This window comes from Bacillus sp. WC2507 (assembly GCF_052656125.1).
In genome coordinates, this window is record NZ_JBQXPN010000001.1 from 3,492,178 (window position 1) to 3,549,848 (window position 57,671).

Here is a 57,671-nt window from a genome sequence, read left to right on the forward strand (position 1 = left end):
ATATACGGTGATGGAATCGTTCCATCGTTTACAATCGGCGCATACGTTAACGCTAAATGAAGAGGTGTCATTAACACTTGGCCTTGTCCGTATCCTGTATCTGCCATTTGAATATCATTTTTAATACCATCATTTGCGATTTTAGAAGCAGGGAATCCATATTCAATTGGCAGTTTCTCATCGAATCCGAATTTTTTCGCTTCACTCATAAATTTATCTTTCCCTATTTTCAAAGCTTCTTGTGCGAAATAAATATTATCCGAGTATTTCATTGCCTTATCAAAATCAATCGGGTTTGCATCTTTTACACGCGTTACATAATAATTACCCCAAGAAGAATCTTTCGTCCATTTCAATCCTTCAATTTTCAACTCTTCTTTCGGATCAATTGTTTTCGTTTCAAGACCGATTGCAGCTGTAATTGGTTTAAATACAGAACCTGGAACCGATAATTGTGTAAAACGATTCGTCATTGGTTTTTTTGGATCATTATTTACCGCATCACGTTGCGCTTTTGACGCTCCTCTTGTGAGAGTATTTGGGTTATAAGCTGGCGTGCTTACAAGTGCAAGTGTTTCTCCTGTCTTTGGATTGATTGCTGCACTTGAGCCTACCTCATTTTTCATTTCATTATAAATTTCGTCTTGAACAGCACTATCAATTGTTAAAGTTACATTTTCCCCATCAACAGCATCTGTTTTTGCTAAATTTTTAATTTCTTTTCCTTGTGCATCTTCTAAAAAGACACGGCCACCTTTTTTACCGCGCAGCTTTTCTTCCAGTACTTGCTCCAAACCTGCTTTACCTACTGGATCATCCGCTTGATAGCCTTTCTTTTGTAGCGTTTTTAAATCTTCAGCATTCACTTTTCCGATATAACCAGTAAGATGTGCTGCTGCTTCTCCTAATGGATATGAACGAACATTTACTGGTTTTGTTGCAACACCCGGTAAATCAATGTACGTATTTTGCGTTGCCCCTTCAGGCAATATTCCCATTGGTACAAGGTAATTTGGTTTTACCCATTTAGCTGCTAGTTTTTGATCAATTTCCTCAACAGACATATTTAGCAACTTCGCAACCGTTTCTTTCGTTTGCGGAGCTGTATCCCCTAGTTCTTCAGGAATCAATCCAATTTCAGAAGCTTTACCATTTACCGCAAGATATTTACCGTTACGGTCATATATTTCACCACGTTTTGGTTGCGTCGTTTGCATACGCACTTTACTATCTTTCGTCATACCTGGGAATATAAAATCAGGAGTCCAATCTATTTTCCAAGATTCTTTATCTCCATCTTTTTCTTTCACCATTTTTGCTTCATGGCCAAAAGTAATTTTACCACCAACTGTATCCATGCTTACTTTAAAAGGAACAGGACCTTCATCTTTTTTATCTTCTTTTACTTCCCCTGTTTCTACTTTTAAATCTTTCACTTCAATACCAGAATAAATCTTTTCATATTTCTCAGTGAATTCTTTCTTTGAAATATCTTTTTTTGCCTTTTCTGATAATTGATCATACATATCTGCAAATTTTTGTTTATTCCATGCTTTTGTATATGTATCAAACGCTTCTTGTGGTTTTTCTTCTTTACCGCATCCAACTAACATGAACGTTAAGCAAAGAAAAAGAATCCCCCATATCTTTCTCAATCGATTCTCCTCCTCTTTCTATAGGAATACTTTTGAAAATTTTAGCATTTTTACATGCTAGATTTCATTATAGCACTATTGAACATCATCTATAAACTTATATTAATGAATACAAATAAAAAGATTGATGTGAATACCACATCAATCCTTATTATTATTGTTGCTTCTCATATACATGATAATAGTACGTATACGGATTCTTTTCATCCGTTAAACCTTTTTCAACAAAAACTTCTTTCCAATTTGTCATATCCATTTCTGGGAAGAATGTATCTCCTTCAAATGCATGATGGATTTTTGTTATATATAACTTGTCTACATAAGGTAAAAAGAGATCATAAATTTGCGCCCCGCCAAAAATAAAGATCTCTTCTTCATTTTTGCATAGCTCAAACACTTCTTCTACAGAATGAGCAACTTCACAACCTTCAACTTGATACCCTTCATTGCGAGTTACAATAATATTACGTCTTCCAGGCAGTGGTCTACCAATCGCTTCATAGTTCTTTCTTCCCATAATAAGCGGATGACCCATCGTTGTTTTCTTTACGTATTGTAATTCACTTGGTAAACGCCAAGGTAAATTATTATCTTTACCAATTACTCTATTCTCGTCCATTGCGACCATAAATGAAACTATCATCTTTTCATCTCCTCTACAATTACACTGCAACTGGTGCTTTAATTGCTGGGTGTGGATCATATCCTTCAATCGTTAAATCTTCCATTTCAAAATCAAACACAGATTTCACATCTGGATTTAATGTAAGTTTCGGGAATGGACGTGGTTCACGTGCCAATTGCTTTTCTACTTGCTCAAAATGATTCGTATAAATGTGTGCATCTCCAATTGTATGAACAAATTCTCCCACTTCAAGTCCGCATTCATGTGCAATTAAATGTGTTAGTAGTGAGTAACTTGCAATGTTAAATGGAATTCCAAGGAATATATCTCCACTTCTTTGATATAGCTGACAAGAAAGTTTGCCATCCGCTACATAAAATTGGAATAGCGTATGACAAGGTGGTAATGCCATACTTGGTACATCTTCAGGGTTCCAAGCAGAAACAATTAGGCGACGTGAATCTGGCGTTTTCTTAATCATTTCAATTACATCTGTTAATTGATCAAGTGTCTCACCAGCTGTCGTTTTCCAAGCACGCCACTGCTTACCGTATACGTCTCCTAAATAACCATATTTATTTGAGAAATCATCATCTTCTAGAACGCTCTTTTTAAATAATTCCATTTGCTCATCGTACTGTACTTTAAATTCCTCATCTTGTTGTGAGCGAAGACCGAAATCTGTCATGTCAGGACCAGTATACTCGTCACTTTCTACCCAGCTCTTAAATGCCCATTCATTCCAAATGTTATTATTATGCTGCAATAAATAACGAATATTTGTATCACCTTTCATAAACCAAAGCAGTTCACTTGCTACAAGACGAAACGGCACTCTCTTTGTCGTTAATAAAGGAAAACCTTTACTTAGATCAAAACGCATTTGATATCCAAATACAGATACAGTGCCTGTCCCTGTACGATCTTCTTTCTTCGTACCGTGCTCCATTACGTGACGGCATAAATTTAAGTATTCATTTTCAGCATGTTTCATATGTAGTAAAACCTTCTTTCAATCGTGTATGAAATTTATCATAACATGAAAAATAGTAAATTTAATCATCCTAATCAATAAAAAATATTTCTATATTAACAGAATTCTACCCCTTTATATTTTTACAAAAGGTAAATTTATAATCGCCTGATCCTAAATCCTTTTCAATGTTATGTTCTGCTTTCCAATTCGTTTCGTCTATCCGCAATGTAGCGCTTGTATTTGGTGGTACAGAAATCTGTAGAAAGGCTTGTTCATTTTCTACACACCACTCAATCTTAATTTCTCCATAAGCTGTCTCACGTTTTACTCTAATCCATTCTAAATTCGAATCAAAATGCGGTTGTACATAAGAATGTTTATATGCAGGCTTTGTTTCATCCACTTCTAATCCAACAATATAACGATATATCCAGTCAACGATAGAGCCATATGCGTAATGATTGTAAGAATTCATACTATCATTCCAAAGTGTTCCATCCTCTTTCACGCCATCCCAGTGTTCCCAAATCGTTGTGGCCCCTTTTTTCACTTGGTATAACCATGATGGATAATCTTCATGAAATAGAAGCTTACAAGCAAGGTCATGGCGGTTAAACTTGCTTAATATTAAATTTAAATACGGTGTTCCTATAAAACCAGTAGTTAAATGATTTTTACTTTCTTTTAAAAGCTCAATTAACCGATTAAATACTTTCTCCTTCACATTATCTTTCACTAGTTCAAAAAGCAGTACTAAAATATGGGCTGTTTGGGTATTTGAAATTAACCTTCCATTCGGTGTAACGAATTCATTTTGAAACGCTTGAACAATATTTCCATGTAACTCTGCATAAAACTTAGCATCTGTATTTTCACCTAAAATCTCAGCAATTCTTCGTAAAAGCGATGTAGAATACGCATAAAAAGCCGTCGCAATAAAATATTTGTCTGTTCCGCCTTCAAATACATCTGGTTTCGTATCTAATGCAAGCCAATCTCCTAAATGGTAACCTGTATCCCATATATACTCATTCTCACCTTGTGAACGTATGTAATCTATATATTTTTTCATGCTTTCATATTGTTCTTTTAAAATCGATACATCTCCGTAATGCAGATAGTGAACCCATGGACAAATAATTGTTGCATCACCCCAGCCTCCAGAAGTATCCAGATCAAAATCCACTCTTTTCCCAAACGCATCTGGTATAACTAAAGGCACAGCTCCGTTTTTATTTTGGTCTAGCGATAAATCTTGAAGCCATTTTTTAAAGAACAATTGGACATTCATAATTTGTGTAGCGGTCCCAATAAACATTTGTGCATCTCCGGTCCAACCAAGTCTATCATCTCGCTGCGGACAATCTGTTGGCACATCAAAGAAGTTCCCTCTTTGAGACCATTCTACATTATGGTGAAGTTGATTGATTAATGGATTGGACGTTTCAAATTCAGTTACTTTTTCCATATCCGTATGTAATACAATCCCTTCAAAATCTGCTATTTGAGGTGACTGAGTTAATCCACTTATTTTCACATATCTAAAACCTTGATAGGTAAAATGAGGTTCAAACGTTTCCTCCTCTTCTCCTTTTGCTATATACACTATTTTTTGTTTTGCCTTTCGGAGATTTCCATTATAAAAACTACCGTCTTTATTTAATATTTCAGCATGATGTAATTCTATTTTTTGTCCAATATAAACATGACGGACTGTAAAACGCACCCAGCCTACCATATTTTGTCCCATATCAATGAGCCATTCGTGATTAGGTAGGTTTGAAATAGAGATAGGTTTTATAATTTTCATTTTACGAATCGATTCGTTTTCTTGCGCAACAATTATTTGTTTAGAGTGCTCAATTACTTCAACATCTTCTAGCTCTTGACCACTTTTTTCTAGCCTAGCGTCATAAACTTCTCCTCCATAAATTTCCGAATACAATATGGGGCTTGGGGTTACCTTCCATGTTTCATCTGTTACAATTTTTTCTTTCGTTCCATCTTCATACGTTACATGTAATTGAGCAATTATTGCTCGCCTTCTCCCGTAATAATTACGTACATGATGCATTGTAATCGGCCCTTTATACCAGCCATTTCCTACCATTGCAGAAATATCATTTTGCCCAATCTTTAATACATGCGTTATATCATACGTTTGATACAATACCCTCTTATCATAACTTGTCCATCCCGGGGTAAAATAACAATCTCCAATACGCTCTCCATTTATAGAAGCCTCGTATAATCCTAAACTTGTGATATATAAACGTGCTTTTTTAACTAATTTTTTAATAGAAAAGCTTTTATGAAAAGACATAACCTGCGTTCGCTCTTTTTTCGCAGCAATCCAGTTTCCACACCAATTGTCTTTCCCTTGTAATCCAGTCTCCCAAAATGCTACTTCTGACCATGGCGACTCTTCTTCATGATTATCCCATGCCTTCACTCGGTAAAAATAGCGTGTTTCCTTACTATATGAAAACGAATTGATTGGTATATATAAACTTTGATCTGTTTCTACTTTCTGCGAATCAAATACTATAGTTTTAAACTCTCTATCCTTCGCAACCTGCAATTGATACGCAAGTTGTTTTACATTTCGGTTACCCGACTCGAGTTGCCAACTAATTTTAACAACTTTCGAATCTATACCTATCGGATTATTTTTATTATCACAAAGCAATTTCTTTATTGTTAGCACACTGCTTCACCATCTTTTCTAAATCTTAATTTAAATTAATTATAATGAAAATAAAATTCTAAATAAATAATAATTTCATTCATCCTTACAAAATTATTAACTTTCCATAATTAAAAAGGGTTTCATTTTCTATTACCGAAAGTATAGTGCGGTAGAACAAAAATTATATTTGGAGGTTAGAAGTATGTCTAAAATTGAAACTCCTGTTATGGCTTCTTTACAAACAACGGTTGAAAAAATGATGAAAGATTTAAATGTTCCCGGTGCTGCTGTGGCTGTTATAAAAGACGGCGAAGTTATTATTTCAGAAGGATTTGGCTATCGCAATCTAGAGACGAAAGAGGCTGTTACACCGAGTACTCGGTTTGCAATCGGTTCCTCAACGAAAGCTTTTGGCACACTTTCATTAAGTTTGTTAGCACAGCAAAAAAAGTTTAATTGGGATACTCCAGTCCAGTCTTATATACCTAACTTCGCTTTATCTGAACTACTTGCTTCTTCACAAACTACAGGACGAGATTTAGCTTCTCACCGTACTGGGGTCAGTCGCCATGATGCTCTTTGGTACAGCTCTTCTTTAACCCGAAAAGATATAGTAGAAAAAATAAAACATTTATCACTTGATGCACCGTTCCGCACAGCATTTCTATATAACAACTTAATGTATGCAACAATTAGCTATATTGTAGAAAACATTACAAATCAAACATGGGAGCAATACGCTACAGAACATATTTTAGAACCTTTAAATATGAGACATACAAACTTCTCTGTTACAGATTCACAAAATACAGATGATTATGCTTTACCTTACATCGAAAATGACGGTGAAATAAAAGAAGTTCCATTCCGTAACATCGATACAGTCGGCGCTGCTGGTTGTATTAATTCTACAATTGAAGATATGGCCAATTGGGTCCTTCTTCACTTAAACAAAGGAAAGTTTGGAGATCATGAATTAATTTCTCCTGAATTATTACAACAAATGTATACACCGCACAATTCAATTCCAGATCAACCAGTTTTATCACTTCCTGAATCTCCATTAAATAGTTACGGTCTTGGTTGGTTTATTAGCGCTTATCGTGGTAATAAGGTGATTCATCATGGCGGTAATATTGATGGATTTTCAGCGCTTGTTTCATTCATACCAACAGAAAACATAGGCCTTGTCATTTTAACGAATGCTGGAGGCACATTACTGCCTACTTATCTCGCTAATCAAATTTATGATGAACTACTTGAATTAGAATCTATTGATTGGCATAAACGTGCTGTAGAAGATACCGAAAAAATGAAAGAAATGATGAAAGAAGCAACTCAATCCATTCCTGAAAAAATTAAGGGGACCACACCTTCTCACCAATTAGAGGATTATACTGGTACTTTCGAACATCCTGCATACGGAACATTACAAGTATACAAGCGAGATGATTTATTATTTGTACAATTTATGGAGATGGACATTCCATTAGCGCATCATCATTACGATGTCTTCTCTGCAAAAGTTGACTTATTTCAAATGAAAATGAGTTTATTATTCGCTTATGAAATGAGTGTGAGTGGTGAATTTCCATTCCTTCAGTTACATGTGCCAGCTACGCTAAGTACTCAGCCACTTGCATTTAAAAAAATGAAATAAATTTTTAATAGAGGGATGATAACACTTCCCTCTATTTTTCATTAAAATTCACATCCAAATAAAGGATAATACGTAAAAGATACAGAATTCTATTATTCAACTAATTAAATTATTAGGAGGAAAAGCCTTGTACGCAGAAATTTTTAAAGAAGTTGTTTCAATTACTCATCACGATTATTCAGGTTGTATAGATAAGAAAGGATGGGACGATCCTACTACAGGGCTTTCTATTATAGATAAAGGCGAAGGAATGTCCGGAATTGGTATACAACCGCATATACATATCCCGTGGACTCCGAGACATATACAAGAAGATGTAGATTTAAATTTAGCATTACAACTGCTTCAAAAAGAAGAATGGTAAAAAATAAAGGTAGGTGCGAACCACACCTACCTTTTCTATTTCATATTAATCTTTTCTGGTTGAAACCAAATTGGCTTTAATAGCTCAAAATCTTTATGATCCTCTAAAACTATAGTAAGACGCTCTAACGTATCATCTAACATATGCGGTGCTGCTCGTAAAGACCAAACAACTGAAGAGAAAACTGTCATTCCAACGTATACTGCATATAGTTTCCAAAACTCCTCTGGTATTCTCCCATTAAAGTATCCTTCTATTTGTCCGATTGAATACGGAATACTAATGTCCCTTGCAAATAGCGCAATTTTTACGAAATCATGAAGTGGATCGCCCCAATCGTAGCCATTAAAATCAACCACTCCTACATATTTTCCATCCCGTACAATTATATTTTCTAAATGAAAATCATCGTGTTGAAATCGATTTGGGCGGTTTTGTAAATATATTTCATTTTCATCTATAAACTTAATGATTTTATCATCATTTTTTATTTTTATTTTTATTCCGCATGTTTTGTATGCCTCTACATATTTTTGATGTTTTTTCATGGCTCTTTCATACCATGGAAGTATAACATTAGGAGCTTCATATGTATGCATTTTTGCTAAATCTTTTCCTGCCTCTATACCAATTTCATATTGTTCTTTTGGTGAATACGTAGGCAATAGCTTCTTCGCATCTTCCCCTTCTAAATATGAAAAAATGCCATAGCATAAACCTTCTTCTACCAACAAACCCATTTCAATTGGTTTTTGTGCTTGCACACTACGTTTTTGCATTTCATTTAAAATTTGAAACTCTATTTTCTTTCTTTCATACTCTTTTATATCGCCTGTCCGCAATAAATATTTTTCATTATTCGCATTCGTAATTACATACTTCTTATCAGGTGAGAACCCTTTGGAAATTTCTTCAATATTCACTGCATCTTTTACTATTTGTATATTGTTTTGCCCTGCTGTAATTGTCTCCATGTATATTCCCCTTACATTTCTACATTTGGTGTATACGCTACTTCTATAATAAACCCATTCGGATCATAAAAATCAATCGTATAGTACTCATCTGAATAATGATTCATTTCAATCGGACCACGTATTACTTTCACTTTCGCACTAGAAAGAAACTCCGCTACCTCATCCACCACTTCTCTTTTAATAGCTTGGTAACAAATATGTCTAGGCCCTAACGTCCTTACGATTTCCTCGTCTACTTCTTTAAAATATATTTCGCTTTCTCCTGTACTATATGATACTTCATTCAACTTTCTCCATCCAATTATGGAAAACAACATATCGTAAAAAGAAATGGATGCCTCTAAATTTGCTACCCAAAATTCAATATGATGAATACCTGCTCGAAGTGTCTTCATATTAAGAATACGCCCCTTGTACTACTTGCACAATTTCCATCGGCGTATGAACCATAAAATCAGGTGCATCTTTTTTCACTGTTTCAATGACATCATATCCCCAAGATACCCAAATTACGTTCACCCCTGCCTTTTTACACGCTGCTACGTCTCGCTGTTCATCACCGACATATAACATATCTTTCTCTGTTATTTTTTTCGATTTTAAAAACCTTTTTATCATTTTATCTTTACCGAACAAATTTTTAGAACAATACACTTCTTGTATATTTTCTATATCATTATTGTGTAAAAATGCCCGAATATGCTCTTCCGAGTTTGATGAAATAACTGCAATTCCATAGCCTTTTTTATGCAGTTCATCTAATACTTCCTTCATCCCATGGAACAATATAAGATCTTTTATGGCGGGTTGATACAATTTATAAAACTCCAGCGCTAATATCGGTAATTTATACAGTGGTACATCGAGTTGTTTACATCTCTCTGGCATCGTTAATTTACGTAAATACTCAATTTCTTCATCCCTTACCATTTTATATCCGTGCTTTTCAGCAAGTTGATTATAAATTGGTACAAATATATTTTGTGAATCTACTAATGTGCCATCAAAGTCAAAAACAATATATTTTTGCATTCCCATACTCCCTTTGCTTCTTTTTCCTAAACCTATTTTATTCAACAACATATTCGTCTTACCCTTCTATCAACATAAAAAAAGAACAAGATTTTCTCTTGTTCTTTTTAAGAAAGCCATTTCGGCGGCACATTCGTATTCCAATAAATATTTCCTAATTCATGATGCCCATTGTATCCATCATCAAAACGATGATAATGGAAATTAAAATAATAACCATCTTGCGGTGGATGATCTCTTCTTACATGAAATCGAAGTAAATCATTTCCTGATTTCGTATCATAAACGTGAAAAATCTTTTCATTATTTCCACCAGCCGGTCTTTGAGAAATCGCTAATGATTGTAACGACTCCTCTGGTACATCATTTGCCAGTTCAGCAATTGCCTCTTCGATTTTCGGTAATATTACATCTTTAAACTCATCTTCAATTACTGGACCAATTTTAGTACCAAACTTTTGCATTGACTGCTTCTCTGCTTCCTGCATTGCATAAGTAATAAAAGTATCGGTGGTTAACCTGTCATTCGTTTCTTCATATGTATAGGACGTACTCTCCAAATTTTGTTGCCCAGCTGTGCTCGTAGGCTTGTCCGCAGCTTTGGCATTATCAAGCAATATGGAAGGAGGCGTCACTAAACCAAATGTAAATACGGTAATTAATGCGACTAAGGTTTTTCTAAACCAATTTGGCATTTATGTTCCCTCCCCTTTCACTCATTATATTTTATATAACGGTTGTTTCTTCTATTATACAAAATGATTGTAATTTTTGCACTTTACAATTTTGTTAACGTTCACATATTTTTCACTTGAATATGAAATTGTAAGATTTCATACAATATAAATACAACCACAATGAGGAGGCAACCAGATGACTTTAGATTTCATGTATTCCGCCGCAAGCATACTCGTTTTAGTATATTTTATTTATCAATGTGTGACAGATTAGAAAAAGAGCAGTTTTTCGGCTCTTTTTCTATGGTAAAAATACAATCCAACCAATCCATACTATAAAAATAATCCCGGCAATTACAGCTGGTAATAAATAAAAATGAGAAAATATAACTATTCCATATAAAAGTAGTACCGGAAATAATAAATAGCGATCTGCTTTCCATCTTAACAATAGTAATTTCCCTTCATCACAATATAAATGAAGAAACATTTTTTTCGTAAATTCATTCCAATAATCGCGCGCATAACGAGAAATTGCAACTAAAGCAAATACTAGAATAATAGCTGCAATCCACCTCGGACTCATAATAATACTTACAGTGCTTATACATACAATTTGAATATAAAATATTCGTGCACTACTTGTACGGAAAAATTCTTTTAAAAAGGATTCGACAATACGAGAATCCTTTTTCTTCCCTAAAAACTTTTTAGACCGCGGAAACATCCACGGTTTTTTATTCGAACTACTCGGTTTAGCCGCATGACCACCAACTTGCATAATTCCACTCGTCCAGCGCATACTTTCTTCTTTCTCTTTCTCAACTTCTTTAAAAAAGCAATTTTTATAATTTAATTTTTCATTTATCAATACGATAATTAGAAAAACTGCTAGACCGATACATAGTATAGAATAAAATGGATTTTTATAAATAAAAAATAGACTCACTCCAAAAAAGGATAGACTTATAGAAAACATTACATTTTTTATAATCCATAGTAGCCATCGTTTCCCCACACGTACATGAATAAATCTCGTTAATAACGACAACATAAATCGAAATACAGTAAAGAATAGCCAAAATAATACGACTTGTACCATCGTTACTCCAATACTTTTCAGCAACACTGGTAACATAGCAACTACTACCACTACATTCGTTATCGCTATTCGAATAAACGTATATGTCATACCATACTGGATTAACTTTTGCATGTTAGCGGGATACGAAATTAAAAATAAACTATCCGCTTGTTCAAAAAATGAGCGAACTCCTCTTGCATATGTAATCACATAAAATGCGAGTAGGCCTAACCCGAAATAAACTGTCTCTCCTATCGATAGTTCCTCCATCCATAGTGAACGATAATAAATCCCCATAAATATAAGTGCCGGAATAATAATATATAGCGCAACTGTCCAATCCGTTATAGAACGTATGGACTTCCATTTACGCCCCAGTTCATGGCGCAATCTTTTATAAAATTGTTGTTTAATCATGTTGTTCACGCCTTACAATTACATCAAAGCAGTCTAATAATGAACTCCCTGGCATTTCCGCTAACGTTTGGATTGCTTCTAAATGTCCATCTGCGACTAATGTACCTTGTGAAATGAGTAAAAATCTCTCACAAATTCTTTCAGCTGTATCTAATACGTGCGTACAAAGTAAGATCCCTGCCCCGCGTTCTTTTTCTTTATATAAATAACTTAAAAACTCTTTCGTAGCTACTGGATCTAAACCGATAAAAGGTTCATCAATGATATAAAAATCCGGTTCAGTTAAAAATGCCAAAATGAGCATCGATTTTTGTTTCATACCTTTTGAAAACTTTGATAAATACTCATGTTTATGTTTATCCATTCGAAATATATGTAATAACTCTTCCGCTTTCCTTTCCCAGCTTCCTACTTCGTTGTCGCGAGTAGCCATTAATAATTCAATATGTTCCCAGAGCGTCAAATAATCATAATATGTCGGATGTTCCGGCACGTATGCATAAGGATTTTTCTTTTCACCGAATGATATTTCACCATTTATATTTACAAGTAAACCGAGCATCGTTTTAATCGTCGTACTCTTCCCAGCTCCATTCGCACCAATAAGTGCAACTAATTCACCTTTTTCAATTGAAAAGGCAATATCATGAATTGTCTTTTCCCCTATATCATATCCGGCAGAGCGGATATTCACTTCTAACATACATTCCCCTTCTTTCCATTTCCAATACAATCAAGGAAAAGAATAACATATAACTATCTATATATCATTATAAAATATTTATTTTCGTTGCAGGAATAAATACTTTTTAACAGAATATTTAATGTTTGATTATATTTTATTGGAGTGAATAATATGTCTGTTCAAATTCGTGAAGCTACGATAGGCGATATAGATGCACTTTGTTCTTTAACATCAGAATTAAAGGGTTCCTCTATTTCCTATGAAGATATGAACAACCGATTGCAATTCGTACAAATGAGTCCGTTTGATTTCTTATATGTTTATGAGGAAGAAAAGACTATATTTGGATTACTTGGGTTTCGTATACGTGAAAATTTAGAAGATGTAACTCGTTATGGAGAAATTTCAATTATTAGTGTTGATTCTACAATACGGAGGAAAGGCATTGGACAAGTGTTAATGGATTATGCGGAGCAATTAGCAAAGACACATGATTGCATTGGCACATGGCTAGTCAGTGGAACAAAAAGATTAGAAGCACATCCTTTTTACAAAAAATTAGGATATGAAGTAAATGGATATCGATTTGTAAAACATTTTTAAACTACTTTTTAATGGAAAGGACTATAACTATGACAAACATCGAAGCAATTTTTATTGATCGTGACGGTACAATTGGCGGTGACACTACAATACATTACCCCGGATCTTTTACATTATTTCCTTTTACAAAAGCAGCCCTGCAAAAACTAAAATCTCGAAATATAAAAATTTTCTCTTTCACAAATCAGCCAGGTATCGCGGATGGGATAGCAACTGTAGCTGATTTTGCACAAGAATTAAAAGGTTTCGGCTTTGATGATATTTACGTATGTCCTCACAAACACGGTGATGGTTGTGAATGCCGTAAACCAAGTACAGGTATGCTGCTCCAAGCAGCTGAAAAACACGGGATTGATTTAACAAAGTGCGCTGTAATTGGTGATCGCTGGACCGATATCGTTGCAGGAGCAAAAGTGAATGCAACAACGATTTTAGTACGAACAGGCGCTGGATATGATGCTTTACATACGTACCGAGACAAATGGGCACATATTGAACCAAACTACATTGCAGAAAACTTTGAAGATGCTACAAATTGGGTTTTAAATCAACTATAATACAAATTAAAAAAGACGTTTTCACAATGAAAACGTCTTTTTTAATCTTATATTTTTTTAAAACGTTAATTCATAATGGAAATAACGATTATCTCTCAAATAACCATTTTCAGCGTATAATCGCTGTGCTGATAAATTATCAATCTCCGTTTGTAATTTTACACCTTTTGCACCATTTTCTAATGCAAATTCTTTAGCAGCTTCTAATAATTTTTTACCTGTTCCTGCTCCGCGCTTAGTGGCTTGTACAAACAGATCATTTAATATCCATAATTCTTTCATCGAAATAGAAGAAAATGATGGATATAATTGTGTGAATCCAATATATTCCCCGTCTTCAACTGCCACGAAAATAACGGATTCTTTTCTCTCCATTCGATTTCGCAAAAATACTTTTGCTCCTTCTATATCAGAATCTTGTCTATAAAACATACGATAGTTATTAAAAACTGATGCTAGTCCATCTAAATCTGCAATTGTTGCCTCATATATTCTCATTTTACTCCATTCCCCTTCCAATACTGTCTCATTATATCCGTTGCCCATTTAGGCTGTAGAATTTCTTCTTTCGGCATAAATTCTTTCATTATCGGCTTTATATCCAATATAGGGGTGCCATCAATAGCATCTAACCCTTCAACAATAATTGATTTTCCTTCTCTTTTGATTACCTTTACAATTGTTGCTCCTATGCGATTCGGACGGTTTTTCCCACGCTGTGCAAAAATCCCTACTTTAGGATAATCATGATTATTTCTAGGATGTCTAGCAACATATTGAATTTGTTCATCAATTACTTTGTGAAAATAAAAAACTACTTCAATATGAGAAAATTCTTCAATCCCTTGTATACTTTCCTCTGTATACATTTCCGTTAAAGTAATATAGGATCTTACATCTCCCCACTCATCATCTTTTATTTCCTTTCTTTCATTATGTACAAATGCGATTGGTTGAACTGAAAACATACGCATTCCCCCTTAAATGTAACCACTTACATTATAAAATATTTTCTGAATGTTTTCCACACACGCGAACTAGGTTACATAATATAATTATAATCTATTTTGTAAAGCAAAATGAACTGCTTCAACTGCATGTATATGAGTTGTGTCGAATATCGGAACTGATACGTCTTCCTGCTTTATTAATAATCCTATTTCTGTACAACCTAATATAATTCCTTGTGCCCCTTCTTGTACTAGCTCTTCTATAACTCTTTTATAATATTCTCTAGATTGAGGTGTTATCTTTCCTAAACACAATTCTGTATATATTACTTCGTTTATCTTATCCCTATCCTTTTTTGATGGAACCATTACTTCTATATGATTTTCCTCTATGCGTAACTTATAGAAATCTTGCTCCATTGTATATTTTGTTCCAAGTAAACCAACCGTTTGAATATCTTTCCTTTTAATCTCTTTCGCAGTTGCATCAGCAATATGTAAGACTGGAATATGAATATTCTCCTTTATTTTCTCAACTACTTTATGCATTGTATTTGTGCAAATAATTATAAAATCTGCTCCGCCCCTCTGTAACGAATATGCCGCATTCCCTAATACTTCTCCTGCTCCATTCCAATCCCCATTAGACTGGAATCGTTCAATCTCTTCAAAGTCCACACTATGAATCATACATTTTGCTGAATGTAATCCTCCTAATCTCTCTTTTATTTCTTCATTTATGATTCGATAATATTCAGAAGTTGATTCCCAACTCATACCACCAATTAAACCTATTGTTTTCATTAAATAACACCAACCTTATACTATTTTTTCAAGCCAATCACAACATTTTATTATGTACATTATACATAATAAAGCAAGACTTTACGTTTATAAATGTAAAGTCCTGCTTTAACTATTTCCAAGGAAATTTTATAAGAATATTCTGAAATTATTTTTTGAATGTTTTTGTAAAATCTTCATATTGATAATGAAAACATTCTCGATACAACTGTTTAATTTCATCATATGATGGCACACGTGGATTATTTGCTGGACTTCCACTTTCAATTGCATCTGATGCCATTTTAGAAATAGCTTTTTCAAATTCAACCTCACCAATTCCATATTCTTTTAAATTTGGAATCCGAAGATCAAAACAAAGTTTTTTTATTTCTCCCAGTGTGTAGTCGGCTACTTCTTCATCACAATAGGAATACAAATCTTCATTCAAACAACGTCCTATGTCTGCTAGTCTTTTTACTGCACTACCTTTTGTATATTCTAAAACTGTAGGTAATAGTATTGCATTCGATATACCATGTGGTACATGAAATAACGCTCCTACTGGCCTTGACATTCCATGAACTAACGTAACAGATGCATTTGAAAACGCGATTCCAGCTTGTAAGGAAGCAATCATCATCGCTTCTCTTGCCTCCATATTATCTCCATCTTCATATGCAATACGTAAATATTTCATAATACTTTCAATTGCTGAAAGAGCAAGTACATCTGTAAGTGATTGTGAAGCTTTAGAAATATATGCTTCAACTGCATGACATAATGCATCTATCCCTGTTGCTGCTGTAATATGTGGTGGTACCGAACGTGTTAAAATTGGGTCAATAATTGCTAGTTGCGGGGTAAAACTTGGATGCTTCATCATCATTTTTACATCTGTTCGCTTATTCGTAATTACTGCTACACTTGTAACTTCTGATCCAGTTCCAGAAGTTGTCGGAATTGCAATAAGTGGTAGCGGATCATTGTCTATTTCCATATCCTTTTGGACATAATCTTCCACTTCTCCACCATTTGTATATAACACCGCAACTGCTTTCGCAGCGTCAATACAACTTCCACCACCAATACCGATAATAAAATCACACTTTTCTTCTTTACAAAGAGATAACGCTTCTAACACGTGTATATTTGTAGGCTCAGCATTTACTTTATTATATGTAATAACAGTAATACCTTTCTCATTTAGTTGTTGTATACACCTCTCAACATATCCTAAATCCTCCATAATTGTATCAGTAACTATGAACGCTCTTTTTCCACACTTCTTGGATTGTTCCCCCAGCTTTTCAAGCGAATTTCTTCCATATAATACAGACTTCGGCATACGAAACTCAGCAACTTCTTGCAAGTACTCCACCCCTTCTTACCCTACTTAACGTTTTAGTTTATAAAATATCAACTATATAAATCTTTACGATTCATATAGTTCCTATTTTTAATAAATTCCTGTTACTGTATAGAATGCGATAACTAAAAATACAGCAACCGTTTTCAAAATTGTAATAGCAAATATATCTTTATATGACTGTTTATGTGTTAATCCTGTTACTGTAAGAATAGTAATAATAGCCCCGTTATGTGGTAATGTATCCATTCCTCCTGATGCCATTGATACGATACGGTGCATAACTTCTAATGGAATATCAAATTGATTGGCTGCTGCAATAAACTTATCTCCCATTGCACTTAAAACGATTCCCATTCCTCCTGATGCAGAGCCTGTAATACCGGCTAAAATATTCGTCGTGACTGCTCCATTCACTAGAGGATTTGTGAATGTGGCAGAGATGCCATCTCTCATAATCGCAAATCCTGGAAGTGCTGCGATGACACCACCGAATCCAAACTCAGCTCCTGTATTCATCGTTGCAAGTAGCGCTCCACCAATACTTGTATTCAACCCAGCTTGAAATCCTGTTACTACTCGTTTCCAATATAATAATAACGTTGTTACTATACCTATAATAAGTGCCAATTCTACTGACCAAATACCAACTACTGCACTTAATTCTACTTTTCCAAAAGCCTTCATACCAATGGCCGAAAAATCAAAACCGTTCGGATACCACTTCGGTATCATAATAGTAAAAACTTTATTCATTACACCAACTAAAATAAGTGGTATAAAAGCAATCACTTGCTGTGCTCTTGTAATTTCAATACTTTTAAGTAACGGCATATCTTTTTGTTCTACTTGTAAAGAAGCTGCCATTTCAGTATTCCCATCGTTAAAACCAAAATATCCTTCACCTGCTTCTTTTGCCTTCTTACGTCTACTCTCTAAATATAGTAACCCTAACGTAAGTACAAAAATTGCTCCTACAATACCAAGTATTGGTGCAGCATAAATGTCCGTTTTGAAAAATGTTGTAGGTATTACGTTTTGAATTTGTGGTGATCCAGGTAGCGCATCCATTGTAAACGTTACTGCTCCAAGAACGATTGTTCCAGGGATTAAACGCTTTGGAATATTCGCTTGTCGAAACAACTTAGCTGCGAACGGATATACAGCAAATACTACTACATACACACTAACACCACTATACGTTAAAATAGCTCCCATTAACACAATCGCTAATATCGTACGTTTTTCACCAACTAACTCTATAATTGTCTTTGCAATAGAGTCTGCAATCCCTGACATTTCTACTACTTTCCCAAATATTGCTCCAAGTAAAAACACAGGAAAATATAGTTTAATAAAACCTACCATTTTCTCCATAAAAATATTCGAAAAGAAAGGTAACACAAAACTAGGCTCTGTCAAAAATACTGCAAATAATGCAAAAATCGGTGCAAATAAAATAACAGAAAACCCTCTATATGCTACAAACATAAGTAAACTAAGTGCTAATAATATAATAACTAGCTCCAATTATACCCCCTCCTTTAAACAGAAAATTCAAATTTTTATAGATAAACTTCTACTACTAATCTTTTGATTCTGACATCCCTCCTCTTATTCATACAAATTTTTCATGCTAAAAATGTCTAATTATACATATTCGATTACATAAGAAAAATCCCTTTAAACAGAAACGATTTCATCGTCATACGTTATAAAGGGATTTTTAGTCTCTATGTTTACTGCTTTATCAAACTATTTTCTAAACAAAAATGATGTAGTTCTTTTACATCCTTTACTATATGAGTCGCACCAACTTCAGTCAATTCCGTTTCACTACCATAGCCATATAATTATCTTTTTTTCTGAAAAATTACTTTTCCTATGTCACATACTTTCAGTTACAAAAAAAGATACATATGGTAAAGTAAAAAAGTTATAATTATTTTAATAGAAACTGGTGAAACAAATGTCAATTACGTTAATTCTTATAATGGCCTTTACAATTATAATTCACGCAGTCGAAACAAGTTCTTATAGTATTCGATTAGCAGGAGTTCGTTTGAAAAAGATTGCCGTTGCTTTATCTGTTGTAGGGATGGTATTACTTATTTCAAGAACATCAAACTTACTACAAGCCTTTTTAATCGGTGGAATTGTCGATGAAGCAAAATTAGATTCTTCTATTAATTTAGAGCATATTATACGACTTGTACTATTATCTGCTTCTATCGGTACATTACTTGCGATTTTACTATATCCAACTTTGACCAAACTATTTGGATACGTCATTCAAAACTTTGAAACAGACGGTTCTTTCATTCGAATGATGAAAACGAATAACATTCAAAAATTAAAGTACACAAAAAGATATGTACGGTTTCCAAAGTTAGAAATGATTCATAGACTACGCATTGGTGGTATCCCAAAGCGTATTATGCTTATTAACATGTTTGCTACTGCAATTTATACAGCAGGGGTTCTTTCTGCCCTTTATGCCTCTTTTCTAAATCCAGATTACGCAACAAATGCAAGTACAGCTTCTGGCCTTGTGAATGGTTTTGCTACAATTTTATTAACAGTGTTACTCGATCCACGTATAGCACTTTTGACAGAACGCGCTTTACAATCAGAAAATGGCGCTGAATCTATGAGTAAAATGTATGGCTGGCTAATGATATCTAGACTTCTCGGTACTTTACTCGCACAACTGTTGTTCGTACCAGGTGCTTACTGGATTTTATGGATTATTGAACTGATGCATTAATTTACTAGAAAGGTGGATTTATCAATGAAGATACAAACAGAGCAAGATATCGTTCGCTTAATAGAAAACGACGAATGGATGATGAATGTATTACAAATGGCCAAATCACTAGAACTACCTGATTGGTGGATTTGTGCCGGATTTGTTCGTTCTAAAATTTGGGATACTTTACATAATTACGAAGCTAGAACGGCTATGCCTGATGTTGATGTGATTTATTATGATAGTCTACATAAAGACGAGATATACGAACAATCATTAGAAACGAAATTAATAAATATTGATGCTACTATCCCTTGGTCGGTAAAAAATCAAGCTCGTATGCATGTAGTAAATAATATGCCACCGTATTCTTCTTCTGTTGATGCTATTTCTAAATTTCCTGAAACAGCAACTGCTTTAGGAGTTACGCTTGACGAACTAAACAACGTCATATTAACGGCCCCATGCGGGATTGAAGATGTGCTCTCATTACAAGTGAAACCGACAGCTCATTTTCTTGAATCGAAAGAACGAATACATATGTACAAAAATAGAGTTAATAAAAAGAATTGGCAAGATAAATGGCCTAATATTACAATCACTCATCCAGAAATTTAAAATAGAGCGCTTCGCATTATACGAAGCGCTCCTTCTTTTTTAGTTCAAAAAATGAATGACTGTTTCAGCAAATCGATCAGCTTCCTCATAATGTGGTGTATGGCCACTCTCTTCGAATGTGATACACTTCCCATTTTGAGCATCTTTATTAAATGTTTCAATTTGTTTTTCACACGTTACTGCATCATGTTTTCCTACAATTAATAACATTGGATTTTGTACATCTTTTATTTTTGGTAAAAATGAAGTATGAAATGCTCCTTCTAATTTTAATCTATCAAAATGAATTTGAGAGCGATTTGAAAATACTTCCCACTCTTCATCACTATATAAACGATCGTCTGTCACATCTTCCTTATAATTGTAAATCTCCATTCTTTTTTCTTCTAATTTATCACTTAGTCTTATATAAGCTTCTAGCAACTCTTCTGAACTAGCATTGCTAGAAGAATAAGCAAGGGACTCTTCTGCTACTTCTTCTTTTCCATATTTTTTTAATAAATGCCCTGTCTTTTGTAACAAAGCTTTACTTGTTAATGCAAAATCAAAAGTTGGCCCTTCAAATATTATTCTCTGTATTGAACTTGGATATATCGACGCATATAACAATGCTACATATCCACCGAAAGAATGTCCAATTACAGACCACTTCTCAATGTGTAATACTTTTTTTAGTTCCTCACAGTCTTCAATCAAATCATTTAATCCAAAAGCTTCGTCCTCAGTAATTTCTTCTGAGCGACAAACACCTCTTTGATCAATCATAATTACATATAAAGAATCTTTTAAACGTTCCGCTTGATGAAATGAAAAATCATAGCAACTTTCTCCCGGTCCACCATGCAAGAATAAGACTGGTTTATCTTTAGGATTTCCATGCGTTTCAACGTATAGCTTTTTCCCTCTAATATTCATGTATTTCCCTGCTTCTATCAAATTCGCCTTTATAATCATCACCTCATTTTTTCACTGAATATTATAACATTTGACATTAAATAATTCCTATTACATTTAAAAAGACGATGATTATTGCAAGTGGCGCTACAAATCGAAGTAAAAACGCCCAACAAGTAAATACTTTCTTTCCATAATTTCCACCTACAAAAAACTCTGCTTCTAGCACCTTTTTTTCCATTTTGAATGAAACGAAAATACTAATAAATAGCGCTCCGAGTGGCATTAATATATTACTAGATAAAAAGTCTACTGCATCAAAAATATTTTTTCCAAAAATCGTAATATCACTCCATACTCCAAATGATAGTGCGGATGGTATACCCACTAAGAAAATGCTGAAACCGATCATCCATGATAATTTCGTTCTTCTTTCTTGTTCACCATTTGCTAATGCTGAAACAACTGTCTCTAATAGAGAAAATGCTGATGTTAATGTCGCAAATGTAAATAGTGCGAGAAATACTGTTAAGAAAAACCCACCGAATGGAATTTGACTAAATACTGATGGTAATACGATAAATAGTAATCCAGGCCCTTCTGTTGGCTCCATTCCTAATGAAAATACGGCCGGAAAAATAGCAAGACCTGCAAATAGTGAAACAAATAAATTCAATCCAACAATTGTTATTGCTGATTTTGGTAAACTTTCTTTTTTATTTAAATACGAACTATACGTAACCATAATCGAAATTCCTATGCTAATCGCAAAGAATGATTGGCCCATTGCGAACAAAATACTTTCTGAAGTAATCTTTGAGAAATCTGGTTGTAAGAAAAACTTCACACCTTGCATTGCATTATCAAGTGTTAACGAGCGAATAATAAGAGCAACAAATAAAACGAACAATGCTGGTAGCATATATTTACTTGCTTTTTCAATTCCATTTTGTACACCCTTTGATACAACCCAAATCGTAATGAACATAAAAGCGAAATGCCCCATAATCGCCCAAGCGGGATTTCCAATTGTTTCAGTAAATAACGAACCGTAATTTTGTCCCGGAGTTATAAGTTGTCCAGTTACTCCTCTGAATAAATAAATTAGTACCCATCCACCTACAACACTATAAAATGAAAGTAATATAAAACAAGTCCCAACCCCAAGACGTCCAATCCAATGCCATCCTGAATTTGGTGCGATACTTTTAAATGCTCCAACTGCTTGTTTCTGTGTACTGCGTCCAATCATAAATTCAGCTATAAGTAGTGGTAGTCCAATTAATACAGTAAATAATATAAAGATTAAAAAGAATGCTCCTCCCCCGCTCTTCCCGGCGATATAAGGAAACTTCCATATTGCACCTAGTCCAATTGCTGATCCTGCTGCAGCCATTATAAAACCTAATTTCGAAGTCCATTGCTCCGTCTGTTTCATCTTATTTTCCTCCTAATTAAATCATTTTATATAAATAATTAAATTTTATAAACCAATCCAAATAAACCCTCCATTTCTTTTTCTATAAAATAAAAAATGGCTCAGCATCTCTTTATATAAAGAGACGCTAAGCCATTTACTTAACGCGGTACCACCCTTATTGATTCCATTATGAATCCACCTTAGTAGTAATCGTTTGATTACAAACCTAATATCGAAGGTTAACCGTTAAGATTTACTAAGAATGTGATTCCGTTCCACCTTACTGCTCCTAGGCGAGTTCAGGATGTCATTTGACTATGTCACACCAACCCATAGCTCTCTGTACAAATATACGACCTTACTACTCCTATTCAACACATTTTAATATTTAGAATATATTTTCTTTTGAAATTAATATGAAGTATATCTGTTATATTTGTAACTGTCAAGGGATATATTAAAATTTGATGAGAAAGTGCGGAATTATATTAACGAAGAAATAAAAATCCGTTGTAATATCAAATAGTACAACGGATACATTTCCTCCCCCTATTATTAAGGGATAAGTCTTGTACAGTCCCTTGGAAAAGCACTCGCCTCTCGTACATTTGTTAATTCTAATAGTTTGTATACAACTCTCTCTAATCCAATTCCAAAACCGCCATGCGGAGGACAACCATATCGGAATGTATTTAAATAAGATTGAAATGTATCTGGATGTAATCCTTTTTCTTTAAAAGAGGCAAGTAACATATCATAATGATGAATTCGCTGTGCCCCTGATGTTATTTCTAATCCTTTATATAGTAAGTCGAACGAATCAGTAATTGCTGAATTCTCGTTATTCGGCATCGTATACATCGGTCTCGCTTCTTTCGGATAATGTGTAATGAAAACAAATTCACTATTATATGTTTCCTTCACATATTTCCCTAGTAACTTTTCACCTTCTGTATCTAAATCCCCAATTGGAGACTCTTTCCGGTACTTACTTTTCAAAATTTCTTGCGCCTCTAACAATGTGATTTTCGGTATTTCAGTAATGTCAGGTACTTCTATTTGTAATAGTTGTAGTTCTTTTTCACAGTTTTTTGCTACTTGTTGAAACATATATCGTAAAACATCCGTTTCTAATTGCATCACTTCATGAAAGTCACGAATAAACCCAAGCTCTACATCTAACGATATATATTCATTTAAATGACGAGAAGAATTATGATGTTCCGCTCTGTAAACAGGTGCAACTTCAAAAACACGTTCTAACCCTCCAGCTACCATCATTTGTTTATAAAACTGTGGTGATTGCGCTAAATAAGCTTCTTTTTGGAAGTATGGAAGCTTAAAAACATTCGCTCCTCCTTCTGCCCCTTGCGAAACAATTTTCGGAGTAAATATACGTGTGAAATCGTTTCCTATAAGAAATTCACTAAAACTCTGAACGAGCGTAGATTTCACTTTAAATATCGCCGCGGTTCTCTCATGCCTTAATGATAATACCCGCTCATTCAGTAGTTGATCTAAGCCAACTTGTAACTTCTTTTTATTTATTTCAAATGGAAGTTGTTCTGCGCCATTTAATATTTTCACTTCTTGAGCAAGCACTTCAACCCCTAATTCTGTTTTCGAAGTCTCCACAATTTCACCAACTACTTGCACGACACTTTCGACATCTACTTTATATCCAGCTAACTCGTTTTCTAATACACATTGAATTACTCCTGTTCTATCCCGTAATAATAAAAAACTAACATTACCTAGATGACGAATCTTTTTTACCCACCCTTGAAGTAATACAACCTTTCCGCTTTGCTCCGTACATTCTTTTGTGAGTGAACGCTTCATTATTGAATTCATTACATTTCCCTCCAGTAATTTTATATTTATTTACGTTATTGTTGTCATCGTCATCATCCACGGTCACTCACCTCCTTTCAAAGAATACAAAAATCCGCCCCTATAAATAGGGACGGATTTTTCCGCGGTACCACCCAAATTGTCATAATGACCATCTTAGCCCTGATAACGGTAGGTACCGTTTGCTTTTACTAATTATCACGTTCAAAGCAACACTCACAGGTGTCTTTCCATCATGCGGTATCGCAATCTTCCCAGCAACCGATTGCTCTCTGTAGACCTTTGCATCATGTACTTTTCCTGATCATCACTTTTTATATTTACAGAGTATTCTATCTCTTCACTTTATAAAATGCAAGTAATTTTTAAATATATTTAAATTTTTCACATCCAGTTTTGTACAATCTCCTCTAAAGCCATTCCACGTGAGCCTTTTAATAATACGACATCCTTTTTTGTTATAACTTTTAAGACTTCCTCTGCTATTTTGGCTTTATTATCAAATGACTGTACTTTTCCTGTATGATAGTTCTTTCTTGCTTCTTCCACTACAGTTTCAGCTAACTCCCCATACGTAAATACATATTGAATGCTCTCTTCATTTAACATTTTACCAATTTCTCTATGATATGTTTCAGCTTTCTTCCCTAACTCCAACATATCCCCAATCACTATAATTTTTTTCTCATAGGCATTTAATTTCACTAACGTCTCAATTGCAGCCTTCATGGAAGAAGGACTAGCATTCCATGCATCGTTAATAATGGTGAAACCTGTTTTAGCAGTTAGAAACTGAAAACGCATATTAGTAATATTTATTTGCTGCATCGATTCTTGTATTTTTTCCGTAGAGACATTATAAAATCGTCCTACAGCTATTCCAATGATCGCATTTAAAATATTATGCTTTCCATGTAAAGGAACATCATACTGCACTTTTGTTGAACCATTTAATTTAAAGTGAACACCATATTCATCTAATTGTACATTATTGGGATACAAATCGTTTGTGTCTTTTTCACCAAACGATTTACATTTTATATCTAGCATATTATTATTTCGGGAAAGCAATGGCTCATCACCATTATATAAAAACAGTCCATCGTCTTTTAATCCTTCTACAATTTCCAATTTAGCCTTCGCAATCTCTTCTCCAGATCCAAGCGTTTCTAAATGAGACTGTCCAATCATTGTAATGATCGCTACATCTGGCTGTGCTATTCGTGATAGATTTCGAATTTGTCCTTTTTCACTCATTCCCATTTCAAGTATTAAAAACTCTGTATCTTGTTTCATTTCTAAAATCGTTAGTGGTAAACCAATTTGACTGTTTAAATTACCCTTCGTTTTATGCACTCTATAAGTTGAACTTAAAACGCCTCCTATTATATCTTTCACTGTTGTCTTTCCATTACTACCTGTAATACCGATTACTTTTACATTTATCTCTCTTCGATAAAATTGTGCCAATTGTTGCAAAGCAAACAAAGTGTCATCTACAAATATAATTGGAATCCCTTTTGGCGGAGTACCGTAAGACTTTTTCCATAAGGAAGCGATAGCTCCATTATCCATTGCCTCTTTCACATACTCATGCCCATCTTTCACCCTAATGATTGGAACGAATAAATTTCCTTCTTTAATGTTTTTGGAATCTATACAGACACCATGTATTTCTATATGATAAAACGATTCTTTTAGTCCTTCTCCATTTACTACTTCTTCAAGTTTTTTCAAATTCATTTGAATCAAAGCATCACCTTATTTCCATTTAATTACATATTATCTATTTTAATTACGCATATTAATAAAAATTTTACAGCGAGGTGTTTATATGAAAAAAGCGATTAGTTTCTTTCTTCTTTTGTTATGTCTAATTGTAGTGAATGAAACGTACGCCTACTCACCAAAAGCTTTACCGATCTCCCAAAACTCTGATCAATGGAAAGTGAATATTGATGAACCGAAGAACAATGATAAAAATATGCTTCAAGCTAAAAAAGATGAATTTAATACATATCAATTTTCAGTAAAAAATGTTGGAAACAGTGAAGTATATAACGTACAAGTCGAAGTCTTTCGTAATGAACCAAATACGAAAACAAAACACGAACTCTTTTCACGAAAAGAAAGTCGTCTCGCAAGCGGGAAAACCGGATTTAAACATGCTAATTTCCCTGTTTCTACAAAAGCAAATGAGGTTGATGTAATCATTACTTGGCAAGAACACCCTTTCCGCTCCATGAGAAACGGTCAAAAAGTTGAGTCTAGAAAATTTAAAGAGCATTTTGTTTTTAAAGACGAAAAAAACAACTAGAATGCGGATGAATTTACATTAGCATTCATATAGCTTACTTTACTAGTACCAGTTCTTAAGCAAATTAAAAAGTCGTGGCTTATAAACGCCACGACTTTTTATATTAATTCGTACTAATTCCTCTTGCTGCCCAAATACGATCGATATCAGCAGCATGTTGTCCTCCATATAAAAGAGCATCCGCTTGCTTAATTGCTTTTGCTCCATCACGGAATTTAGAGTTTGGTGTTAATGACCAATGTGATTGTAAAATAATTTTCGTTGCTACATCACGTCCAAAAGCTTGTGCCATTTCGTATTGACCTTGAGCCCAAATTTCACCATCATCATGCACTTCATTCGTTATATCTTTCGGATATACTTTATTCGTATCTAATCGGCGTAAGCATGTTGGATCTGAACTAGAATAAGCTGTCGCATCCCATTCTCCAACACATGCTTTACCATATCCAGTAGTCGATACTGCATCTTCATATGTAGCACCTAAGAAGTCGCCAAATCCTTCTCCCATCGCTCCACCTTCTGCTGAACTACCAAAGCCAGGAACTTGGTTATCTTGAATCGAATGCCCATACTCATGTGCGATAATACCAGCATCTTCTGCATCATCAACACCTCCAGTACCGAAAGTTAAAGCTTTTGTTGATGGAGAATAGAATGAGTTATCATCAGTTGTACCATTAACATTCACTTTTATCGAACGGTTATTAATATTTTTAAAACCTAACCCTTGAATGTAACGCTGTAATGTATCGATATGATAATACGACATAACATCTTCAAAGCTATCATTTGCACGTGTATAGTTAAATTGTAAGTTTGTAGATTTTGTTTTTGCTTTTGAAGAAATCGTTACATACTCTCCAATTAAAAATCCTGTTCCATCTAAACCTTTTAACGTAACAGTCTTCAATTGGTTCGTTAGAGCTGTTGAATCTGCATCATTATTATCTTTTAGGCCAACTTTACTACCACTAGATACGACTGGGTTAGGTAAAAATACTTTTCCTGATCCTTCAGCTTTTCGATTTATATCAACCTTTTTAATTAACTTTCCATTTTCTGCATCAATAAATGTTTCCCATGCACCAAATGGATTATTAGAATGGACTACAACTTTATATACTGGACGAGCAATTCCTTCTTCAACAATATATCCGAACTCTTTATCTGTAGGAGCCCATAAATTTTGCTCACTTGCTTCTCCAACATACGCCATTGATTTTTGTATTGCATCTTTTTCACTAATTTTTGTCGTTACTTCCTTCACACCTGTAACAGGCTGATAATCAGAAACAGCGAGTACTCCCTTTCCCTCTCCGTTAAGCGTAACTGTTATTTGTTTTGAAAATACAGGTGCACCATTAACAACTTGTTGGAACCTAACATATGAAGCTACTGACGTTTCTGTTGTAGAAATATATTGCAAGTCTGAGAGGTCAGCTTTCAATCCATACTGCGCAGCATTTTCTTTTAAATATTCAGTTGCTTTTTTCTGCGGTGAATAAGCTTCTAGCTTTACTTGCTGTTGTTTTTCCAATGCCGAAACCGTAGAAATCGTCCCCATTACTAATGGCACAGTCATTGCCATTGCCACCATTTTTTTATTAAACATAGAACCACTCCCCCTAATAAAGTAGCTCAACCTTATCCCATTACCACTAGGCAATCATTCCCCACAAAATGGGGGGATAAAAATTGAATCTACGAGTAATTCTCTATAAACAATTCTATTACCTTTCCATTTAGGGTGAGTGAAATTTTCTCAATATTTATGTGTAAAGTAAAAACAATACTTTAGAAAGAAATTTCTAAATCCATTCCTTCCCTTCCCCCCGAAACTTTTCATATTACTGTGTAAAAAAATAGGCCGTTTTTTACCTAACGGTAGGTTGAAAAAATCACTTATGAATGATACGATGTTAATAACCTTTTTTTAGGAGGAACTATATGAGTAAAAGTGAAGAAACACTCTCTTCAATAATGGAAGCAAGTTATCGCCTTTTTGCTACGTACGGTATTGCTAAAACAACTTATACGATGATTGGTGAGGAGGTTGGTATCGCAAAACCATCTATATATTACTACTTTAAGTCTAAAGATGCCTTAATTGAATGTATTTTTACAGAATTATGTAAAGCTATGCAGTTCTCTTCGTATTTTCATACAGAAGAATTTACGAAACCAAATTTTATTGAAAAATGCACTGCAATTGGTCTTAAAATAATTGATGAACAGCGAAACGACCCTTATTTTAATCGTGTGTTGCAAGAGTATGTATTACTATCTTCCAGAAACAATATGTACAAAGATCGATTACTAACTGTGCAAACAGAATATTTACATGGATTTGAAGTACTCCTTACAAAAGCAAATGAACTTCAATTAATTGAAAATAAAAATTTAGTTTCAAAAGCTCATATGTTAGCATTAGTGCTTGATAATATCGGGAATTTTATGATGATTGACGCAAAGATAGATTATAAACAAATTTGGATTGAAGCTGTAAATAGCATTTTTGAAAGAAGGGATTGAAGTGAATACTAATAAGCGCATTATCGGCTTAGATTTTGCTAGAGCTTTGGCGATGTTTGGTATGCTACTTGTCAATTTCATGGTAATAACAGGTGCAGAAGGAAATGGTCCCCCTTTTTTAATAACCTTCATGTCACTTTTTGAAGGTAGAGCTTCTGCTTTGTTTGTTATACTTGCAGGCATCGGTATAACTTTAATGACTAGGTCAGCCGTTGCTAGCAATGAACAAATAAAAATTTCTAATAGCCGAAAGACCATCTGGAAACGATCACTTTTCTTATTTATTTTAGGATTACTACTATATGTAATGGAGTGGACTGGGGATATATTACACTATTACGGTGTTTACCTTTTCATTGCTGCATTACTCATTACAGTACGCAAAAAACTATTACTATTGCTATCTATTATTATCCTACTCATCGCACAATCTCTTCAGCTTACTTTCAATACTTTCGAAGGTTGGGGAGGACCTACTCCATTCATAAACTATGTAGACTTCTGGACAATAAAGGGTTTTCTTCGCAACTTATTCTTTAATGGGTATCACCCAATTTTTCCTTGGTTCTCGTTCTTCTTAATCGGTATGATAATTGGCAGGTTAGATCTTCATAATAAGAAAATTAAAGAAAGATTACTCTTACTGGGTATTACAATTACAATATTGTCAGAACTTTTATCAAAAGGGCTTACTCACTTTTTTATTCCATACATCGGCAAAGAAGCCGCCACATTTTTGTTTAATACAGGACCCATTTTACCAAATGTATTATATATTTTATCTGCTACAGGATCCGCTATTGCTACATTAATCATTTGCCTCAACATCGCTGAAAAATATAGAAATAATTGGTTTGTCACTTCCATTGTACAAACAGGCCAATTAACGTTAACTCATTATGTCAGTCATGTATTTATCGGTATTGGGACATTAATTCTATTAAATAGAATGGAACATCAATCACTACTATTCGTTTTATTATTTGCTACTGCATTTTTCATTTCCAGTATTTTGTTTAGCGTATTATGGAGAAAGAAATTTTCTAGAGGACCTATCGAATGGATTATGAGGAAATTAGCCGGATAAATTTCCATCATACAAAAAGGAAGTTGGAATCATTCCAACTTCCTTTTTTCTTTAATGAGCCGCGCTTAATTTAATTCGAACTTTCGCTTCACCTAAAGATAGTTCATCGTCTTCATTCGTTAAGTGATCAAATGTAAATTGCTTAACGAGTAAATTTTCTTCCAATAAATCTTTATGGTTCGTTAATGTTCGTTGTAGTTCTTCCTCTGTATCAAGAATAACATCTACTCGTAAATTAACCGGTAAATTCAACTGCTTACGATATTCTTGAACCGCTCGAATGAATTCACGCGCTACTCCTTCTTGTAACAATTCTTCCGTTACATTCGTATCTAACATAACTGTATATTGTCCGTTAGTCGTATTAGAGAATCCTGATTTTGCAACTTTCTCTACTAATACATCTTCAGCTGTTACCACTACTTCTTCTCCTGGTGCAGCTTCGTAAACTGCTCTTTCTGTAGATACAAAGTGTTGTACTTCTTCTTTTGATAATTGTTTTAGCCAGCCATTTAATGCATTCACATTTTTACCAAACTTCGGCCCAGCTGTTTTAAAGTTCAGCTTTAATTGATAGGACGTATATTTCGTTTCATCGAGTTCAACATGGAACGCTTTGACATTTAGTTCATCCATGACGATATCACGATACGATTCCCAATCCATATCATTCTCATTATGTGCTAGTAATACAAGTTCCGCTAACGGCTGTTTTACTTTTAAAGAATGCTGATTACGATTACTTCTTCCAAGTTCAACAACTTGTAAAACTGCATCCATTTCTGCTTCTAATTTCGGCTGAAGTAGTGATTCATTCACAACTGGATAATCCTCTAAATGAACGCTACTTCCAGTTAAATTTAAATGAATATCTTCAGCGACAAACGGTGTAAATGGTGCGATTAATTTACTAATTGTCACAAGCACTTCATGAAGTGTCTCATACGCAGCTGCTTTTTCTGCATTCATACCAGATTCCCAGAAACGATTACGTGATCGCCTTACGTACCAGTTACTTACTTCATCTACAAGCGCCGCGATTTCACGAGCTGCATTCGTAAATTGATAATCATCAAGTGCTGTTCTTACTTTTTTCGTTGTGCTATGCAGCCTTGATAATACCCATTCATCCAATTTCGTCCGCTTTACATCATATGTTTCATTCGGTTTATACTCATCTAAATTTGCATATAAAACGTAGAAACTATACACATTGACTAATGTATCTATAAATTTAGATTTTGCTTCCAGTACTGTTCTTTCAGAAAAACGCTTCGCATTCCACGGAGCACTGTCAACGAGTAGCGCCCATCTTAAAGCATCTGCACCAAACTGATTTACTAAATCAACTGGATCTAGTGCATTCCCTTTACTTTTAGACATCTTCTGTCCTTCTTCATCTAGAACATGCCCTAGTGATAACACTCGTTTATAAGGCACTTTTCCTGTATATAGTGCTGATACTGCTAATAAACTATAAAACCATCCGCGTGTTTGATCAATTCCTTCTGCAATAACATCCGCTGGAAACTGTTCTTCAAATAACTCTTTATTTTCAAATGGATAATGATATTGCGCAAACGGCATGGAACCACTATCAAACCAAACATCAATCACTTCTGGTGTACGATTCATTGTACTTCCGCATTTTTCGCAACAAACTTGCACTTCATCTACATACGGCTTATGCAATTCTAAATCTTCAGGTGTTTCTTTCGTACTATGCTTTCTTAAATCAGCAATGCTTTTCGGTGCGAATTGATGATCACAACTTTCACATTCCCATACATTTAATGGTGTTCCCCAATATCTATTTCGGCTAATATTCCAGTCCACCATGTTTTCTAAAAACTTACCAAAGCGTCCATGTTTCATATGATCTGGATACCAAGTAACAGAATCGTTATTTTGTAAAAATGTATCCTTAATTGCAGTTGTTCGGATTAACCAACTCTCTCCTGCATAATAAAGAAGTGGTGAATCACAGCGCCAGCAATGTGGGTAGCTATGCTCATACTTTTCTTTATGATATAGTAAACCTTCCTTCGCTAAATAACGAACGATATCCACATCACAATCTTTTACAAATTTCCCTTTTAAAAATGGTACTGCTTCTGTATACTCACCTTTTTCATCTACAACATGTAAGAATGACAATCCTTCACTTTGAACGACTCTATAATCGTCCTCCCCATATGCTGGAGCAATATGAACGAGTCCTGTACCACTATCTGCCGTTACGAAATCTGCCGCGATAACGTGGTAGCCATTTGTAACTTCTTTCATTGGAAATGGTGCTGTATAAGATGTTTTTACTAATTCTTCGCCTTTATGAACAGATAGTACTTCATAGTTTTCTTTTAATACATCTTGTACACGTTCTTTCGCAACAATGTATACATGACCTTCTTGTTTCGCTTTCACGTATTCCAAATTTGGATGTACAGCGAGCGCAACATTTGCCGGAAGTGTCCAAGGTGTTGTTGTCCAACCTAGGAAATATTCATTTTCACTATCTTTCACTTTAAATTTAACTGTTGCACTTAAATCTTTTACTGTTTTATACCCTTGTGCAACTTCGTGTGAACTAAGAGATGTTTGACAGCTTGGGCAATATGGAGAAACTCTGTGCCCTTTATACAATAGTCCTTTTTCATGAATCGTCCCTAAAATATGCCATACACTTTCGATATATGGATTCTCTAACGTAACGTATGGATCATCCATATCTACCCAATAACCGATGCTTTCAGTGAATTCACGCCACTGCTTCTCATATGTGAATACACTCTCTTTACACTTTTGAATAAACGGTTCAATGCCGTACTCTTCGATTTCATGTTTACCTGAAATACCGAGTTGTTTCTCAACACCTAATTCTACAGGTAAACCGTGTGTATCCCATCCCGCTTTTCTTAACACTTTATAACCAGCCATCGTTTTATATCTTGCTACTACATCTTTAATTGTCCGTCCAAGTGCATGCCCGACGTGTGGTAAACCGTTCGCCGTTGGTGGTCCTTCATAAAATACGAAAGACTGTGCGCCTTCTCGATTCTGAATTGATTGCTCGAAAATACTTTGCTCGTTCCACTGCTTACGAATACGTGTTTCTCTCCCTACAGCTGACTCTTTTACATCTACTTTTTTCATGTACAATCACTCCTTTGAATTTTTTAAAAAAGCACACAAAAAACCCGTCCCTATAAAGTAGGGACGGGCTTACCCGCGATACCACCCTAATTCTATTAGCTCTTCACTAATAGCACTTAGCAACGTACTATCATACGTGTTCTTTGTAACGGTAGACACCCGTCCGGGCTTACTTATTTCAGCCTCGGCTCCTCGGAGATGATTTTCAAATAACGTCTGCACACCGGTTTTCAGCAACATACCGGCTCTCTGGGGAACAGTTCATTATTTTACTCTTTCTCGTCTTCAGATTTGTATACTTTGTTAAAAGCTATTCTATGCCATTGGGCAATGAATTGTCAACTAATTCGAAATATATTTTTATTTATACCCTTTTTCGCTTTTCTTATACAATTACTTTTCAAATTCTCGCAATGCTGCTAAATTTTCTTTATCCTCGATAAGTTCAGCAAAAAATCCCGACTCATCCTCACGAAGGACAATTTCAAGTTCTTCCTTCGCCTCTTCATTTCTGTTTAACCGCGCTAAATAACAAGCACGATCATATCTTGCTAACAAATCACTCGCATCAATTATTAATACTTCATTTGTTATTTTTTCTGCCTTTAGTGTTTGGCCGGAACCATGATATGAAGATGCTAAAGAAAGAAGAATTGCTGTTTCATTTGGATGATGTATAGAAGCATTTTCTAACACATGAATTGCCTCTTCAAACCTTTCTTGACTTTGATATATTTCTCCTAAAGCAAGGAACGCTCTACTTACAAACGGTGTTTGCTCCGTTAATTGTAAGGTAATCTTCTCTGCTTTTCTTTCTTCACCTATTTTAAAGAATACTTGTGCTTGTAAAAGAAGTGTATCATAATCATCTGGTAACTCTCGAACCATCTGCTTCGTTAATTCCGAAGCATCCCGTAACATATCTTCTTCCTCACACGCTATGAAAAGATTTACAAGTTGCTTCGCTACATCATAATCCCATTTACTTTCTAACGATGTTTGCAATACGTCTATCGCCTCTTTATACATCGTCACATTCTCGTAAAATAGTGCAAATCGCTGCGCTGCCATACTATTTTTCGGATTTAACTTTAACGAAAGTTCATATAAATCAATGATTGTAGTAATAATCGAAATTTCTTTTGCACGGTTTTTCATACGATAAAAAGCTCTCGTAATTATGGATTTCTTCGGCTGTTCCTTTTGTTGACGTTCAATCCATCTTTCCGTAACTGCAGATGCAGCATACATAAATGCCATACTTCTTTCTGCCTTTTTCACTTTTAATGTATGAAGAAAATCTCGTATGTTAGACAATTTCTTATGTTGTTCTATCGCTTTTACATATACATCAAATATACGTTCATTATTTACATCTTTTTGTATCACTTTCATTGCAATTTCAATTGCTTTTGCATTTCTTTTTTTCACTAACACTTTTGCATAATGATTTAGAACTTCTGTATGCTCACCATCTAATTGTAGCGCCTCTTCAATCCATGCCTGTTCTTTATCTATTTCATCCATTGCTCCATACACATATGCGATCGCATCTAATCGCCATATTTCAGGTACTTCGTCCGCTAATTGTTCTAGTTCCGTCAACAATTCTTCCTGAAGATTCATTTCTACTGAAATCTGTGCCAAATATTCCATATTAATATGCAACGGCTCTTCTTTCATCGCCTGAACCATATGACTTTGTTCTTTAGAACGGTTTTCTTCTTTTTCGTATATTTCCGCAAGCTGTAAATGTACACCGACGAAATTCCCATCAAGCTCTAAACAAGTTTCATACGCTTGCTTTGCTTCTGTCAATTGCCCTAATGCCATAAGTGTTTCACCAATTCGGTAATAAGGTAATGCCGTTTCCTTTTGTTCTATTGCCTTATTATATCTTTTCATTGCTTGTCCGTACTGTCCAATAGATTCATATAAAATACCTGTATAACAACCGTATTCACTTACTTCATTTCTTTCTTTGTGTAAAGTTCTTAAGAATGCTATACCTCTTTGTACAAATACCGTTCCTTTAATTCGGTTCACATATTCATCTAACGCACTTGCTACATTGTATTCACTCTGCTTTATACCACTCTCTAACTTAGACAATGCTACTTTAAACCCTTCTTCATTTCCACCAAGTTCAACCTCAGCATCCCATAAAACCATTCCCGCATTCATAAGAAAATCTTGGCTCTTTTCAATTTGTTTTTCAATACCGAGAATATATTCTTTTGCTTCCTTGTATTGTTCTTTCGCCATATAAACTTGCGTAAGTCCGAAGTGAGAATAAACGTCATCATGATTTTCTTCTAAAGCACGCTTATACAATGTTTCTGCTTCTTCCAGACTATCATTTTGAAAATGATAGTCACCCAATTTTACGTATAGAGGTGCTTTATCGTCACAATTCTCAATACCCTTTAATAAAATTTCTTTCGTACTTTCCTCATCCTCCAAATCAGATTCGTATATTTCCGAAAGTTTCGTATAAATGTAAGATGCTTTACTATCCAAATGAATCGCTATTTTAAGCCCTTTTACCGCTAAATATAATTTCCCTAAATGATGCGCACATCTCGCTCGCTCATACCATACATGTGCCTCATTTTTATACTCTCTTAACAAATCATTAAAGATTTCATACGCTTCTTCATATCTTTCTAAATCTATCAATATTAACCCGTGATTCGTTAAAGTGAATCTTTCAGGACTACGCTCTAAAGCTACTTGAGAAAACTGCAACGCCTTTTCCAATTGATCGATATACATATATGATAAAGCAAGAAAACTCCAAGCAATCGGCTGATCTGCGTCTAATTGTAAGGAGTAACGAAAACTGGAAATCGCCTCTATATAACTTTCCTGTTCAAAAGCATATCTTCCGTTTATTAAATGATATAAAGCACGATTATTTTTCTTCTCAACACTCGCGAGCATTTGCCCAGCTTTTTCTAATTCTTGAAGGCGAATAAAACACTGCACACCATGCAATTTAACAAAATCTGAGTTCGGAAACCTCTCCATTAACTTTTCAATACAAGATAAAATAAACTCGTTATCTACTTCCACATCTAAATGCTTAACCGTATATAGCCACGTATTCGGATTATCACTCGTCTCTTTTAAAAATTGTATTAAGTTATGAATCCCCTCTTTATCATGTTCATCTAAATGATCCGTAAGAGAAAAAACAGATTTAAAATAATGATTCTCTTCTTCATTTAAAAATGATAGTTTTTCCTTCTTTTCTTTCGGAACAAACGTAATCGCTAAACAGCCTGTATAACGATATTTTTCTTGTAGCTTACTATATTCCACAATAACTGGTTCTATAAAGTTCGGGTCTTGAACATAAAAAGCTTGTAACGTATCATCATATCCAGATAATACTTGCACATGTGAAGCATGCTCAATGTCTATACTTAATAAAACAGGAATCCCTTCATCCAGTAGTCTCTTATAATTTTCCTCATTCCCTTTAAAATAACGATATTCATAACCTAATTCTTCTAAATAAGAAACAGTATCTGAAAACTTCGATCCTGTCATATCAAAAATAAACTCTGCTATTTCATCTTGCGTACGTTTTTCTCCCCATAACTGCAACATCATTTCTAAACTTGTCGGAACACAGTAATTATCCTTTTGTACAATTGGAACTATCGGTAAGTGAACCTTTTTTCCATCTGGATTTTTTTCTAAATTATGATATAAAGACTCTTTTAAACTTTTTTCTTCTTTTAATAACTGTTGTAAATCTATAAGTTTATTCATTTTGTAAAGCGCTTCTGCATGTAAATGTACAAAATAAGTTTTATACGCATGATAAGGAAGCTGACTGTTTATGTTATCTATTACCGCTAACATCTCCTCATACTTCTCTAAATCTAATAAATATTTTACCTTTTCAAAATGAAAATATGGTACTTGCGGGAACTTTACAATTGCATCATCGATTAGCTGTAATGCACGTTTTTGTTCTCCTTGATTCGCATATAACTGTGATAATAAATAGGTCGATAACTCTTCACAATCTTTATGCTGCATGCCAGCTATAAATTGTTCTTCTGCTTTCTCCCATTCACCTGTATGCATATAGACGTAGCCCCATTTATCAAATACGGCACGTGCACTGTACTCCTCTGCCTTTTGCATATAGATTAGTGCTTCTTCATTTCGTTTCATTTCCAACAGACATCGTACTAACGTAAAATACGTTTTCGCTAAAAGATCAGCTTCTATTTCTTCTTTATTTACCTCTTCTAATGATTCTTTTAACAACTGTTCTACTTCAAGTATTTTCCGCTCATCAATTAACTCATCACAATATAAAGAGAGCGTTCTCATATTTGGAAATTTTTTGTAGGCGTAGCGAATGAGGAATGAACTGTATTGGTGCATAAGCCCTTCATCAGTAAGGCGAATTAATATATCAAACTCCTCATGTGAAGAAATATTAGCAAGCCACTTTTTCACATAAGATAAAGTATTCGTTTCTTTTATATATGAAATTTCTTTATTTATTTCCTGTAATCCATCTACAAATCTCTTGTCTTTCAAACAAGCATCTAACTGCTTAAAATCTAGCATGTATTCACCTCGAATATTTATTTGTACTGCTACTTGCTTAGATTCTACACATCATATAGTATGTATTCAACTAAAATCTCCTATAATGGATAGTATTATTTAATATTATTCGAATTTATAACAAAATATAGTAAAAATGATTGTTTTTCTCCATATTTTATTTAATTATATGGAATAACGTAACATGTGGATCTTATCTTTCGAAAGTTAAAATCAGTACATGAAATTATATCGGCGATAATTCAAATATATCAGCGATTTCCAAAATAAATGATATCCCTCGGAATATCGCTACCTTTTAACATACTTTGTCACCAAATGTAATTTTCATATTCGGAGCGTATACTAAAGAGGAATGTAAATGAAATGCTTTAAAAAATCGTAGTTCAGCTTCATATTGAGCTAACGCATCCTCATATGTTAACCCTCTAACCATTAAACGTTCTATAAATTGCTGTTTATCTCCTGGATTGCCCGCTATCCCCTCTTCTTTTAATGAATGATACAAATCGTTTTTATCATTGTGATGTATATTAGAGTCTAAAAAGTTCACTTTATCGCTCACTCTACACTCAATATTTTTCACACCTAATTCACTTAAATACATCGGTATTTTCATACCAATATTTCCATCTTGTCCACTTCTCTGCGTGTCACTTTCAAATAACTTCTGCAAAACGCCTAACCTAATAATTTCCGATTGGCTCTCTCCATCTAAAGAGTATGAAGACATATTTGATATCCAATGTGGTTCAAAACAGATTATTTTACCACCATCCTTAATTGACTGTATCATCTTTTCTAGCATCATTTTTGGTGAACTCATATGTAACAAAAAAGCATGACAGATTGCTATATCGTATGTATCGTTCAATTCAATTTCTGTAGCATCTCCTTCAAGAAATTCTGAATCATACGGAAGGAAACGAAACAACTCTCTCGCTTCAGTTAGTAATGTTTCTCCACTATCAATGCCTGTATACTTTGACCCTTCTGGAAGTAAAGGCATTAATATTAAGCCTAAATAACCATATCCACAACCATAATCAACGATATGTACTGGCTTAGTAACCTTCCACACAGTATTTATTAAAAAGCATACATAATCATCATTGTAATATAGATCTCTCGTGTTTTTTAAATATGTTAGTTTACTATTCCAATCGTACGTTTCCAAGTTTAACGCCTCCTTTTATATACAAAACTAAAGTTCTCTATACAATAGCCGTATTCCTACACCATTCTTAAAATTTCAAAGCAAAAAAGCCAGTGTATTTTTAACGATACGCCAGCTTTTGATTTAGAAGAAAGGTAGATGATTAGAAGTTTAATTAGTACAATCACAATCTAAACAATCCGTACAGTCTACATCGCCACAATCTGATTTTCTCTTTCTTTTGTTTCTTTTAAGATAATAATACAGTAGCCCAATCAGTAGTGCGCAAATAACAAAAGCTATTATTGCTTCTGTATACTTGTTTTGAATTATAAAACCTATTCCACTTCCGCCTGAAATAAAAATTAGGATTAAGTAAACCCAGAACATTTATGTAAATACCTCCATTAATATATGCTTTAAGAAAGAATCCATATAATGCTAGATGAAATGAGTAATCCCATACCATTACCGCTTAATACACCGGTAGTTACTCTTAGCAAATTTGTGCTGCTTCTCCATTTCCACTTTTGGGTGAATCCATCAATAAGTAACGGAATTTGAGCAGAAAAGGATAGTATGATTGCTATAAGAAATGAAGGTGTCATATAAAAATAAATTGGAAACAGTAAAATACCGATAAGCATGCCTGTACAACGCGCACATAAAGGTATGTACTTTTGTAGTTTAAGGAAACTTCTTTCTGATCTTCTATGACAAGGAATTTGTAAAATAAAAGTTCGGATCAATATGAATCACCCTCTCTAAAAAGATTTTAATTGATTTTGCAAAAGAATTATATATCCAAATAAAAAAACAAACCAGGTTCATACCAAAACCGGTTTGCCAGTTTACTACTATTTTACATCTCCTCAGGAGCATCCACCCCAAGTAAACGTAACCCCTCTTTTAATACAACTGTCACAGCATACACTAATGCAAGTCTGCTGTCTTTCTCTTCACTCTCTTCCAATATACGTACATTTCCGTAATATTTATTGAACGATTGTGCTACATCTAATACGTATTTTGAAATAATAGATGGCTCATTTTTGTTGAAGGCCGCTTCAATTACTTGTGGGAATTTATTAAGTAATTTTACAACGCTCCAGCTATAATCATCTTTCAATGCAAACGTACACGTTTCAAATTCTACACTTTCTTTTCTTAAAATAGAGCAAGCGCGTGCATGTGTGTACTGTACATACGGCCCTGTTTCACCTTCAAATTTCAGCATGTTTTCTAATGAAAATTCAATATTATGCATACGCTCATTTTTTAAATCGTGGAAGATAACTGCCCCTACACCAACTTGCTTTGCTACATCTTCTTTTTGTTTTAAGTTTGGATTTTTCTCTTCAATATTTTGTTTTGCAAGTTCGATTGCTTCCTCAAGTACTTCTTCGAGTAAAATAACTTTTCCTTTACGGGTCGACATTTTCTTACCATCTTTTAAAATGAACCCAAACGGTACATGTTCCATGCCGTCAACCCAAGTGTAGCCAAGCTTTTTTAATACTGTGAAAAATTGATTGAAGTGTAAACTTTGTTCTGGGCCAACTACATATAACGCTTTATCAAACCCAAATGTATTTTGACGATATAACGCTGCCGTTAAGTCACGCGTTGCGTAAATCGTCGCACCATCTGATTTTCTAATTAAGCAAGGCGGCATTCCCTCTTCTTCTAAATTAACGACTAACGCGCCTTCAGACTCTTCAAGCAAATCATGTTCTTCTAAAATTCCAATAAAATCTTCCATTAAATTATTATAAAAAGCTTCTCCTTGAAAATTAGTAAATTCAACACCAAGAAGTTCATAAATACGAGAAAATTCTTTTAAGGATTCGTGACGGAACCAATTCCAAAGCTCAACTGCCTCTTCATCACCTTCTTCTAATTTCTTAAACCAAGCGCGCCCTTCTGCTTCTAGTTCTTCGTCGTCTTTTACCTCTTCATGGAATTGAACATATAACTTAAATAATTCGCGGATTGGATCCTCTTTAACTACTGCTTCATTTCCCCATTTTTTATAAGCAGTAATTAACTTTCCAAACTGTGTTCCCCAATCCCCAATATAATTAATTCCTACAACTTCATAGCCGCATTTTTCAGCGATATGTTTCAGTGAATTTCCAATCATTGTAGAACGTAAATGCCCCATCGAAAAAGGCTTCGCGATATTAGGAGAGGAATAATCGATAACTACAGTCTTTTCACATCCTAAGTGATTTTGACCGTACTCTTCTTTCTCCGCTAAAATCGTTTTTAATACTGCATCACTTACAGTTTCACGATTAAAAAATACATTTACGTAAGGACCAACAGCCTCTACTTTCGTAAAAAATGGATCACTTAATTTCTCCGCAACTTCCTTTGCGATAATAGCTGGTGATTTTTTATATTGCTTCGCAAGTGAAAAACATGGAAACGCTGCATCTCCGAATTCATCTTGTTTCGGTGTTTCAATTAAATCTAAAATTTGTTTTTGCGTTAATCCATTCGTGAAAATATTGAATAAACTTTCCGCAAACTGCGTTTTGTAATCCATATTACAACCTCCTTATTTTTTAAAACACAAAAAACTCGTCTCTAAAAAAGAGACGAGTTTTAACCCGTGGTACCACCCTTGTTGTTCATTACGAACCACTTTCCCGTTTATAACGAGGACAGGGGGCCTCGGCTTACTCTACTATTCATTCAAGAAGCATCTCCGAAGTGCGCTTCATCTTTTTCTTCCGCACTAGGCTCACACCATCCCTAGCTCGCTTTCCTTCTAAAAAAGACTACTCTCTTCATCACAGATAGTATATTTAATTAATTATTGCTTATTATACATCTTTTCAAACAATTAGCAAGGGTCAATTACACCAAAGTGAAACTTCGCACTTTTTCTTTTGTATACGTGAAAATTGTGTTTTTCAAATCTAGAACTACGGAAATGATCTTTCAAAACGACACGCTTTCTCGCCACACGCTTCGCTTCCGCAATTGTTTCGTCAGTAATATCATGATACAAAGCGAAGTGTTTTAATCCTTTTATTCCATCTGATTCTATAACAGTTTCTTCAAACATTGGATCAAGGTACACGACATCATAACTATTATCTTCACATTGCTTTAAAAATGAGTAATGCTCCGTTTGCTTTACATTGATTCGTTGCATTGCTTCATCAATTTCAGAAACGGATGAAGACCATGTTTTCAAACCATTTCCCATGATGTAAGCCATATATTCATTGCCTTCAAGTCCTGTTACTTTTCCACTTTCACCAACAATATAACTAGCTACAATACTATCTGATGCCATACCGAGCGTACAATCTAACACTGTCATTCCGCTCTCTAATTTAGCAGCTTGTACAAATGGATCGTGTTCTCCTCGCATTAACCTTTTCACACGAAACATCGCTGAGTTTGGATGAAAGAAAAACGACTCTTCCGTTCCTTTTGGATAAATGGCTAATCGGTTTTTGCCTACAACAAGTACATCTTGTTCATACTGCTCATGCAGTTTTTGTACTGGAATGTCATTACGTTTAACAAAAGAACGATTTAATTCTGCTGCTACCTTATTTGCACAATCTGTCATTTCTTTGTTGGTTCTTCCTGCTGTTGTTACGATCATTGTTTCACCTCTATATAAAGAAAAGAGGGAGATATACTCTCCCCCTTCTTTAGCAATTCTTTTCGAAAGCTTGTTCTAAGTTCGTAATAATTTCGTCCATAGTTGCACCTTCAATTTCATGACGGTGAATGAAGTGAACAACTTCTTTTCCTTTTAATAATGCCATAGATGGTGAAGATGGAGGAATTTCTCCGAAGTATTCACGCATTTTTGCAGTCGCATCTTTATCTTGACCTGCGAATACAGTTACAAGATGATCAGGTTGTTTTTCAGCACGAACAACTGCTTGACCTGCTGATGGACGTGCTAAACCAGCTGCACAACCACAAACCGAGTTTACAACTACTAAAGTTGTACCTGATGCGTTTTCCATAAATTCTGTTACAGCTTCTTCTGTAGTTAACTCTTCAAACCCAGAACGCACTAATTCTTGACGCATTGGGATTACCATTTGACGCATGTATTCTTCATAAGCATTTGACATCTTGTAATCTCTCCTTCAACTTTCATTCCAAATTCATCATATCACGCTCTATTAATAGGTGCAAAAGAAAGATAACGATGATTTCATTTTTTTGTAGGGATTTCACATACCCCTTCACGGCAATGTCCAACTGGAACAAGTTTTCTATTGTTAGCGATATAATCGTATACTTTACTTCCAAATCCAAGTACAATAGATAGCTTTATAAAAGGAACGGCAAACCAATAAGATGGAACGGTCTTTGCTAATACATGTATGCTATGAATTCCGTCATACCATTTATTATTTTTTAAAATATACAACCTTTGTTCCATCTTCCTTTGTAGTTCTTGAGAAAGTTCATACTTCTCAACTACATCTTCATCTCGAAATGAAACAAAGTTCATCTTACCCTTTTTATCTAATTTTTTCGTACGTTCTGCAACCGCCGTACACATCGGGCACCAACTATCATAGAAAACAATCATACATTATTCCCCTTTACGAGACTCCGTCATTTGTTTCCATACAGAACCTTTTGCTTCTTCTCCGCCCTCAATACGCTCTAATGCTAGACGAGCTTGCATTGCTACTTCAAACTCTGGATCATCTTGCGCTGCTTTTAATGCCGGAATCGCACTTTCATCTCCAAGTTCAAATAAGAACATCGCTGCACGCCAGCGTACTAATTTACTTGAATCTTTCAGAGATTTAATCATAACGAACATCGCTGCTGGATCACCTACGTCTGATAAGCAATCGCCCGCTGTACGGCGAACACTTACTGAACGATCTAATAACGCTTTATATAATAACGGCAATACTCCATCACCTTTTACCATACCTAAATACGCTGTTGCTAAACGGCGGATCGAAACTTTTTCATCATCTAACGCCATCTTCAACACTAGCATATCTTCTTCAGTAGGATCCATTTGTTCTAATGCCGCAAAACGGTTTTTCCAGTCAGCATCTTTCATCATCTCTTCTGTTACTTTATATGGCTCACGCTTTTGAATCGTTACTTCAACAGCACCTGCCTGGTTTAATAATTCTTTAACTGTTTCATTTACACGTTCTTCTGAATAAGCAGCAACAATCTCTTCTACTACTTCTTTCCCGATTTCTTCAAAATTACCGTAACGTGTACTTTGTTCCACCCATTTACGTTCTTTTACAACGTTTGGTGCAGACATTTGTACTTTCATAATTGATTCTTTAAAACGATCTGGTAAACCAACACGTTCTTCCGATGTTCCATCTGTTAACTTCACTTGCATTGGAATTGTAAAGAACATTTGAACAAACACTTTCACTTCTCCAAAATGAGCAAGTTGTTGTTCTTCACTTTCTTCCACTACTTCTTCGCCGAAAACAGCACGAACTTGTTGTAATAAAACTTTCCAGTCATACTTTGCATTTCGCTCCACCGCTAAAAAGTCGGCTACATGATATACACCTTTAATGCCTTCAATTTTCAAAATTTCTTGCACTTGCATTGGTGCTTGCTCTTTATTTTCATTTGTATAATTATTACGCGCTCCTGATGGTAATACTTCATTCAAAATAACTTTCATTGTATTTGGACTTGGCGTCGGTTCAATTGCTTTAATCTTCACGTAAAAAACTCTCCTTTATTGCATGTTCTTAGGTGTATTGTAACATGTTCCACCTTTCTAAACCTACTCGGATGCTTTATTTTGCTGATTTCTTTCCATCCTCACACTTTATCTTTCAACCTAATTGCCCAAAACCCATTGTTTAAAGTCCCCTCTTATTACGATGCGCCCTCCCGCCTTCTCTCCAAAAATGTAATGCTCTCAATTACAACTTCCGTTTTATATATTCTCTTACCTTGTTCATCCTCGTAATTACTCGTATGAATACGCCCGGTAATTCCAACAAGAGACCCCTTCGTACAATATTCAGTTACATTCTCAGCCGCTCTTCGCCAAACGACACAATTAATAAAATCTACTTGTTGCTCACCTAAACTATTTCGAAAACCTCTATTCACCGCAACACATACTCGTGCATAAGCGACGCCTTGCTTTGTGTAGTATAATTCTGGCTCCTTTGTCAATCTACCGATTAATACAACTCGATTCATCATAAGTTATACCACCTCACATATTTTTCTTCATTTTAAAGAAAAATGTTTGAAGGGTAAAAAGCGTAAAATAATATATTTTAAAGTGAAAAATATTATTTTATATCTAATAAAAACAAAAAATAAACCTTACATATTTTAAACATGTAAGGTTTCAAAATTTATACTTCACTACATGATATGTAATATCCACCGCGAGCCATCTTTATTTCAACGCGGTACATTACATTTTCTAAGTAAAAAGTAATCGGTTTAACTTTACTCTCAAATTTTAGTTTTTCATTACATTCAGTCGCATATCCTTCTATTGCTGAAGTAATAACTTCTGCTGACGGATATGTTAAAGCTTCATCTAGTTCTATGAAAAAACTTTTAGAAAATAGTTTTTTTATAATCCCTTTCTTCTCTTTCATCATATGCCATCCCCTTCAATTCAAATTATCACCATCCATATTATACCATACCCTCAATTTATCCCGCATTAACGGGCAGTAACAGCCCCACTGATTAAAATCTTTGAAAATAAAAAAATCCTGCATTTTTCATGCAGGATTTTTTTATTAGTCATTTTTCGTAAAGTAAGAAACAAAACGAAGAATTTCTAAGTATAACCAAACTAATGTAAGCATTAGTCCCATCGCAGTGTACCACTCCATATATTTCGGAGCTTGACTACGTACACCATTTTCGATTAAATCGAAATCTAGTAATAAGTTTAATGCAGCAACTACAATAACAACTGCACTAATAATAATACCGATTGTACCGCCTTGGTGAATGTATGGAACAGTCACACCAAACATGTTTAATAGAAATACGACTAAATACATAACCATAATTCCAAGTGTTGCTGCCATCACGCCTGTACGGAATTTATCCGTTACCTTTACTACGCGTGTTGCATATAACACTAACATTGCAAATAGAATTGAGATTGTTAGTAATACAGCATTTAAAACAATAGAATCGCCAAATTTCATTGTATAAACCGCTGAAATACTACCTAATACAACCCCTTCTACCGCTGCATAGATTGGTGCACCAAAAGGTGAAATACGCGGGAAGAACATAGACGCAAATGCGATGATTGCCGCAACGATTAAAGCACCAATTAATACAGGCATCTTCATCGTCCCCTGCATCATTTGTATGTATGAATAGACAGACGTTGCAAGTAGCAAGATAAGCATAATAAACGTTTTGCCTACTGTTCCGCCAATCGTCATCGCAGAAGCGCTTGCTCCCTCTTTACGGAATGCCTCTTTTTTCAACATTGGATTAGATGTTCTCATTTTTTCCCTCCTAAAATAGGTTCTACCAATAGTGTAAAGTTTTTCTCTTTACTTTTCAATATATGCAGCTTGTTTTTATTTTAATCCTTCAACGATGTCTGATAGTTCACTCCATCTTTCCATCGTTTTTTCTAGCTCTTCTTCTGTTTTCTGCTGTGCTTCAGATAATTCTTGTGCCTTTGTGAAGTCAGATCCAACTTTCGCAAGTTCTTCTCCAATTGACTCAATTTTCTCTTCTAGTTCGGCAATTGTATCTTCAATTGTTTCCCATTCACGCTGCTCATTGTATGAAAGTTTACGTTTACGTTGTTGTTTCGGAGCTTCTTCTACCACTTTTTTCTCTTTCTGCACTTCCGCTTTCTCAATAAGTTCTCTCGTTTTTTCCATTTCTAAATAATCCGTATAACTACCTAGAAATTCGCGCACTTCTCCTTCTCCCGCAAAGATGAACAACTCATCTACTACTTTATCTAAGAAGTAACGATCATGCGATACAGTTAAAACGACACCTGGAAAATCTTCTAAATAATCTTCTAACACTGTTAATGTTTGTGTATCTAAATCATTCGTAGGCTCATCCAGTAATAGTACGTTCGGTTCTCCCATTAATATACGTAATAAGTATAAACGTCTTCTCTCGCCACCAGATAGTTTACCAAGCGGTGTGCCATGTGAATGTGTCGGGAATAAGAAACGTTCTAGCATTTGAGATGCACCAATTACTTTTCCGTCTGTCGTATGAATAACTTCTGCAATCTCTTTAATGTATTCAATCATACGCTGATTTAAATTCATCTCTTCATTTTCTTGCGTATAATAAGCAACTTTTACAGTCTGTCCTACCTCAACTTCACCACTATCAGGAGCTAACTTGCCTGCAAGCATATTTAATAGAGAAGATTTCCCGCTTCCATTTGCCCCAATAATTCCGATACGATCGCCTGGTTTCACAATATGATTAAAATTATGTAGTACCGTCTTATCGCCAAATTTTTTCGTTACATCTTTTAACTCAAGTACTTTCTTTCCTAGACGACTTCCACTTAGTGCAATATCAACTGACTGTTTTGCAGCTGGGCCTTCTTGTCCCTTTAGCTCATCAAAACGCTGAATACGCGCCTTTTGTTTCGTAGAACGGGCTTTTGCACCACGGCGGATCCACGCTAGTTCACGACGATATAAGTTTTGACGTTTTGATTCTTGCGCAATTTCTTGCTCCTCACGCAAAGCTTTCGCTTCTAAAAACGTGCTATAGTTTCCTTCATAACTATATAGCTTTCCATTATCTAATTCGAAAATACGATTCGTTACACGATCTAAGAAATAACGATCATGGGTTACAAGTAATACAGCACCTGTATATCTTGCTAAATATTCTTCTAACCATTCCACTGTCTCATGGTCCAGATGGTTTGTAGGCTCGTCTAAAATTAATAGATCAGGTGTTTCAATAAAACATTGTGCCATTGCGATACGTTTTTTCTGTCCACCAGATAAATTCCCAACAATTGCAGTGAAATCTGTAATTCCTAATTTTGTTAAAAGAGATTTCGCATTTGCATTCGCTTCCCATGCACTCATCGCATCCATACGTTGCTGCACTGCAAATAATTGTTCCTGTACTTTTTCATTACTTGGATCTTTTTCGATATTTAATAATGATTGTTCATAATCACGAAGAAGACGAATTAAAGGTGTATCACCATGGAACACTTGCTCTAATACAGTTAGTTTTTCATCAAACTCTGGTTGCTGTGATAAATAACTAATTGTATACCCACGTGAATGCGTCATATCACCTGTATCAGGAGTTTCTAACCCTGCAATAATTTTTAATAATGTCGATTTACCAGTACCGTTTACACCAATAATTCCGACACGTTGTCCTTCTGTAATACTACATGATAATCCATCAAATAACGGTTTTTCTCCGTATGATTTCGATAAGTTTTCCACAGTTAACATTTTCATATTTGTGCATTCCACTCTTTCATAAATTGTTCAATAAACTGTTCCATATAACGATGACGAACTTCAGCCTCTTGTTTTGCTGCGTTCGTGTTCATTAAGTCTTTTAGTTTCAAAAGTTTTTCATAAAAATGATTTAAAGATGGATCGTTATTTTTTCTATATTCATCTTTCGTCATCACTTCACGCGGAGGAATAGTTGGATCATACATTAATCTCCCTTTTGCTCCACCATACGCAAATGTGCGAGCTATTCCAATTGCTCCCAGAGCATCTAAGCGATCCGCATCTTGAACAATCTCCCCTTCAAGTGACTTCACTTTGCCACCATGACCACCCTTATAAGACATGTTGGCGATGATATGAAGAACATGTTTGCTTTCCTCTTCTTCCACATGTAACTCTTCTAACCAATCAGAAACTTTTTTCATTCCTGCTTCTTCACTCTCATTTAGCTTCTCATCTGCCACATCGTGAAGTAATGCTGCCATTTCAATTATAAAACGATTTCCCCCTTCTTGCTCGGATAAAGAAATCGCCAGTTTATGTACGCGCTCAATATGATACCAATCATGCCCACTCGCATCTTTTTCTAAAATATGTTTTACAAAAGTAATTGTTTTTTGAATCTTTTCTTGTTTTGTCATTTTATCTTCACCCAGTTACTTATTGTAACACGCCCGCATTTTTTCATCACATATTTTCTTGTCCGCCCATACACTAGGTGGTAGGCATCATCATGAAGGAGGAATAAGTATGTTCTATAATAATCAACCGCCCTACCCACAACAACCATTTTACCCTCAGGAACAAGAACAAAGGTATACAGAACAATATGAAGAACAAGAGCAACAATATGAACAAAATCCATACGCAACACCGCAATACCAAGAAGGTGATTATCCACAAAATCCATATGCAGCGCCGCAAAATCAGGGACAACAATATCAACATAATCCATATGTAGCACCACAAAATCAAGAACAACAATACCAACAAAACCCATACCCAACTCAGCCACAACAACCGCAATATCAACAACAAATGTATCAACCAAACTACGACGCACGTGTCTCACCACCTAAACCACCAACAATTGATCCAACGCAACCTCAAATTTTACCTCCTGGACCAACATTCGATATTACACAGCCACAAATCTTACCACCTGGACCAATTACAGAACCGACACAACAACAAATTCAACAAGTTGTCGGTACACAGTTTTTACCTTTAAAGAAACCTGTACTAGATTTCGTAAAACCTTGGGTAGATTACGGTTTAAATGAGGCAAAACACACATCACACAAACACGCTTTAACAGAAGTTGCTGCAATTATGTTTTTAGTTGGGAAAGGATTCAACCCGACGATTGCACATTATATTGTAGAATCTTGGGAGAAGAATGAGCAGTTTTAGGGTTGTTCGTTTTGTTTTAAACCAAACTATAAAAGTGTCCCAAATGCCTGTTATACAAGCATTTGGGACACTTTTTATTTGTTATATTATATTCTATTCCAAATGGGAATTTCATATTTTTTCACGTATTTTTATATTATTTGTGAGCAAATAATATCCTTTTAATTAAACTGTACTAGGGCGATTTTCATTTTAAAAACCATTCATTCAACATAAATTCCCACAAAAAATTTTGTATTACAATCCCCTTGATAAATAGGTATTACCGTGGATTACCTATTGAGAGCTATAACAAACACATATGTTGTAAAATACATTTTTTTTGAGGAAACTTTAACCATTTATTATTATAATTACATCTGTAATATTTCCCCAGTAAAGTGCCTATAAAGAACAAATGGTAAGCTTGATAAAGAAGGAAATACTACTAAGAGGATGGATAATACTAGCAAGAAAACCAGCGAACTTAATTTTGGTAGCACAGAAAAATTAGACGGCCATTTTGGAAAGCATGGTGGAGAATTTAGAAGTGCATATTCTAATATGAATGAATATCTGGCTGGTGCTAATGATGTGATTAAGAATGGAACCAAGGTACAATATAATTACAAATTAAAAGATGGAACAATAGAATTGAGAACTGGCTATGTAAAGTTTATGAAAAACAGTAGTTTAACTAATCCCAAGGGTGTTCCAATAAAAAGTTATGCTAAATTTGAGTTTGTAGGAACTAATAATTTTGGGAAATTACAACATACCATGTATAAACCGGAAAAACTTTCTGGAAAATGATGAATAGTGGTAACAATATTCCTGTTATCAATCCAGTAGAATAGAGGTTATAAAATGAAAAATAAGATATTGATATGTAGAATTGATCCAATTATTGAAGAAGAAATAGATTTTTTGATAAATAAGCAAAAAGTAACAGGTTTTAATACTTCACCTCAAGAAATTATTGTAAATAAAGAATATGAAGCTGAGATAGATATATTTGTGAATGACGCTTTGACAATAGAAGAGCAAATAGAAGATAAATTTAAAAAAATAGAAAATATCACCAATGGAGGTTATATTCTTTTTGGTAAATTGCTCAAAGATAATATTTTAGACGTTGGATTCTTTATAACTAGTGACTTATTTGAAGACTACAAATATTTAGAAGGTCAATATGTTTGTTTACAAGTTGACAGACTACAAGTATCTTTTGACTAGCTACTTTCCTAGATTCTGAGGGCAAGAAAGAAACTTTTTGAAGAACAAGCCTTCTTTAAGATTGGATATTTCAATGAACCATGTTATCTAGCTTGGAGTAAGTGAAGAGAAAGTTACATATGGAGAATAATCAACAAAAGAGACCTCACATTCGGGGTCTCTTTTGTTGATTTAAATTAAAAATTATTATTTAAGTGGATGCTCTTTTGTAACTCTTACTTTACATACACATATGCTTCAATTGCTGATACATGGTATGTTTTACCCTTGCTGTTATGTACTTTGTATTGTGGCGCTCCATTCACAGTTACCTTTACATCAATGGTAAATCCTAATCCTGCATCTAAAGTACCAGCAACATCTTTATCCTGCCAAGAAGGAGCATCATAGAAACGTAGATTGTTAACTTTTGAAATAACGCGCTTCCCTACAATAGAAGAATCCACTGTACTTTTCTTGTTAAACTTCACATAAGATGGGTCGTCCTTAATCCATTGTTCTCCACTGAGATTTAACCAACCATCCTTTTCAGCCCATACAGCACAATATAAATCATTAGCATCAATTTATTACTTTCCCATTAGTATTTTACCTCTACGTTATACTACATTACCTATTTAGAACTATAACAAACACATATGTTGTAAAATACATTTTTTTCAAGGAAACTTTAACCATTTACTGTTATAATTATATATAATATTTCCCTAGGATGGTCCCTATGAAGAACAGTAAGATAATGGACATAAATACTAGGCACTCCCCTTCCTTAATACGTTCATAGAAATAAGAACAAAAGGTGTGTATCAAATTGAGGGAAAAGTAGATGGAATAACATATATTGTTGGATTTAAAAATGGCAGAATAGGACAATTATATCCTAAATAGAAATCCGAGGAGACGTTAATATGATTAGTGTAAAATCATATATAAAAAATGATAAAATAATAACTTCATTAGATAATATCGAAAGTAACTTTCTTGAATATTTCATACATTTTAATAATGCAAAATGTTTAGAACTAGTTGTTGATTTTGATTGTATGGAAGGTGCAATAATAATAAACTATTACGGAAATACTATTTTAGGATTTAAAGAGTGGGATATGATTGATGAGTTATGGTCATATTTCATAAATGCAATTGAAGAATTGTTTGAAAATCAAAACGATGTAAGTTTTGATTTTCCAGACCAACCTTTAGAGGTAAAAATGCAGGTTATTTCGCAAGAGCAAATTTTATTATCTATTGCAGGAGAAAAAACTTATTTTAATAAAGATGAATTATTATTAACTTTATTAAAAGGAGCAGAAAACTTTTTTGATATATTGAAAGAATGTCCTGATGAATATCTTGTAGAACAGAGTAATAATGAATTAAAGAAAATAGAAAAATTATTAAATAAATTGAACATTTAAATGAGAACATATTATTAAATACACTGTTTAAATCCTACTACTCCTATAAAAAGAAAGAATTTTTCCGCTGGGGTATACACTTGAATGAAGAAGCCTTTATTTTCACCGGCAATACGATACATTCGCCCTTACATATAGATGCTCCTCATCGCTTTTTGAATGATCACTATAAAAAAGCTGATGTTCCTCGGATTCGTATACACGACTTACGACATACTCACGCTACACTCATGCTTCAGGCTGGGGAACACCCTAAAATCGTACAAGATCGCTTAGGGCATTCATCTATTCAAATGACTTTAGACAAGTATAGTCACATCACACAAAACTTGCAGCAACAAGCAGCAGAAAACTTCGAGAGCATAATAAAATCTAATGAAAACACCTGATAACAAATGCAAAGATTTAATGTGAGCAAAATGTGTGCATCAAGAAAAATCAGCACTTATAAACCTTGATATAATAAGGTTTTCCATACAATATCGTTGAATCTCGGGAGAAGAATGAGCAGTTTTAGGGTTGTTCGTTTTATATTAATTGAGTGGAAAATACGAGCAAATAATCGACTTTTAACTTAACTGTATTTGATAAATTTTCATTAAAGATTTATTAAAACGATTAAACCGTTTAGCCACATATCTGCAAAGTAAATCTCGTGGAATTAAAGGCGCAGTGAGAGCCTATACTAAAACTGGTCTCGTAAAAAGATTTGACGATCCTCTACTTATTGAATTAGATAAATTAGAGGCTATGCTAAATGAAAATAAATAATAGTAAACCGACTTCGAAAAACGCCTCAGATATGTAGAGGAACAAACTGATAGAATCTTAAAGGAAACTTGCATGTATCCCCTTTTTAGAAAAACAAGTAAAACTTTAGTCAGTGGGGTTTTATTCACCCACCACGCGAGTAAAGGTGTGAAAAATTTTGAGTAATATGAATAAAAGCCGAATTGAAATTCTAAAAATGAAAGCAAAAAGAAATGGTAGTAGAAAAGAACTGATAGACGAACTTTCTAATATTGTTACAGTTTCTATGGACTCATTTATGGATCCAGAATCTAATGATTTATTTTGTAAAGACTTATTTAATACGCTAGCCCAAACTTCAAACATAAAAAATTTTGGTAGCACTAATTATGAAGAAAACAGAATACTATCAATAGCATTGTTAAAAGAAATAGCTAAAACTATTAAATTTCCAGTTAATCAAGGGAGACTCTTTTTCTCTAAGGGTGGTAAATTTGAAGCAGTTAAACTGAACATTGCTGAAGTATTTGAGAATTTAGAAGCGTTATCAACCATATCAAGATTTCTAACTGGATATGCAGATTTTGTATTAGTTGGGGACGATTTAGAATTCGGGATTGTTATTGAGCGCACTGAATACCACTACGAATTCAGTATGTGGGGCGTATCCACAATATGAAATACGAAAATACAAAAGACCACTTCAAAAATGAGAGTGGTCTTTTTATTACTTTATCTATCAACCTTTCCAAATTATTCATATCAACACTTTCTTTTAAGACCTTCTCTTCCTAGGACCTATAATTAATTTAATCGCCGTTCTTTCTTGATCATTAATAGTAACCTCTTGAAATGCCGGAACAAAGGCCAAGTCAATACCACTTGGAGCGACAAATCCTCTTGCAATCGCAATTGCTTTAATTGCTTGATTTAAAGAACCCGCTCCAATTGCTTGAATTTCCACATTACCACTTGTTCTTAGTACACCTGCAATTGCACCTGCAACTGAATTCGGTTTTGATTTTGAAGATACCTTTAATATATTTTCCATGTAAGTTGCTCCCTCTATTATTTAATCTCTCTTTTGTTACGGTTTAAAATATTTCAACGTATCTTTAACTACTATTCACACCAAAAGCAAACAATACTACATATGTACATTCATTCGATACTTTTCGTCTTCTTCCTGCTCCACTACGTAAATAAAGAGTAACAACCATAAACTCTAATATACAAACGTTTTAAAAGACAGACATTCACTTAAACGATCACATCATTGCAACTGAGACTACTGGTTTTATTTTTACATGTGAAAGTAAAATATGCGTTCCCGCTCCACTACAACATTCCAATATATTCCACTTATATTCTTATCAAATCATTAACCTTTTTTCTTCAAAAATTGTTACAGCTACTATTCTATTACTATATTTCATCGTATTAGCACTTTATACTCCAAATCTATCACCTTTTATATAAGACAGGCATAAAATACTACGAGTATACACTTCATTCATAATAGGGGGTAATATATTGGGTTCATACCATCATTCTTCAAACTCAATTAAAAAATGTTCATGTAAATCTTCTTCTAGCTCATATAAAAAATGCTCATGCAATTCCTCTTCTAGTTCCTGTAAAAAAAGCTGTCCAGCATACGGCACTTTTTGGCAAACTGAGTTTATAACTGTTCCTTTTGGCGATCCTTTTCCATTTAATCACGTTGGCCCTATAGCAGGAGGAGTTTCCCTACTGAATCCGACTACGATACAATTTAGTCAAGCTGGTGATTATAGAGTTTCTTTCATTTCAAGTATTAACACTACTTTAAACCCTGTATTTCCACATATTCCAGTCATGACTATATTTTTAAATAATAATCCACTTGCTAATAGTCAAGGTGACTTTGCTTTTCAAATGAATACTTCATCAAATAACGAATGTCTTCAACTAGCAGGCGAAACGATTGTTACAGTACCAGCTAATTCAACTCTTCAACTGAAAAATAATAGTGGTTTTAATCGCCAAAGTATTATAACTTGTGATAATGGTATCAATTCAGTTGAATTAACAGTTATAAAACTAAGTTAATAATCATCTTCACGTTCAGATGCTATTTCAGCATCTTTTTTTATAATGTTCTTTAGTTTCCCATCATCAAACATAAATTCTAGTGTACCTTTCTGTTAATCTAATAAACATGAAAAAAGTACCGAACTCTTCTACTACAAAAGTTCGGTACTTATTATATTACAAACTTCTCATTCTTTCTTACTTCTCCACATAAACAGACTTAACAATTGTACGATTATAAGGCTGCCCTTCTTTATTCATTCCTTTTATATCCATCGTAACGTTATATACTCCCGGTTGCTTTATGTCCTTCAAAGCACCAGTAAATGTATTGTTATTAGCATTTTGTAATTCATTAAATTCAGAGACTAGTTTTCCTTCTTTATTCACGATTCTTACTGTTATAGAAAGATCTCCTTTCATTTCAGGTGCCACAGGTGATTTTTTCAGTTTATACTCAGATTTATTCGCTTTAACTTTTGTAGGCATTTGGAGAACAAATGGCGCGCCACTATTGTAATCGCTTACAACTAAATATGCATCTTTCGACTGCTTCGCCATCATTTTAACTTTCCATTCTCCTATTTCCATTTTATCAAGTTTAAAGGTTCTAATTGTCGCACCACCAAAGAAAGATTGACCTTCACCAGTAGTTATAACGCTATCCTTATTTGTATATATTTTTCCTTTTGGGGATATCATTTGTACTTCTACATCCGAAGAAGCAGTTAATATAGAAACGATTCCTACTGCCTTTTTATCAACCGCAACAGTTTGCTCTATCCACTGATTTTGTGGCAATTCCCCTCCTAAAATGTTTTGGTTTGAAGTTGTATTTAATTGTTCTATATTTTCATTTGAACTAGTGCTAGATGCTACTAAAGCTGGAACTGGTACATTTGCTGTACGTAAATATGGTTCAATTCGTGAGAAAACAGCTGATCCCTTTCGTATATTATCATGATCAAATCTGGAATCTGTAAATAAATGAGTTCCATACGGCAGCTTAGCACTCCACTCATTTACTAGTCCATCATTTGAACCGTATGATGACAAATATAATCCGCCCATTGATAACGCGGAAAATACAGGGCCCCAGCTAGTCCCAGTAACTGTATAATAACGGTTTAATTTAGCTGCTGGATTATTATCAATCGTTGAACGAAATTTTGCCATTTCGCCCATTTGTAATGAGTACGTACCATCATCTTTTTGACCTAATATAGAAGCCAGCCATCCTGCCCACCAACTATATGATAAGTCCGCTAAATTTGATCCATGATGTGGCGTCGCAAGCGTAATAACATTTCCGACAAATCGATTTGCACCATATCCTACTAATGCAGCCTGTGTATCTATACCGCCTTTACTATGTGCTACAATATTAACTTTTTTACCGAAATGATTATATATCTCTTCTAATTTTTGTGCTAACAATTTTCCGTTATCCCACTGACTAGCCGACCCTTTCCCAGCAGCATCATATAATTGTATAAATACTGTTTGATAGCCTGCTTTCAAAGCATAGTCATACATATCATTTATATCGTGATACACTGTCTTTCCATACCAACTATCAGCATTCCCATTCCGTCCTTGCACAAAGAGAATTGGAGGCTTATTCCCATCGTAATTAGCAGGTTTTTGACCTAAAAACCATTCTCCAGGTGTAAATACTTCTTTATCTGGAAATCCCGTTTTAATCTCTTTTACTTCTTCCGCTTCTATCTTCGTACTAACAGTCATTGGAGCCATAATAAAAAATGCAAGAAGTAATACCATACACCTTTGCAAAATCCTCATTAACATTCCCCCTTTTTTTTGAAAGGAAGCACTATTTTCACTCTAGTTAT

Annotated in this window: 52 protein-coding genes, 3 pseudogenes and 4 other annotated features (1 of these 59 running past the window's edge); of the genes and pseudogenes, 16 read left to right on the forward strand and 39 right to left on the reverse strand. The window is 34.5% G+C overall.

Annotation, left to right across the window (positions count from 1 at the left end; all coding sequences use genetic code 11):
• The 4 genes from pbpC to ACUN28_RS18530 form a co-directional block, all read right to left on the reverse strand.
• Positions 1 to 1,655, reverse strand: partial view of a penicillin-binding protein 3 gene (gene pbpC, locus ACUN28_RS18515; protein WP_016088063.1) — the 5' portion only. It extends 331 nt beyond the left edge of the window; only the first 1,655 of its 1,986 coding nucleotides appear in the window; the start codon lies at positions 1,653 to 1,655; its stop codon lies beyond the left edge, outside the window.
• Positions 1,656 to 1,809: 154 nt separating this feature from the next.
• A complete protein-coding gene (locus ACUN28_RS18520; RefSeq protein WP_016088064.1) occupies positions 1,810 to 2,298 on the reverse strand; it encodes a dihydrofolate reductase in 489 nt (162 codons plus the stop codon).
• A gap of 19 nt (positions 2,299 to 2,317) precedes the next feature.
• Positions 2,318 to 3,274 (reverse strand): thymidylate synthase, encoded by a 957-nt coding sequence (locus ACUN28_RS18525; protein WP_016088065.1) that lies wholly within the window; start codon positions 3,272 to 3,274, stop codon positions 2,318 to 2,320.
• 106 nt (positions 3,275 to 3,380) lie between these two features.
• Complete coding sequence (locus ACUN28_RS18530) at positions 3,381 to 5,963, reverse strand: alpha-L-rhamnosidase (protein ID WP_016088066.1); 2,583 nt, start codon at positions 5,961 to 5,963, stop codon at positions 3,381 to 3,383.
• A 184-nt stretch (positions 5,964 to 6,147) separates the two neighbouring features.
• Between ACUN28_RS18530 and ACUN28_RS18535 the strand changes: the two genes are divergently transcribed.
• Positions 6,148 to 7,605: a serine hydrolase gene (locus ACUN28_RS18535; RefSeq protein ID WP_016088067.1), complete on the forward strand. Its 1,458-nt coding sequence runs from the start codon at positions 6,148 to 6,150 to the stop codon at positions 7,603 to 7,605.
• Between the two features lie 127 nt (positions 7,606 to 7,732).
• Complete coding sequence (locus tag ACUN28_RS18540) at positions 7,733 to 7,969, forward strand: hypothetical protein (protein WP_016088068.1); 237 nt, start codon at positions 7,733 to 7,735, stop codon at positions 7,967 to 7,969.
• 35 nt (positions 7,970 to 8,004) lie between these two features.
• Here the strand turns inward: ACUN28_RS18540 and ACUN28_RS18545 are convergent, their stop codons facing one another.
• The 6 genes from ACUN28_RS18545 to ACUN28_RS18570 all read right to left on the reverse strand — a co-directional run bounded on the left by ACUN28_RS18545 (position 8,005) and on the right by ACUN28_RS18570 (position 12,859).
• Positions 8,005 to 8,943 (reverse strand): aminoglycoside phosphotransferase family protein, encoded by a 939-nt coding sequence (locus ACUN28_RS18545; RefSeq protein ID WP_016088069.1) that lies wholly within the window; start codon positions 8,941 to 8,943, stop codon positions 8,005 to 8,007.
• Between the two features lie 11 nt (positions 8,944 to 8,954).
• Positions 8,955 to 9,341: a VOC family protein gene (locus tag ACUN28_RS18550; RefSeq protein WP_016088070.1), complete on the reverse strand. Its 387-nt coding sequence runs from the start codon at positions 9,339 to 9,341 to the stop codon at positions 8,955 to 8,957.
• A 1-nt stretch (position 9,342) separates the two neighbouring features.
• On the reverse strand, positions 9,343 to 9,978 hold the full coding sequence (locus ACUN28_RS18555; protein ID WP_033659829.1) for an HAD family hydrolase: 636 nt from the start codon (positions 9,976 to 9,978) through the stop codon (positions 9,343 to 9,345).
• A gap of 107 nt (positions 9,979 to 10,085) precedes the next feature.
• The gene (locus ACUN28_RS18560) at positions 10,086 to 10,673 is read right to left on the reverse strand and encodes a YpjP family protein (RefSeq protein ID WP_016088072.1); all 588 of its coding nucleotides are present in this window, start codon (positions 10,671 to 10,673) and stop codon (positions 10,086 to 10,088) included.
• Positions 10,674 to 10,956: 283 nt separating this feature from the next.
• On the reverse strand, positions 10,957 to 12,156 hold the full coding sequence (locus ACUN28_RS18565; protein ID WP_016088073.1) for an ABC transporter permease: 1,200 nt from the start codon (positions 12,154 to 12,156) through the stop codon (positions 10,957 to 10,959).
• Positions 12,149 to 12,859 (reverse strand): ABC transporter ATP-binding protein, encoded by a 711-nt coding sequence (locus ACUN28_RS18570; RefSeq protein WP_016088074.1) that lies wholly within the window; start codon positions 12,857 to 12,859, stop codon positions 12,149 to 12,151. Before ACUN28_RS18570 ends, ACUN28_RS18565 begins: the two co-directional genes overlap by 8 nt.
• Before the next feature lie 153 nt (positions 12,860 to 13,012).
• Between ACUN28_RS18570 and ACUN28_RS18575 the strand changes: the two genes are divergently transcribed.
• Positions 13,013 to 13,444 (forward strand): GNAT family N-acetyltransferase, encoded by a 432-nt coding sequence (locus ACUN28_RS18575; protein WP_016088075.1) that lies wholly within the window; start codon positions 13,013 to 13,015, stop codon positions 13,442 to 13,444.
• A gap of 29 nt (positions 13,445 to 13,473) precedes the next feature.
• Entirely contained in the window at positions 13,474 to 14,001 is a 528-nt protein-coding gene (locus ACUN28_RS18580) for an HAD-IIIA family hydrolase (protein ID WP_016088076.1), read from the forward strand.
• A 57-nt stretch (positions 14,002 to 14,058) separates the two neighbouring features.
• Here ACUN28_RS18580 and ACUN28_RS18585 read toward each other — a convergent pair whose 3' ends face one another.
• The 6 genes and pseudogenes from ACUN28_RS18585 to ACUN28_RS18610 form a co-directional block, all read right to left on the reverse strand.
• Positions 14,059 to 14,499: a GNAT family N-acetyltransferase gene (locus tag ACUN28_RS18585; RefSeq protein WP_033659681.1), complete on the reverse strand. Its 441-nt coding sequence runs from the start codon at positions 14,497 to 14,499 to the stop codon at positions 14,059 to 14,061.
• Entirely contained in the window at positions 14,496 to 14,969 is a 474-nt protein-coding gene (locus ACUN28_RS18590; RefSeq protein WP_016088078.1) for an SAM-dependent methyltransferase, read from the reverse strand. Before ACUN28_RS18590 ends, ACUN28_RS18585 begins: the two co-directional genes overlap by 4 nt.
• A gap of 87 nt (positions 14,970 to 15,056) precedes the next feature.
• Positions 15,057 to 15,755 (reverse strand): aspartate/glutamate racemase family protein, encoded by a 699-nt coding sequence (locus ACUN28_RS18595; RefSeq protein WP_016088079.1) that lies wholly within the window; start codon positions 15,753 to 15,755, stop codon positions 15,057 to 15,059.
• A 148-nt stretch (positions 15,756 to 15,903) separates the two neighbouring features.
• Positions 15,904 to 17,106 (reverse strand): alcohol dehydrogenase EutG, encoded by a 1,203-nt coding sequence (gene eutG, locus ACUN28_RS18600; RefSeq protein WP_033659680.1) that lies wholly within the window; start codon positions 17,104 to 17,106, stop codon positions 15,904 to 15,906.
• An 87-nt stretch (positions 17,107 to 17,193) separates the two neighbouring features.
• Positions 17,194 to 18,633: a GntP family permease gene (locus ACUN28_RS18605; RefSeq protein WP_016088081.1), complete on the reverse strand. Its 1,440-nt coding sequence runs from the start codon at positions 18,631 to 18,633 to the stop codon at positions 17,194 to 17,196.
• A 209-nt stretch (positions 18,634 to 18,842) separates the two neighbouring features.
• Positions 18,843 to 18,956: pseudogene (locus ACUN28_RS18610) on the reverse strand (HAD family hydrolase); the annotation flags it as partial.
• A gap of 116 nt (positions 18,957 to 19,072) precedes the next feature.
• Here ACUN28_RS18610 and ACUN28_RS18615 point away from each other — a divergent pair.
• Together ACUN28_RS18615 and ACUN28_RS18620 are read left to right on the forward strand one after the other, a co-directional pair.
• Positions 19,073 to 19,870 (forward strand): lipid II flippase Amj family protein, encoded by a 798-nt coding sequence (locus ACUN28_RS18615; RefSeq protein WP_016088082.1) that lies wholly within the window; start codon positions 19,073 to 19,075, stop codon positions 19,868 to 19,870.
• A gap of 24 nt (positions 19,871 to 19,894) precedes the next feature.
• The gene (locus ACUN28_RS18620) at positions 19,895 to 20,470 is read left to right on the forward strand and encodes a nucleotidyltransferase family protein (protein ID WP_016088083.1); all 576 of its coding nucleotides are present in this window, start codon (positions 19,895 to 19,897) and stop codon (positions 20,468 to 20,470) included.
• Between the two features lie 39 nt (positions 20,471 to 20,509).
• Here ACUN28_RS18620 and ACUN28_RS18625 read toward each other — a convergent pair whose 3' ends face one another.
• From ACUN28_RS18625 to ACUN28_RS18640, 4 genes are all read right to left on the reverse strand, one after another.
• Complete coding sequence (locus ACUN28_RS18625) at positions 20,510 to 21,424, reverse strand: alpha/beta fold hydrolase (protein WP_080118001.1); 915 nt, start codon at positions 21,422 to 21,424, stop codon at positions 20,510 to 20,512.
• 37 nt (positions 21,425 to 21,461) lie between these two features.
• Positions 21,462 to 22,802 carry a sodium-dependent transporter gene (locus ACUN28_RS18630; protein WP_016088085.1) on the reverse strand — a complete coding sequence of 447 codons (1,341 nt, stop codon included), beginning with the start codon at positions 22,800 to 22,802 and terminating at the stop codon, positions 21,462 to 21,464.
• A gap of 117 nt (positions 22,803 to 22,919) precedes the next feature.
• Positions 22,920 to 23,168: a binding site (T-box leader), on the reverse strand.
• A 171-nt stretch (positions 23,169 to 23,339) separates the two neighbouring features.
• Positions 23,340 to 24,638: an aspartate--tRNA(Asn) ligase gene (gene aspS / locus ACUN28_RS18635; RefSeq protein ID WP_016088086.1), complete on the reverse strand. Its 1,299-nt coding sequence runs from the start codon at positions 24,636 to 24,638 to the stop codon at positions 23,340 to 23,342.
• Positions 24,639 to 24,743: 105 nt separating this feature from the next.
• Positions 24,744 to 24,955 (reverse strand) — a binding site (T-box leader).
• Positions 24,956 to 25,022: 67 nt separating this feature from the next.
• Positions 25,023 to 26,390 (reverse strand): UDP-N-acetylmuramoyl-tripeptide--D-alanyl-D-alanine ligase, encoded by a 1,368-nt coding sequence (locus tag ACUN28_RS18640; RefSeq protein WP_016088087.1) that lies wholly within the window; start codon positions 26,388 to 26,390, stop codon positions 25,023 to 25,025.
• An 82-nt stretch (positions 26,391 to 26,472) separates the two neighbouring features.
• Between ACUN28_RS18640 and ACUN28_RS18645 the strand changes: the two genes are divergently transcribed.
• Positions 26,473 to 26,955 (forward strand): hypothetical protein, encoded by a 483-nt coding sequence (locus ACUN28_RS18645; RefSeq protein WP_016088088.1) that lies wholly within the window; start codon positions 26,473 to 26,475, stop codon positions 26,953 to 26,955.
• A gap of 103 nt (positions 26,956 to 27,058) precedes the next feature.
• Here ACUN28_RS18645 and ACUN28_RS18650 read toward each other — a convergent pair whose 3' ends face one another.
• On the reverse strand, positions 27,059 to 28,570 hold the full coding sequence (locus ACUN28_RS18650) for a M36 family metallopeptidase (RefSeq protein ID WP_016088089.1): 1,512 nt from the start codon (positions 28,568 to 28,570) through the stop codon (positions 27,059 to 27,061).
• A gap of 335 nt (positions 28,571 to 28,905) precedes the next feature.
• On the opposite strand from ACUN28_RS18650, the gene ACUN28_RS18655 reads away from it, so the two are divergent.
• Entirely contained in the window at positions 28,906 to 29,490 is a 585-nt protein-coding gene (locus tag ACUN28_RS18655; protein ID WP_016088090.1) for a TetR/AcrR family transcriptional regulator, read from the forward strand.
• A 1-nt stretch (position 29,491) separates the two neighbouring features.
• The gene (locus ACUN28_RS18660) at positions 29,492 to 30,577 is read left to right on the forward strand and encodes a DUF418 domain-containing protein (protein WP_016088091.1); all 1,086 of its coding nucleotides are present in this window, start codon (positions 29,492 to 29,494) and stop codon (positions 30,575 to 30,577) included.
• 51 nt (positions 30,578 to 30,628) lie between these two features.
• On the opposite strand, the gene ileS is transcribed toward ACUN28_RS18660, so the two are convergent.
• From ileS to ACUN28_RS18735, 15 genes are all read right to left on the reverse strand, one after another.
• Positions 30,629 to 33,730, reverse strand: a complete 3,102-nt coding sequence (ileS, locus tag ACUN28_RS18665) for an isoleucine--tRNA ligase (protein ID WP_016088092.1) — start codon at positions 33,728 to 33,730, stop codon at positions 30,629 to 30,631.
• A gap of 56 nt (positions 33,731 to 33,786) precedes the next feature.
• Positions 33,787 to 34,025 (reverse strand) — a binding site (T-box leader).
• Between the two features lie 98 nt (positions 34,026 to 34,123).
• Positions 34,124 to 38,326 (reverse strand): bacteriocin-processing peptidase family protein, encoded by a 4,203-nt coding sequence (locus ACUN28_RS18670; protein ID WP_016088094.1) that lies wholly within the window; start codon positions 38,324 to 38,326, stop codon positions 34,124 to 34,126.
• 298 nt (positions 38,327 to 38,624) lie between these two features.
• Positions 38,625 to 39,503: a class I SAM-dependent methyltransferase gene (locus ACUN28_RS18675; protein WP_016088095.1), complete on the reverse strand. Its 879-nt coding sequence runs from the start codon at positions 39,501 to 39,503 to the stop codon at positions 38,625 to 38,627.
• Positions 39,504 to 39,653: 150 nt separating this feature from the next.
• Positions 39,654 to 39,872: a hypothetical protein gene (locus ACUN28_RS18680; protein WP_016088096.1), complete on the reverse strand. Its 219-nt coding sequence runs from the start codon at positions 39,870 to 39,872 to the stop codon at positions 39,654 to 39,656.
• Positions 39,873 to 39,901: 29 nt separating this feature from the next.
• A complete protein-coding gene (locus ACUN28_RS18685; protein ID WP_016088097.1) occupies positions 39,902 to 40,231 on the reverse strand; it encodes a DUF2085 domain-containing protein in 330 nt (109 codons plus the stop codon).
• 113 nt (positions 40,232 to 40,344) lie between these two features.
• Entirely contained in the window at positions 40,345 to 42,033 is a 1,689-nt protein-coding gene (argS, locus tag ACUN28_RS18690) for an arginine--tRNA ligase (protein ID WP_016088098.1), read from the reverse strand.
• A 45-nt stretch (positions 42,034 to 42,078) separates the two neighbouring features.
• Positions 42,079 to 42,293 (reverse strand) — a binding site (T-box leader).
• Positions 42,294 to 42,333: 40 nt separating this feature from the next.
• The gene (locus tag ACUN28_RS18695; protein WP_016088099.1) at positions 42,334 to 43,110 is read right to left on the reverse strand and encodes a class I SAM-dependent methyltransferase; all 777 of its coding nucleotides are present in this window, start codon (positions 43,108 to 43,110) and stop codon (positions 42,334 to 42,336) included.
• A gap of 49 nt (positions 43,111 to 43,159) precedes the next feature.
• Complete coding sequence (locus ACUN28_RS18700) at positions 43,160 to 43,594, reverse strand: BrxA/BrxB family bacilliredoxin (RefSeq protein WP_000063703.1); 435 nt, start codon at positions 43,592 to 43,594, stop codon at positions 43,160 to 43,162.
• A gap of 83 nt (positions 43,595 to 43,677) precedes the next feature.
• Complete coding sequence (locus tag ACUN28_RS18705) at positions 43,678 to 44,061, reverse strand: thiol-disulfide oxidoreductase DCC family protein (protein ID WP_016088100.1); 384 nt, start codon at positions 44,059 to 44,061, stop codon at positions 43,678 to 43,680.
• A gap of 3 nt (positions 44,062 to 44,064) precedes the next feature.
• Positions 44,065 to 45,192 carry a conserved virulence factor C family protein gene (locus ACUN28_RS18710; protein WP_016088101.1) on the reverse strand — a complete coding sequence of 376 codons (1,128 nt, stop codon included), beginning with the start codon at positions 45,190 to 45,192 and terminating at the stop codon, positions 44,065 to 44,067.
• A gap of 158 nt (positions 45,193 to 45,350) precedes the next feature.
• The gene (locus tag ACUN28_RS18715; RefSeq protein WP_016088102.1) at positions 45,351 to 45,686 is read right to left on the reverse strand and encodes a single-stranded DNA-binding protein; all 336 of its coding nucleotides are present in this window, start codon (positions 45,684 to 45,686) and stop codon (positions 45,351 to 45,353) included.
• A 158-nt stretch (positions 45,687 to 45,844) separates the two neighbouring features.
• Positions 45,845 to 46,099, reverse strand: coding sequence for a DUF4318 domain-containing protein (locus tag ACUN28_RS18720; RefSeq protein WP_016088103.1), 255 nt, complete (start codon positions 46,097 to 46,099; stop codon positions 45,845 to 45,847).
• Between the two features lie 144 nt (positions 46,100 to 46,243).
• Positions 46,244 to 46,975, reverse strand: coding sequence for a Bax inhibitor-1/YccA family protein (locus tag ACUN28_RS18725; RefSeq protein WP_001260655.1), 732 nt, complete (start codon positions 46,973 to 46,975; stop codon positions 46,244 to 46,246).
• A gap of 75 nt (positions 46,976 to 47,050) precedes the next feature.
• Positions 47,051 to 48,946 carry an ABC-F family ATP-binding cassette domain-containing protein gene (locus ACUN28_RS18730; protein ID WP_016088104.1) on the reverse strand — a complete coding sequence of 632 codons (1,896 nt, stop codon included), beginning with the start codon at positions 48,944 to 48,946 and terminating at the stop codon, positions 47,051 to 47,053.
• Entirely contained in the window at positions 48,943 to 49,590 is a 648-nt protein-coding gene (locus tag ACUN28_RS18735; protein ID WP_000165959.1) for an HD domain-containing protein, read from the reverse strand. The genes ACUN28_RS18730 and ACUN28_RS18735 overlap by 4 nt, the downstream gene beginning before the upstream one ends.
• 109 nt (positions 49,591 to 49,699) lie before the next feature.
• Between ACUN28_RS18735 and ACUN28_RS18740 the strand changes: the two genes are divergently transcribed.
• The 3 genes from ACUN28_RS18740 to ACUN28_RS18750 all read left to right on the forward strand — a co-directional run bounded on the left by ACUN28_RS18740 (position 49,700) and on the right by ACUN28_RS18750 (position 51,577).
• Positions 49,700 to 50,362: a hypothetical protein gene (locus ACUN28_RS18740; RefSeq protein ID WP_016088105.1), complete on the forward strand. Its 663-nt coding sequence runs from the start codon at positions 49,700 to 49,702 to the stop codon at positions 50,360 to 50,362.
• A gap of 435 nt (positions 50,363 to 50,797) precedes the next feature.
• On the forward strand, positions 50,798 to 51,154 hold the full coding sequence (locus ACUN28_RS18745; protein WP_016136670.1) for a hypothetical protein: 357 nt from the start codon (positions 50,798 to 50,800) through the stop codon (positions 51,152 to 51,154).
• Between the two features lie 54 nt (positions 51,155 to 51,208).
• Positions 51,209 to 51,577 carry a hypothetical protein gene (locus ACUN28_RS18750; protein WP_016136669.1) on the forward strand — a complete coding sequence of 123 codons (369 nt, stop codon included), beginning with the start codon at positions 51,209 to 51,211 and terminating at the stop codon, positions 51,575 to 51,577.
• 215 nt (positions 51,578 to 51,792) lie between these two features.
• Here ACUN28_RS18750 and ACUN28_RS18755 read toward each other — a convergent pair.
• A pseudogene (locus ACUN28_RS18755) lies at positions 51,793 to 52,116 on the reverse strand (N-acetylmuramoyl-L-alanine amidase); the annotation flags it as partial.
• A 369-nt stretch (positions 52,117 to 52,485) separates the two neighbouring features.
• On the opposite strand from ACUN28_RS18755, the gene ACUN28_RS18760 reads away from it, so the two are divergent.
• The 3 genes and pseudogenes from ACUN28_RS18760 (at position 52,486) to ACUN28_RS18770 (ending at position 54,424) form a co-directional block, all read left to right on the forward strand.
• Positions 52,486 to 52,995, forward strand: a complete 510-nt coding sequence (locus ACUN28_RS18760) for a hypothetical protein (RefSeq protein WP_116349616.1) — start codon at positions 52,486 to 52,488, stop codon at positions 52,993 to 52,995.
• 29 nt (positions 52,996 to 53,024) lie between these two features.
• A pseudogene (locus tag ACUN28_RS18765) lies at positions 53,025 to 53,384 on the forward strand (site-specific integrase); the annotation flags it as partial.
• Positions 53,385 to 53,923: 539 nt separating this feature from the next.
• Complete coding sequence (locus ACUN28_RS18770; RefSeq protein ID WP_000069070.1) at positions 53,924 to 54,424, forward strand: YxiF family protein; 501 nt, start codon at positions 53,924 to 53,926, stop codon at positions 54,422 to 54,424.
• Positions 54,425 to 54,520: 96 nt separating this feature from the next.
• Here ACUN28_RS18770 and spoVS read toward each other — a convergent pair whose 3' ends face one another.
• On the reverse strand, positions 54,521 to 54,796 hold the full coding sequence (gene spoVS / locus ACUN28_RS18775; protein ID WP_016088106.1) for a stage V sporulation protein SpoVS: 276 nt from the start codon (positions 54,794 to 54,796) through the stop codon (positions 54,521 to 54,523).
• A 482-nt stretch (positions 54,797 to 55,278) separates the two neighbouring features.
• Between spoVS and ACUN28_RS18780 the strand changes: the two genes are divergently transcribed.
• The gene (locus ACUN28_RS18780; RefSeq protein WP_016134296.1) at positions 55,279 to 55,836 is read left to right on the forward strand and encodes a hypothetical protein; all 558 of its coding nucleotides are present in this window, start codon (positions 55,279 to 55,281) and stop codon (positions 55,834 to 55,836) included.
• A 180-nt stretch (positions 55,837 to 56,016) separates the two neighbouring features.
• Here ACUN28_RS18780 and ACUN28_RS18785 read toward each other — a convergent pair whose 3' ends face one another.
• Entirely contained in the window at positions 56,017 to 57,573 is a 1,557-nt protein-coding gene (locus ACUN28_RS18785; RefSeq protein WP_431154523.1) for an esterase/lipase family protein, read from the reverse strand.
• Positions 57,574 to 57,671: the final 98 nt, after the last annotated feature.

Bases quoted from the DNA above. Each gene is read 5' to 3' on its own strand.
- aspS (WP_016088086.1), bottom strand. From the start codon at position 24,638: ATGAATTCAATAATGAAGCGTTCACTCACAAAAGAATGTACGGAGCAA.
- ACUN28_RS18520 (WP_016088064.1), bottom strand. From the start codon at position 2,298: ATGATAGTTTCATTTATGGTCGCAATGGACGAGAATAGAGTAATTGGT.
- ACUN28_RS18620 (WP_016088083.1), top strand. From the start codon at position 19,895: ATGAAGATACAAACAGAGCAAGATATCGTTCGCTTAATAGAAAACGAC.
- ACUN28_RS18730 (WP_016088104.1), bottom strand. From the start codon at position 48,946: ATGAAAATGTTAACTGTGGAAAACTTATCGAAATCATACGGAGAAAAA.
- ACUN28_RS18760 (WP_116349616.1), top strand. From the start codon at position 52,486: ATGATTAGTGTAAAATCATATATAAAAAATGATAAAATAATAACTTCA.
- ACUN28_RS18645 (WP_016088088.1), top strand. From the start codon at position 26,473: ATGAAAAAAGCGATTAGTTTCTTTCTTCTTTTGTTATGTCTAATTGTA.
- ACUN28_RS18650 (WP_016088089.1), bottom strand. From the start codon at position 28,570: ATGTTTAATAAAAAAATGGTGGCAATGGCAATGACTGTGCCATTAGTA.
- ACUN28_RS18625 (WP_080118001.1), bottom strand. From the start codon at position 21,424: ATGATTATAAAGGCGAATTTGATAGAAGCAGGGAAATACATGAATATT.
- ACUN28_RS18590 (WP_016088078.1), bottom strand. From the start codon at position 14,969: ATGTTTTCAGTTCAACCAATCGCATTTGTACATAATGAAAGAAAGGAA.
- ACUN28_RS18545 (WP_016088069.1), bottom strand. From the start codon at position 8,943: ATGGAGACAATTACAGCAGGGCAAAACAATATACAAATAGTAAAAGAT.
- ACUN28_RS18550 (WP_016088070.1), bottom strand. From the start codon at position 9,341: ATGAAGACACTTCGAGCAGGTATTCATCATATTGAATTTTGGGTAGCA.
- ACUN28_RS18715 (WP_016088102.1), bottom strand. From the start codon at position 45,686: ATGATGAATCGAGTTGTATTAATCGGTAGATTGACAAAGGAGCCAGAA.
- ACUN28_RS18595 (WP_016088079.1), bottom strand. From the start codon at position 15,755: ATGAAAACAATAGGTTTAATTGGTGGTATGAGTTGGGAATCAACTTCT.
- ACUN28_RS18680 (WP_016088096.1), bottom strand. From the start codon at position 39,872: ATGTTCTGGGTTTACTTAATCCTAATTTTTATTTCAGGCGGAAGTGGA.
- ACUN28_RS18560 (WP_016088072.1), bottom strand. From the start codon at position 10,673: ATGCCAAATTGGTTTAGAAAAACCTTAGTCGCATTAATTACCGTATTT.
- ACUN28_RS18615 (WP_016088082.1), top strand. From the start codon at position 19,073: ATGTCAATTACGTTAATTCTTATAATGGCCTTTACAATTATAATTCAC.
- ACUN28_RS18705 (WP_016088100.1), bottom strand. From the start codon at position 44,061: ATGATTGTTTTCTATGATAGTTGGTGCCCGATGTGTACGGCGGTTGCA.
- ACUN28_RS18670 (WP_016088094.1), bottom strand. From the start codon at position 38,326: ATGCTAGATTTTAAGCAGTTAGATGCTTGTTTGAAAGACAAGAGATTT.
- ACUN28_RS18750 (WP_016136669.1), top strand. From the start codon at position 51,209: ATGAAAAATAAGATATTGATATGTAGAATTGATCCAATTATTGAAGAA.
- ACUN28_RS18655 (WP_016088090.1), top strand. From the start codon at position 28,906: ATGAGTAAAAGTGAAGAAACACTCTCTTCAATAATGGAAGCAAGTTAT.
- ACUN28_RS18575 (WP_016088075.1), top strand. From the start codon at position 13,013: ATGTCTGTTCAAATTCGTGAAGCTACGATAGGCGATATAGATGCACTT.
- ACUN28_RS18725 (WP_001260655.1), bottom strand. From the start codon at position 46,975: ATGAGAACATCTAATCCAATGTTGAAAAAAGAGGCATTCCGTAAAGAG.
- ACUN28_RS18630 (WP_016088085.1), bottom strand. From the start codon at position 22,802: ATGAAACAGACGGAGCAATGGACTTCGAAATTAGGTTTTATAATGGCT.
- ACUN28_RS18735 (WP_000165959.1), bottom strand. From the start codon at position 49,590: ATGACAAAACAAGAAAAGATTCAAAAAACAATTACTTTTGTAAAACAT.
- ACUN28_RS18720 (WP_016088103.1), bottom strand. From the start codon at position 46,099: ATGATGAAAGAGAAGAAAGGGATTATAAAAAAACTATTTTCTAAAAGT.
- ACUN28_RS18745 (WP_016136670.1), top strand. From the start codon at position 50,798: ATGGATAATACTAGCAAGAAAACCAGCGAACTTAATTTTGGTAGCACA.
- argS (WP_016088098.1), bottom strand. From the start codon at position 42,033: ATGGATTACAAAACGCAGTTTGCGGAAAGTTTATTCAATATTTTCACG.
- ACUN28_RS18565 (WP_016088073.1), bottom strand. From the start codon at position 12,156: ATGATTAAACAACAATTTTATAAAAGATTGCGCCATGAACTGGGGCGT.
- ACUN28_RS18785 (WP_431154523.1), bottom strand. From the start codon at position 57,573: ATGGCTCCAATGACTGTTAGTACGAAGATAGAAGCGGAAGAAGTAAAA.
- ACUN28_RS18695 (WP_016088099.1), bottom strand. From the start codon at position 43,110: ATGATCGTAACAACAGCAGGAAGAACCAACAAAGAAATGACAGATTGT.
- ACUN28_RS18740 (WP_016088105.1), top strand. From the start codon at position 49,700: ATGTTCTATAATAATCAACCGCCCTACCCACAACAACCATTTTACCCT.
- ACUN28_RS18585 (WP_033659681.1), bottom strand. From the start codon at position 14,499: ATGAGAATATATGAGGCAACAATTGCAGATTTAGATGGACTAGCATCA.
- ACUN28_RS18525 (WP_016088065.1), bottom strand. From the start codon at position 3,274: ATGAAACATGCTGAAAATGAATACTTAAATTTATGCCGTCACGTAATG.
- ACUN28_RS18700 (WP_000063703.1), bottom strand. From the start codon at position 43,594: ATGTCAAATGCTTATGAAGAATACATGCGTCAAATGGTAATCCCAATG.
- spoVS (WP_016088106.1), bottom strand. From the start codon at position 54,796: ATGGAAAATATATTAAAGGTATCTTCAAAATCAAAACCGAATTCAGTT.
- ACUN28_RS18555 (WP_033659829.1), bottom strand. From the start codon at position 9,978: ATGCAAAAATATATTGTTTTTGACTTTGATGGCACATTAGTAGATTCA.
- ACUN28_RS18570 (WP_016088074.1), bottom strand. From the start codon at position 12,859: ATGTTAGAAGTGAATATCCGCTCTGCCGGATATGATATAGGGGAAAAG.
- ACUN28_RS18535 (WP_016088067.1), top strand. From the start codon at position 6,148: ATGTCTAAAATTGAAACTCCTGTTATGGCTTCTTTACAAACAACGGTT.
- ileS (WP_016088092.1), bottom strand. From the start codon at position 33,730: ATGAAAAAAGTAGATGTAAAAGAGTCAGCTGTAGGGAGAGAAACACGT.
- ACUN28_RS18580 (WP_016088076.1), top strand. From the start codon at position 13,474: ATGACAAACATCGAAGCAATTTTTATTGATCGTGACGGTACAATTGGC.